Source organism: Plantibacter sp. T3 (assembly GCF_902506515.1).
Lineage (GTDB): Bacteria > Actinomycetota > Actinomycetes > Actinomycetales > Microbacteriaceae > Plantibacter > Plantibacter auratus.
The window spans coordinates 3,684,976-3,742,646 of sequence record NZ_LR733286.1 but is presented as its reverse complement, the minus strand read 5'-3'; the positions used below and the strand labels follow the sequence as shown (position 1 = coordinate 3,742,646).

The following is a 57,671-nucleotide window of genomic DNA, read 5'->3' as shown; positions in this document are numbered from 1 at the left end:
AGGAAGGTGCGGGCCATCGTGAGTGACTCGAACCCCTCGTCCAGCTCGGTGTGCGGGGCCGTCAGCCAGTACCGGCCGAGGATGAAGGACTCGTTCGGCGTGAGACGGGCACCGCCACGCAGGTCCGAGATGAGCGTCCGCTGGACGCGGTCGTGGCGGTGCAGTCGCCCGCTGTGGCGCCACTCCGCGAGTGCCGACCACGCGTGCAGTTCGTCGGCGACGATGCGGTCCTGGCCCGAGCCGTCGTTCCGCGCGAGTCCGAGCCGGAGGAGCGCGTGCAACTGATGCTCGCCGAGCAGGCGGATCGCGCGCGAGTAGGGGACCGGACCGAGCTTCGCCAACATGACCAGGGCGTACCGGCCCTCGTCCTCGAGCCGGGAGAGCTGGGGTTCCGTGAGGTCGTGCACCCTTGGTGAGACCCCTGCGACCCCGAGCGAGAGGATGCTGCGCGGCAGGTAGAACTCCCCGCCCGTCTCGAGGGCGTCCTTCGTGAGCTCATGCACGAGCCGTGGCGAGCCGTTGCTCAGTCGCACGATGACGGCCTTGGCCATGTCGTCGAGGACCGCGTCGTCGGCGGCCTCGTCCACCATCGTCGAGGCTTCGAACCCGTCGAGCGCCGGGAGGTCGATCCGCGTGAGCGACCCGGTCCGCCAGACGGCGAGGAGCCGGTCGGCTGAATCGTCGCCGCGCCCCTGCAGTCCGGCGAGCTCCTGCTCCAGCGTCACCAGGGCGACCTGCTCACGCGACCGCGAGAGTTCGATGATGTCGGTGAGGCTCGCCGGGTGGAGGTTCGCCCCGTCGTCGACGATGAAGACGGCACCGCTCGGTACCGTGCGCCAGTCGCTCAGCGTGTGCGAGGCGTCCCGTGACGCACCCGACACGTGGATGACCGGGCGTCCTTCCTCGTGCATCCGACGTCCGATCGCGTCCGCGGTGAAGGTCTTGCCGTAGCCGTGTGGTCCGACGAGGAGCGTGCTGGTCCGGTTCGCGATGAGCGCCGTCATCCGGGCGATCGCGGCCGCTCGACCGCTCGGTTGGGCGGGAGCGCGGGTGGCGGATTGGCGGAACTCGCCGGAGCGACGGGTGGGCGATGCGGCGGACCGCGCGCCGCCACTGAACCGATGCGCACCCGGGTTCATGGGATGACCTGCTCGGCCGACCTCGGATGTGGCTTTCGCTCCACTGCCGTCGCAACCGGTTCTTCCATATCGCAGCCCCCTCAAGCTCCGTCAGGACGACGGGATCCGCATCACTAGGGACGCTGCGAATACTCCGTCGGATGCCCCATTATCCGTAATCCCTGAGTGCTCCCGCAGCCCTAAGAGAGCGTTCTCAGTAGAAACTACGCACCCGTTTGGGGGGTAGACCCCCGGCCGGTGGGGGTTATCTCTCAACCGTCATCGATGACATGACGCGGATGGATCCGACTGCACTGGAGCACCGCCACCGATGACGCGTCGGAGGCCCTCCGGGACCGATCGAAACCCGGCGTCCCGCGGCGCCGCCTCCCACTGCGGAGGCCAGTACCGGTTTTCCATCCGGCACTACGGAGGTTGGGGTCCCTCCTCTGGGGGACAGGGGAGCCCGCCCATAGATTGGCCGGGATCGACGCCAGTCGCGGGTTCGCCCGTGCACCGAAGAAAGGGTTCCACCGTGGGGGAACAGCAGCGAAGCATCCTCGGCCGAGGCCGTGCGTGGAAGGTCGCGGCCATGGCCGTGGTCGGCACGGTCATCGCCATGGGATCGACGACGGCGGCCACAGCGGCCCCGTCCGACGTGTCCGACGGCTTCGGCCGCTTCCTCGGTGGACAGGCGGCCGGAATCAATCTCGACGCCCTCGCCGCAGTCGCCGGCGCCCGTGCCGAGAACCCGAGCGGGGTGCACCCGGTCGCCGCGAACCCGCTGTCCGCCGAGGTGCTGAACACCCTCGGCGTCGACCTCGGCAGCTCGCTCCAACTGTTCGGCGCCAACGGCGTCATCGAGCTCGGTGCGGTCGCCCAATACGGTGCCGCGGCCGACAACGGTGACGCGATCGCCGGCTCAGGCGCGGTCACCGACCAGGGCGGCGTCTCCATCGGTGGCCCCGATGCTCCGCCGGCGAACGCCGAACTCGACCTCACCGGTCTGCTCGGCCGGGTCGGGACCCCGACCGGCGGCATCCTCAGCGACCTCTCCCTCAGCCTCGGTGCCCTCGCCTCCACGATCTCGCAGACGGGTGGCGCCACGGCCGTTCCCGACTACCAGATCGCCGGTGCGACGCTCACCTTCCAGAGCCCGCTCGTGCAGAACGTCGGGACGCAGGTGACCGGTCTCCTCCCGCCGCTGCAGACCACGCTCAACGGGCTCACCTCGGCGCTCAACACCGCGCTGAACGCGAACCTCATCGGCGTCCTCCGCGTGAGCGCGACGGGGACGGTCACCCCGCCGAACCTCGCGACCGTCGTCAACGGCATCCTCACCACCCAGGCGTCGCAGTCGGCGGCGACCGGCGTCTCCGTCAACCTGCTCACGGGCGCCGTGACCGTCGACCTCGCGACCCTGCTCGCGAACGACCCGACGCTGCCCGACCTCAACGACCTGCCGCCGAACACCTCGCTGCTGTCCGGCCCGATCGGTGCCGCCATCGCGGCCGCGATCACGTCTGCCGTCACCGCGCAGGTCACGGCCGTGTCCGCCGGCCTGCAGACGGCCGTGGACAACACACGTATCCAGGTCACCGGCAACGTCACGACGAACGTCGTGGTCACCCAGGTGCCGGTCATCTCCCTGTCGCTCGACTCGACCCTCGGGGCGGTCCAGAACGGTACCGCCGCCTTCACCTCGGCGGGGCTCCTCCCGAACGTGCTGAACCCGATCCTCGCGACCCTCGGACTCACGCTGGACGGCGTGGTCAACCTCGTCCTCAACCTCGTCAAGGGCGTCGTCGGAACCGCGTTCACCGGTCTGAACACGCTCAACACCGGTCTCAACGGGATCACCGGCGGCCTGGCGGCGAACGTCGTCGGCCCCATCCTGAACATCGTGCGGCTCGTCGCCGACGTCACCGCCAACGTGCAGCCGGCGACCGGCGACCTCGGTGACGGATCGGCGACCGTCCGAGCCGTGCAGATCTCCCTCGTCCCGGCGATCTCGCTCGCGACGGTCAACCTCGCGTCGTCCTCGGTGCGCGGCACGCTCGTCGTGTACGACACGGCCATCACCGCCACGCCCGCGACCGTCAACCCCGGCCAGTCCACCGTGATCGACGGCACCGGCTTCGCGGCGAACGAGCAGGTCACCGTCACCGCGCCAGGCCTCGACCCGGTCACCACGACGTCGGATGCCGCCGGTGTGATCAGCCAGAGCGTCGCGATCCCCGCCGGCTTCACCCCGGCGACCCTGACGTTCACCGCCACCGGTGCGACCTCCGACACCCCGGCCACCACCGACCTCGTCGTCGCGCCGTTCCTGACCGCCATCACCGCCGACCCGGCGACGATCGCGCCTGGTGGCAGCACCACCATCACCGGCACCGGGTTCCTGCCCGGCGAGTCGGTGTCGATCACCGTCCCCGGTCTCACCGACCCGATCGTGACCACAGCGTCGGGCACCGGCACGATCTCCGCCAGCCTCACGCTCCCGGCGGACTTCCCGCTCGGCCCCGTGACGGTCACGGCGACCGGTGCCTCCTCGGCCAGCCCCGCGACCACGACGGTCACCGTCGAGGCGACCCAGTACGTCACCGCCATCACCGCCGACCCGGCCAGTGTCGTCGCCGGTGGGACCACGACGATCACCGGCACCGGCTTCGCCTCGGGCGAGACGGTCTCCGTCTCGATCCCCGGCGTCGACCCGGTCACCACGACGGCCACCGGAACCGGCACGATCTCGGTCGACCTCGATATTCCCGCCGACTACGCCGCAGGCCCGGTCGTCGTGACCGCGCTCGGTGAGACGTCCGACACCCCGGGCACCACCAACCTCACCGTGGTCTACGAGACCTCGATCGTCGCAGTCCCGGCCACGGTCGCGGGTGGCACGACCACGATCATCAACGGCGCGGGCTTCGCGCCCGGCGAGGACGTCGTCGTGACGTTCCCCGGCCTCGATCCGATCACCGTCACCGCCACGGCACTCGGCGCGATCGGCACCCCCATCGCGGTCCCGCAGGACTTCGCGGTCGGCGACGTCACGGTCACCGCGCTCGGCGCCGTGTCCGCGACCGAAGCGACCACCGTCGTCACCGTCACCGCGACGATCTACGACACCGCCATCACGCTGGACCCGACGTCGCTCATCCCCGGGAACACCACGACCGTGACCGGCACCGGCTTCCTGCCCGGTGAGACGGTCACCGTCGGCTACCCGGGCGGCACCCCGGTGACCGTCGAGGCGGACGGCGACGGTGGCTTCACCGTCGACCTGCCCGTCCCGGCCGGGACACCGGCCGCGACGCTCGTCGTCACCGCCACCGGCGAGACCTCCGCCACTCCGGCGACCGCCGACCTCGAGGTGCTGCCGTACGACACGGCCATCACCGCCGACCCGGCCTCGCTCCTCCCCGGCAACTCGACCACGATCACCGGCACCGGCTTCGCCGCGAACGAGTCGGTCTCCGTCTCCTACCCGGACGGCACGCCCGTCGTCGTGACGGCTGACGGCGATGGCGGCTTCACGGCCGTCTTGCCGATCCCCTCCGGTACGCCCGCCGGCCAGCTCACGGTCACCGCCACCGGCGCGGTCTCCGCCACCCCGGCCGAGACGGTCATCACCGTCGAGGCGTACGACACCGCGATCGCGCTCGACCCACAGACCGTCGCCCCTGGCGGCAGCACGGTCGTCACCGGCTCGGGCTTCGTCCCTCAGGAGACGGTCACGATCACCATCCCCGGCCTCGCCACGCCCGTGACGACCACGGCGAACGGCGACGGTGAGATCACGGTCAGTGTCACGCTCCCCGCGGACTTCCCGCTCGGCGACGTCACCGTCACCGCCACCGGCGCCGTCTCGGCGACCCCAGCCACGGCGACGCTCGCCGTCGAGGCGACCACCTACGTCACGGCCATCACGGTCGACCCGACGACCGTCGTCGCGGGGGAGAGCACGCTCGTCACCGGTACCGGCTTCGAGCCCGACGAGACCGTCACGGTCTCCATCCCCGGCGCGCCCGCGGTCACCACCCAGGCCTCGGCGACCGGCACCATCTCCGTGTCGCTGCCGGTCCCGGCGGACTACGCGGAGGGCACGGTCGTCGTGACCGCCCTCGGTGAGGTCTCCGAGGCCCCCGCCACGACGAACCTCGCTGTCGACGTCGTCTACACCCCGACGATCACCGCCGACCCGGCCACGGTCCCCGGCGGCACCAGCACCGAGATCTCGGGCACCGGCTTCGCGCCGAGCGAGAGCGTCACAGTCACCTTCCCGGGCCTCGACCCGATCACCGTCACGTCGAACGCAGCGGGCGAGATCACGACCACCATCGACGTCCCGCAGGACTTCGCGGTCGGTCCGGTCACGGTCACGGCCCTCGGCGTCGTCTCCGCGACCGAGGCGACGACCACGGTCACGGTCGAGGCGACGGTCTACGACACGGCGATCACCGCGGACCCCGACACGCTCCTCCCCGGCGGCAGCACCACCGTCACCGGAACGGGCTTCCTGCCCGGTGAGTCCGTCTCCGTCTCCATCCCCGGCGGCACGCCCGTCGTGGTGGAGGCCGGCCCGGACGGCGACATCACCGCCATCCTGCCGATCCTGCCCGGCACCCCCGCCGGCCCCGTCGTCGTGACGGCCGTCGGAGCGGTGTCGGCCACGCCTGCCACTGCGGCGGTCACCGTCGAGGCGTTCGAGACGACGCTCACGGCCACACCGTCGACGCTGAACCCCGGTGACTCGACGATCCTGTCCGGCACCGGCTACGTCGCGAACGAGTCGGTGACCATCTCGGCTCCCGGCTTCGACGACGTCGTGACCACGGCGAACGGTCTCGGCGAGATCAGTCAGGTGGTCGCCTTCCCGGCGGACTTCGTCCCCGCGACCGTGACGTTCACGGCCACGGGCGCCCTGTCGCTCACGCCGGCGCAGACCTCGGTCCTCGTCGAAGCGGTCGTGTACGACACGGCGATCACGGTGGACCCGACGACGGCCAACCCGGGTGGAACCACCACCGTCACGGGCACCGGCTTCACGCCGAACGAGACCGTCACCATCACGATCCCGGGCGGCGACCCCGTCACGGTGACGACGAACGGCGACGGCGGCTTCACGCAGCCCATCACGATCCCCGCCGGAACCCCGGCCGGACCGATCACGATCACCGCGACCGGTGACACGTCGAACACGCCCGCCGACGCCGACGTGACCGTGGTGCCCTACGAGACCGCGATCGCCGCCGACCCCGACACGCTGCTCCCCGGCACCTCGACGACGATCACCGGTACCGGGTTCGCACCGAACGAGTCCGTCTCGGTCTCCATCCCCGGTGGCACACCGGTTGTCGTGACGGCGAACGGCGACGGCGGCTTCACCGCCGCCCTGCAGATCCCGTCGGGCACCACCGCAGGGGAGCTCGTCGTCACGGCGACCGGTGCCCTCTCGGCGACCGACGCGACGACCACCGTCACGGTGCTCGCCTACGAGACGGCGATCGCCCTCGATCCCGCGACCATCGCGCCGGGTGGCAGCACGACCGTCACCGGTGCGGGCTTCGCCCCGAACGAGAGCGTGAGTGTCACGGTCCCGGGCATCGTCGACCCGTTCCCGACCACGGCGAACGCCGACGGCGAGATCTCCGTGAGCGTCACGCTCCCCGCGGACTTCCCGATCGGTGACGTCACGGTCACCGCCACCGGTACCGTCTCGGCGACCCCCGCCACGGCGACGCTCACCGTCGAGGCCACGACCTACGTCACGGCCATCACGGCTGACCCGACCACCGTCGTCGCGGGTGCCAGCACCCTCGTCACCGGCACCGGTTTCGCGCCGACCGAGAGCGTCACGGTCTCGATCCCCGGCGCCGACCCGGTGACCACCACGGCGACGGCGACCGGCACCATCTCCGTGTCGCTGCCCGTGCCGGCCGACTACGCCGAGGGTGCGGTCGTCGTGACCGCGCTCGGTGCGACGTCCGACACCCCTGCGACGACGAACCTCACGGTCGACGTGGTCTACACGCCGACGATCATTGCCGACCCGGCGACGGTCCCCGGCGGCACCTCGACGGAGATCACGGGCACCGGTTTCGCGCCGACCGAGAGCGTCACGGTCACCTTCCCCGGCCTCGCGCCGGTGACGGTCACCTCGAACGCCGACGGTGAGATCACCACGACGTTCGCCGTCCCGCAGGGCTTCGCGACCGGTCCGGTCACGGTCACCGCACTCGGCGTCGTCTCGGCGACCGAGGCGACCACCACCGTCACGGTCGAGGCCACGGTTTACGACACGGCGATCACCCTCACACCGGACACGGTGAACCCGGGCCAGACCACCACGGTCACCGGTACCGGCTTCCAGCCGAACGAGTCGGTCAGCGTCTCGATCCCCGGCGGCGACCCCGTCGTGGTGACGGCCGACGGCGACGGCGGCTTCACCGCGACCCTGCCGGTGCCGCCCGGAACGCCCGCCGGGCCCGTCACGGTGACCGCGGTCGGTGAGACCTCGGCGACGCCCGCCGAGGCGGAGCTCACGGTCGAGGCCTACGAGACGGCGATCACCGCCGACCCGAGCACGGTCGCGGCCGGCGGAGCGACGCTCGTCACGGGCACCGGTTTCGCGCCGAACGAGTCCGTCACGGTCACGGTGCCCGGTGGCGCCGCCGTCCCTGCGACCACGAACGGTGCCGGCGAGTTCTCGGTCGGGATCACGGTCCCCGCGAACGCGCCCGTCGGCCCGCTGGTCGTCACGGCGGAGGGAGCGGTGTCGCAGACGCCGGCCACCGCGACCGTCACGGTCACCGCCATCGTGTTCTCGCCCGTCATCACCGCCTCCCCGAACGCGCTGATCGCCGGCAACACGACGGTCATCACCGGATCGGGCTTCGCAGCCAACGAGACGGTCACGGTGTCGATCCCCGGCGCCCCGGTCGTCACGCAGGTGACGAACGCCGGCGGCGGCTTCACGGTGACCCTGCCGGTCCCCGACGGCTACGCGCTCGGCGACGTCACGGTGACGGCACTCGGTGCAGCATCGGACGAGCCGGCGACGACGATCATCGAGATCCTCGCGTACGACACGGCCATCACGGTCGACCCGTCCTCGGTGCTGCCGGGTGAGACGGTCACGGTCGACGGGACGGGCTTCGCCGGTGGCGAGACGGTCACGGTGTCCATCCCGGGCGCACCGTCCGTCACCGTGGTGACGAACCCTGACGGTTCCTTCACCGTGGACCTGCCGATCCCGGACGACTACACGCCCGGACCGGTCACGGTGACCGCCGAAGGCGATGTCTCCGAGACGCCGGCCGAGGCTGACGTCACGATCGAGGACGGAGCGGTCGACGTCGACACCGACGCAGCTGCGGTCGATGTGGACGCTGCTGCCGACGTGGACGCCGACGTGGATGCCGCCGCTGATGTGGACGTGGACGTCGATGCCGCCGCTGATGTGGATGCTGCTGCAGACGTGGACGCTGCCGCTGACGTCGACGCTGCGGCTGACGTGGACGCTGCTGCCGATGTGGACGCTGCGGCTGACACGGACGCTGCGACTGATGTGGATGCTGCGGCTGACGTGGACGCTGCCGCCGACACCGACGCTGCTGCCGATGTGGATGCTGCCGCTGACGTCGACGCTGCTGCCGATGTGGACGCTGCGGCTGACACGGACGCTGCGACTGATGTGGATGCTGCGGCTGACGTGGACGCTGCCGCCGACACCGACGCTGCTGCCGATGTGGATGCTGCCGCAGACGTAGACGCTGCTGCCGATGTGGACGCTGCGGCTGACACGGACGCTGCCGCAGACGTGGACGCTGCCGCAGACGTGGACGCTGCCGCCGACACGGATGCTGCTGCTGACACGGATGCTGCTGCTGACACGGATGCTGCTGCTGACACGGACGCTGCTGCCGACACCGATGCTGCGGCCGACGTGGATGCGGCGGCTGATGTGGATGCTGCTGCTGACACGGACGCTGCTGCCGATGTGGATGCTGCGGCTGACACGGATGCTGCTGCTGACACGGATGCTGCTGCTGACGTCGATGCTGCGGCTGATGTCGACACGGATGCTGCGGCTGACGTGGACGCCGCTACCGACACCGATGCTGCTGCCGACGTCGATGCTGCGGCTGATGTGGATGCTGCGGCTGACACGGACGCTGCTGCCGACACGGATGCTGCTGCTGACGTCGATGCTGCTGCTGACACGGACGCTGCTGCTGACACGGATGCTGCGGCTGACGTCGATGCTGCTGCCGACACGGATGCTGCTGCCGACACGGATGCTGACGCTGACACTGACGCTGCGGCCGATGTGGATGCTGCTGCTGACGTCGATGCTGCTGCCGACACTGACGCCGCTGCCGACACCGATGTTGCAGCTGACGTGGACGCTGCTGCCGACACCGCCGCTGACGCCGATGGCGACACCGACGCCGGCGACGAGCGTCAGGCGACGGTCAAGTACTCGACGATCGTCCGCGACACGGGTGTGATCCAGGAGGTCTACGCCACCGGCTTCGAGCCCGGCGAGACCATCTCGGCCACGGTCTTCTCGACCCCGTTCGCACTGACGCCCGTCATCGCTGACGTCTCCGGGAACGCCACGTTCACCTTCCCGATCGACTCGTCGCTCGAGCTGGGTGCGCACCGGGTGGAACTCTCCGGATCCGTGACCGGCGACCTGCCGCTCGATCGTGAGGCCACCGCCTTCACGGTCACCGCGGTGGCCGCCACCGCACCGGGGTCACGCCCCGGTCTGCCGAGCACCGGCTTCGACGGCCTGTGGCTCGGGGGGCTCGGCGCCATGATGCTCCTCCTCGGAGGCGCCTTCGTGGCCACGCGACGGGCGCGTATGGAGTGACCTCGCCGAGCAGGCCGTGCCGCATTCGGGTCGGCACGGCCTGCTCCTTCTCCCGCGGAGACACCGCCGAACCGGTGCCCCGCGGTTTCATCACCACCCAGCACCAAGGAGGAACCGTGACTCCGATCACACGCACACCCGTCGGGGGTCGTTCTGACACCCTTCGACAAGCTCAGGGACCGGAAGGGGCTCAGGGACCGGAAGGGGCTCAGGGACCGGACGGCCGCGAGGAACCGGACGGCGATCAGGCACCGGCATCCGGTCGGCAGGACCGGGGAGCGGGATCGTCTCGGGACGAAGCCGCCCCACCGAAGCGGGCCGCGCGCATCGCCGCCGCGGTGTCGATCGCCCTCGTCGGCGTCTACGTCGCGGGCACCCTCGTCATCGTCTCACCGACCACACCAGTCCGTGGTGCCGTCGTCGCCGCAGCCGGCCCGTACTTCACGCAGAAGTGGAACGTCTTCGCGCCGAGCATCATGAAGACGAACATCACCTTCTCCGTCCAGGCCCAGTGGCGCGACGCCGACGGGACGCTCGTGAAGTCCGACTGGGTCAACGTGACGAAGCTCGAGCAGCAGGCCGTCCCCGGCCACGCCGAGCCGTCGCGCATCCAGAAGTCCTCGTGGAACGCGATGCTCGCCTACAACGCCCGCTACCTCGCCCTCGACGCCCAGCAGCGCGAGCTCGTCCGCGACACCTTCATCCAGCGAGCCGACGGTGGCGGGTATCGCGCCCAGTCGGCCGAGTCGCTCATCGCCGACCTCGACGCCGTCAGCACGACGCCGGGCTCGGGGCAGGGCGACGTCGTCCGGTTCCTCCGCTACGACTACATGCTCAAGGAGTACGCGACCGCGTTCTCCACGGCGTACTTCGACCAGGACGTCGAGCGCGTCCGGTGGCGGATCGACCGCACACGCCCGAACGACTTCGAGAACCGCTTCTCCGAGGAGCAGCAGTTCGACGACACCGCCGTCACCTTCGGCTGGCGGCACGTCGACGACGTCATCGACCCGGAGACCCTCGCCGTCTACCGCGACGTCGTCACCCGCTACGGAGGTGCGCGATGAACGCCGTCCGCGCATCGTTCGACCGGTTCGCCGGCTGGGTCACGGGTGCCAAGCACGCCGGCTACAGCCTCTCCGCCCTGCGGATCCTCTACGGTGTCGCGATCGTCAGCTTCCTGTTCACGAGCCTCGCCGACCGCCACTACCTCTGGGGCGTCGCGTCGAAGTGGGTCGACCCGGAGGCGAACCGTCGCGCGTGGTTCCCGCTGTTCGAGCTCGTCTTCACGAAGGACAGCGCCTTCGTCTTCGACCTCGCCTACGGGGTGCTCATCGTGCTCGGGCTGCTGTTCCTCGTCGGCTGGCAGACCCGGTTCGTCACGCCCGTCCTGCTCGTGTTCTGGGTGGGGCTCGCGACCAACAGCACGGTGCTGACCAACGGCGGCGACACGATCATCCGCATCACGCTGCTGTTCCTGGTGTTCGCGGACCTGTCGCGTCACTGGTCGGTCGACGCCTGGCTCACCAAGCGGCGGGGTCGAGCGCTGCGGCCGATCCTGCGCGGTCGGTTCGCGATCCCGGCCTGGCTCGCGAACGCCGCCAACAACACCGCGGTCCTCCTCTGCGCTTACCAGATCATGCTCGTCTACGTGAACTCCGGCATCTACAAGCTCATGGGTCCCGAGTGGCGGGAGGGCACGGCGTTCTACTACTCGCTCGTCCTCGACGTGTTCCGGCCGTTCCCCGCACTGAGCGACCTCGCCTGGCAGGTCGGTCCGTTCGTCTGGGTCGCCACGTTCCTGTCGGTCTGGGTGCAGCTGCTGTTCCCGGTGCTGATCCTGTGGCGGCCGACGCGGATCCTCGCGCTCGGCTTCACGATCCTGATGCACCTCGGCATCGGCCTCTTCCTCGGGCTGTGGCCGTTCTCGCTCGCGATGATCGCCCTCGACCTGCTCTTCGTCCGCGACCGCAGTTGGGTCGCCGTCGGTCGGTGGGCGTCGCACGCCGGGGGAGTGCTCCGCCAGCTGCTGCCGGAGCGCCAGAGGACCGAAAGACCCGTCACGACGTCGGCCGGTTCGCCGTCGTGACCACAGCCGTCTCGCGCGTTCGGGTGCGAGACGAACCGGCGGTCGGCGCCACGGTTGCGCCGACCGCCACCCCTTTGCCGGTCCCTTCCCTCGCGCCCTGAGCCGCTGCCGACCGTCCTACTCGATCGGTCACTGAGCTTGTCGAACTGCGCCCTTCGACAGGCTCAGGGACCGGGGATGGTTGCTGCCCTTCGACAGGCTCAGAGTCCAGGGATGGTTGCTGCCCTTCGACAAGCTCAGGGTCCGGCGTAGAAGTGGATCTGTGTTTCTCTGTGTTTGTGTGATACTTTCTTCGCACTGCAAGCCTGCAACACCGGAAACGAAGGTCAAGGACGACGCATGTACGCGACGGAGCGGCACGAGCACATCACCAGCCGGGTGAAGACGAGCGGACGGGTCTCCGTCGCCGACGTCTCCCGTGAGCTGGGCGTCACCGCCGAGACGATCCGCCGCGACCTCGACCAGCTCGAAACCTCCGGCGTCCTGCGCCGCGTCCACGGCGGCGCCGTCTCCGCAGCGCGTGCCTCCGTCGCCGAGGCCAGCCTCGCCGACCGCCAGGGCCAGCGGAGCGACGCGAAGGCCACGATCGCCCGAGCGGCCCTCCGGCTCATCCCGGCCACGTTCAGCGGCTCGATCGTCATCGACGCCGGCACGACCACGGCCCACCTCGCCGACCTCCTCGTCACCTGGCGCCCGGCCACCGCCGGCCAGACGCTGACGGTCATCACCAACTCCGTCCCGATCGCCGCGACGCTCCACCACTGCGACCACGTCGAACTGCACCTCCTCGGCGGCCGCGTCCGTGGCATCACGAGCGCGGCGGTCGGCAGCACGACCGTCGACGAGCTCGGCCGGTTCCGCCCCGACATCGCCTTCGTCGGCGCCAACGGAGTCAGCGCCGACTTCGGCCTCAGCACGCCCGACGAGCTCGAGGGCGCCGTGAAGTCGGCGATCGTCCGCGGTTCGCGACGGGCCGTCGTCCTCGCCGACGCCGCCAAGCTCGGCGAGGAAGCGCTCATCCGCTTCGCCGCCCTCGACGAGATCGACACCGTCATCACCGACGAGGTCGTTCCGACGACGCTCGCGGATGCCCTCGAGGCTGCGGGTGTCGAGGTGGTCGTCGCATGATCATCACCCTGACCGCCAACCCCTCGCTCGACCACACGGTGGAGCTCCCCGGCATCGTCGAGCGCGGCGAGGTCCTCCGCGCACTCGCCAGCCGGGAGCAGCCGGGCGGCAAGGGCGTCAACGTCTCGCGGGCGATCGCCGCCGCCGAGTTGGCGACCATCGCCGTCCTCCCCGGCGAATCGACCGACCCGATGATCGAGTCGCTCCGCGCGCAGGGCATCGACGTCCTCGCCGTCCCGACCGGGCAGCCCGTGCGCCGCAACATCACGCTGACCGAGCCCGACGGCACCACGACCAAGATCAACGAGCCGGGTCCGCTCCTCACCGAGGACGACGCTGCACGCCTCGTCGACGCGACCGCCCGTGCCGCCGCGAGTGCCGAGTGGCTCGTCATCGCCGGTTCGCTGCCACCCGGGCTGCCGGCCGACTTCTACGCACGGATCGTCCGGGCCGCTCGCGCCCTCACCGACGGCACTCGCCCGCTCGTCGCCGTCGACAGCTCGGGGGAGCCGCTCGCCGCCCTCCTCGCCGCCTTCGCCGTCACCGGGGAACGCGTCGACCTCATCAAGCCGAACGGTGCCGAACTCGCCGAGCTCACCGGCACCGCGTCCGGCGAGGAGATCGAGGCGGACCCGGCGCTCGCCGCGTCCGTCGCCGCCAGGCTCATCGGCACCACGGACCGAACCGGCCCGGTCGCCGCCGTCCTCGTCACGCTCGGCTCCCGAGGAGCCGTCCTCGTGGAGGGTGACACCGCCTGGTCGGCCCGGGCCCCGAAGATCGTCGCGCGCAGCACCGTCGGTGCGGGGGACTCCTCCCTCGCCGGCTACCTGATCGCCCGAACCGCAGGTCACGCACCTGCAGCACGCCTCGCGCAGGCCGTCGCCCACGGAGCCGCAGCCGCGGCACTCCCGGGCAGCGACGTGCCGGCGCTCAGCGGGACGGACGCCGCCGCCATCGACGTCGCCCAGCTCCCGCAGCGGATCCCCTCCGCCCCCTGACCGCCCCGGTCCCTGACCGCCCACCCCGGTCCCTGACCGCCCACCCCGGTCCCTGAGCTTGTCGAAGGGCCGCCCCGACCACCCGAAGCACCAGCATCCGTTTCGAAGGAGAACCCAGATGTCCACCCCACTCATCACCCCAGGGCTCGTCGCCCTCGACGCCGACCTCGGCACCGATCGCGCGGGTGTCATCCGCGCGCTCGCCGAGCTCGTCGTCCGCGCCGGCCGTGCCACCGACACCGAGGCCCTCTTCGCCGACGCCTGGGCGCGGGAGAGCAAGACCGACACCGGCATCCCCGGCGGCATCGCGATCCCGCACTGCCGTTCAGCCGCCGTCACCGAGCCGACGCTCGCGATGGCCCGCGTCTCGCCGCTCGTCGACTTCGGTTCCGACGACGGCCCGGCCGACCTCCTCTTCTTCATCGCGGCTCCGGACGGCGCCGACCAGGCGCACCTCGCCCTCCTGTCGAAGCTCGCCCGCTCGCTCATCAAGCCCGAGTTCGTGACGTCGCTGCGAGAGGCGCCCGACGCCGCCGCGGTGGTCGCCCTCGTCGATGGTGCACTCAGCGATGCACCCAAGCCGGCGTCGGCTCCCGCAGCCGAGCGCGCCGCGACGGCTCCCGTCGAGGCCGGCGACCAGGCCGCACGGCCCGTGCTCATCGCGGTCACCTCGTGCGCGACGGGCATCGCCCACACCTACATGGCGGCCGACTCGCTCGCCGCCACCGCCAAGCGCCTCGGTGTCGAGCTGCACGTCGAGACGCAGGGCGCCTCCGGTGCGACCCCGCTGCCCGCCGACGTCGTCGCGAAGGCGCAGGCGGTCATCTTCGCCGTCGACGTGGACGTCCGCGACGTCACCCGCTTCGCCGGCAAGCCCGTCATCAAGGCTCCCGTGAAGCGCGGCATCGACGCCCCGGAACAGCTCATCAACGACGCGGTCGCCGCGATCTCGAACCCGAACGCCCCGCGGGTCGCCGCAGCGGCCGGCGATGCCTCCGCGTCGACGTCGGACAAGAAGGACGCCAACGTCGGTCAGTCGATCAAGCGCTGGCTGCTCACCGGCGTCAGCTACATGATCCCGTTCGTCGCGGGTGGCGGTCTGCTCATCGCCCTCGGCTTCCTCCTCGGCGGATACAACATCACGGAGAACGCCGGCAAGATCATCGTCGAGAACAGCCTCGTGAACCTGCCGGCCGGCGGACTCGGCGCCTACCTCGGTGCCGTCGCGTTCTCCATCGGCAACGCCTCGATGGCGTTCCTCGTCCCGGCCCTCGCCGGCTACATCGCCTACGCCATCGCCGACCGCCCGGGCATCGCGCCCGGGTTCGTCGCCGGCGCCGTCGCCCTCCTCATGAGCGCCGGCTTCCTCGGCGGACTCGTCGGTGGTCTGCTCGCCGGTGGTGTCGCCTACGGCCTCGGCCGACTCAACGTGCCCCGCTGGTTGCGCGGGCTGATGCCCGTCGTGATCATCCCGCTCCTCGGATCGATCGTCGCCTCCGGCCTCATGATCCTCGTCCTCGGCGGCCCGATCGCCGCGCTCATGAACGGCCTCAACTCGTGGCTGTCCGGTCTCACCGGCGTCTCCGCCATCCTGCTCGGGGTCATCCTCGGCACGATGATGGCGTTCGACCTCGGCGGCCCGGTCAACAAGGTCGCGTACTCGTTCGCCGTCGCCGGACTCGGTGCGGGAACGCTCGCCAACCAGGCACCGTGGCAGATCATGGCCGCCGTGATGGCCGCCGGCATGGTGCCGCCGCTCGCGATGGCGCTCGCCTCGACCGTCCTCAGCCGTCGTTCGTTCACCGCGGTCGAGCGGGAGAACGGCAAGGCAGCCTGGCTGCTCGGCGCCGCGTTCATCAGCGAGGGTGCGATCCCGTTCGCCGCGGCCGACCTGTTCCGCGTCATCCCGGCGTCGATCCTCGGTGGTGCCGCCACCGGTGCGCTCATCATGGCGACCGGCGTCACCTCGCAGGCACCGCACGGTGGCATCTTCGTGTTCTTCGCCATCGGCAACATCGGGATGTTCATCCTGTCGGTCGCCGTCGGCACGGTCATCACCGCCGTCGCGGTCATCCTGCTCAAGCGGTTCGCCCGTCGTCGTCCGATGGAGGGCGCCGACTCGGCAGCCCCCGCAGTCGCCACCGAGCCCGCGACCGTCTGATCCGTACCCGTCCGATCCACAGCCTGACCTGATCCACTGGTCCGGCCGGCACCAACCGAACCGCAGAAGGAGCATCATCATGGCCGAACGCCAAGCCACCATCGCCAGCCGCGTCGGGCTGCACGCCCGCCCCGCCAAGCTCTTCATCGAGACGGTCAAGCGCCAGCCGGTGCCCGTCACGATCGAGCTGGGCGACTCGGGCCCGCTCGACGCCTCGAGCATCCTCACGATCATGAGCCTCGGCGCCACCAACGGCGACGTCGTCACCCTCCGCGCTGAGGGCGAGGGCGCCGACGAGGCGCTCGCCGAGCTCGCCGGTCTCCTCGAGACGGACCTCGACGCCGAGTAGTCACCCCGCACCACGAAGCCCCGCCGCCCGAGTCATCTCGGACGGCGGGGTTTCCTCGTGGGCCCTTCGACAGGCTCAGGGAGCGGGTCTCTCCGCGGGAAGGGCTCCGGTCACTGAGCTTGTCGAAGTGTCCTCGGGGAACCGTTTCGTGTCGTGCGTGGAACCGTTCCGGTCACTGAGCTTGTCGAAGTGTCCTCGGGGAACCGTGTCGTGTCGTGCGTGGAACCGTTCCGGTCACTGAGCTTGTCGAAGTGCCCCCGGGGAACCGCGCGCCTGCCGACACACGACGAACCCCGCCACCCGAGACGACGGGTGACGGGGTTCGTCAGGAGCGACCTACTCCGCGGAGCGACGGCGACGCGCGAGCAGCACCGACGCGAAGCCGACGAGGCCGAGGAGCAGCGCGACGAGCCCGATGCTCGACACGTCCACACCCGTGCGCGACAGCGAGTCGGTTCCGGCAGCCGAACCGCCCGAGGGGGAGCTCGTGCCGTCACCACCGCCGACCGCGCCACCGCCGGATCCCGTGCCAGGACCGGTCCCGGGGTTCGTCCCCGGGTCGGTGCCGGGATCGGTCCCCGGGTCCACCGCGGCGGCGAGCACCGTCACCGGCGTGGACGTCGTCTCGGCCGGCGCGAAGCCATCGGCCGAGACCGTGACCCGCACCGCGAGCGCCGCACCAGCACTGCCGGTGAGCGGCGTGAACGTCGCCGTGTCGGCTCCGTCCACGACCTCGTCGTCGAGCAGCCACGCGTAGACGACGGCCGCGTCCTCCGGGTCCACGACGACTGCCGCGGTCGTCGGCACGCCCTCGCGGGCCACGCTCGACAGCGTCGCGGTCGCGACCGCCGTCCGGGCGAAGGTGATGGTCGTCGACTGTGTGGTCACACCGTCGGCCGCCGTCACCGTGATGACGACACCGTCGGTCGCGTCAGCCGCAGCACGGGCCGTAGCCGCCGGTGCTACTTCGAGCGGCTCGATCGTCACCGTCGCGTCGCGGTCGGCCGGGATGGCGTCGACCACCGGGTCGGCGGACCCGGCGAGCGGCACCTCGTACTCGAGGACGCCTGCGTCGAAGCCCTCGACCGGCGTGCCGTTCACCCGCAGCGCGGCGAGGCTCGCCTCGGTCGCGACCGACGGTGCGAGCGCGTAGATCTCGACCTCCGAGACGACCAGGTGGGTGTTCGCGTAGGCCGTCATCACGATGCGCACCGCACTCGTCGTGACGCCACCGAGGTCGACGTCGACGACCGGAGCCGTCCCATCGGTCGGGACCGGCACGGCGACCGCCCCACCCGGAGCGTCGATCCACGCGCCGTCGGCGTCGCGGACCTGCACGGTCAAAGCACTCGGCCAGCTGTTGGTGCTCCCGTCCTTATAGGCGTAGAAGGTGACGTGCTCGATCGTGTGCTCACCGCCGAGCTCGTAGCTCAGCGTGTCGCTCGCCGGCTTGTTCGACGAACGCCAGTTCGACCAGCCCTTGTCGTTCCGCACACCGTTCTTCGTGTTGCTCGCGGGATAGCCGGACTCGGTGGACGTCGCACCCGCGACGGTCGTGGCGTCCGGTGCGATGTTCCGCTCGCCGGGCGCCGTGACGATGATCGACAGGAGCGCGTCGATCGGTGCCGCGGCCGGATCGTTCGAGGCAGCCGTGCCGCGCACCTGCACCACACCGGTGTCGGCGAGGTCGGTGTCGTCGAGGGTGCTGAAGTCCCAGGTGACGGGCGTGTCGAAGCGGTTGACACTCGCCCCGATCTGCGCCGGGACCGTGGTGGGGGCCGCAGCGATGACGGCGCTCGCCGGGGACCCTGCCGCGACCGTCAGGGAGACCGGTTCGGTGGTGGTGAAGCCGCCGATGTCGACGGTGGCCTGTGCGGTGAACGCCGCACCCCAGCCGTCGGTGCCGGAACCGTTCACGACGATCGTGCCCGGCGTGTTCCAGTCCACGGCCGAGGTGTCCCAGGTGACCGGCACCGGCGCGCCCTGGACCGCGCCGTACAGCGGCACCACGGTCGCGGGCAGCGCCGCCGGAACACCGGCGACGGTCTGCACCGTGACCGGCTGCACGCCCGTGAGGGCGGTGTCGACGAAGTTCCAGGTCTGGTTCGCGCCGTTGTTCGACTGGTAGACGCCGACGGCGGCGCCCGTCGTGGTGGACTGCCCGCCGACCTCGAGGGCCTGGCTGGTGCCGACGTTCACGAGGCTCCATTCGGAGCCGTTGGTCGTCGTCGGGATCCACTGCAGCGATGGGTCGGCCGCAGCCTGTTCCCGCGTCGCAGCGACGAGCGAGGTGCCGGCGGAGTTCGCGGAGAGGAGTGCCCCGGACGAGCTGCGGACGGCGTAGCGGTCGGTGTTCGTGCCGCCGCCCGAGAGTCGCTCGGCGGTCCACACCTGTGCGGCACCGGTCGTGGCGTCGGAGGCACGCGGGGTGATCGTGCCGGCCGGGACGGTCCCGGTCGTGGCTGCGGCGGTGAACGCCTTCGCGCTCTGCTTGCCGACGAGCTGGTAGGCGTGTCCGTCCTGGAACGGCGCCGCGTCGGCTGCGACACCGGTCGCACCGTCGACGAGGAAGGTGGTGACCGACTTCGCCGGGACGGTGAGCGTCGCCTGCTTGGTCACCGGGTCGATCGACACGGCATCGCCCTGCACGAGTGCGTTGGCGGTGACGTCGTCCGCGGGGGACTCCGTCGTCACGATCGGCGTGACCGTCGCGCCGGGAGCGATGTCCGCGAACTTCGACAGGTCGATGGTGATCGTCCGAGCCGAGGTCGACGGGTTGGCGTGCACGAGGGTCGCACCGGTGCCGTCGGCACGGAGCGCCGTGGTGGTCTGCGCGTCGGTGGACGGGATGAGGTGGTCACCGGGCTGCACGTAGTGGGTGAAGTTGCGGAGCGTGTTGTACTTCGCGTTCGTCTTCACGGAGCAGCTCGGGTCGGCGTCACCGTCGGCGATGCGTCGCTCGGAGTCGCCCTCGGCGTTGCAGTCGAAGTCGATGAGGACGCTGCCCCAGTTGAGCTTCTCGACCTTCTCCATGTTGTAGAGGTCCTCGACGGGCTGCCAGAGCACCCACGCGGTCGGCTCCAGGTTGCGGAGGTCGTCGATGAGGTGCGTCGCCATACCGATGCCGTTGTCGATGTTCGTGAGGTTGTGCTTGCCGCTGGAGTCCCAGTTGCCCTCGACCTCACTCATCCACAGCGGCTTCCCGGCGGTCTTCGCGATGTCGCGCGCGACGACGCTGCCGCCCTGGCCGTAGCTGTGGACGTTGAGCTGCGTGACGAGGTCCTTGGCGGTCTGCGACCAGCCGTTCCAGTTCGTCGCGAAGATGCCCGGGTTCGTCTCGTCCATGGCCGCGATGACGGCCTCGGTCGAGGTGCCCTCGGCGGCGAGGCGCTCGGCGAGGGCCTTGATGACGGTGTCCTGCATGGCCGGGCCGATGTGCGCACCCTCCTGGCGTCCACCCTTCGGCCAACCGGTGGCCTCGTCGATCTGGGTGCCCCAGTAGTTCGTGTTCGGCTCGTTGAAGGGGTCGATGGTGTCGAAGTCGATACCGGTGTCGGCCTCGAGGTGGTCGACGACGGTGGTGAGGTACGCGACGAAGTCGTCGACGCTCTCCGGCTTCAGCTGCTCGTCGGCGGCGTTGAAGTTGCCCGACGCGTAACCGCTCTCGGTCATGAAGTAGGGCGGGGAGTTGCTGAACGCCTCCCACTTGGTGATCTTGTCCTTGAGCGCCGTGAGCCACCAGCGCTGGGTCTCGTCGGCGTCGAAGTCGTAGGAGGCCGGGTCGTCGGCGTCCCAGGCGGCGGCGTAGCGGTCGCGGTCGGCGTAGCCGGAGGTGATGGGGCCGTCGGCGTCGCTCGCGGCGAGGTCCGGGTTCCACCAGCCGTCGACCGCGCCGCCGGCCCGCAGGTAGGGCGGGACGTCGCTCGCGTTGCCGCCACCGATGTTGTAGCGCGCGATGTTGAGGTTGAGGCCGTCCTCGCCGAACACTTTGTCGAACAGGTCCTGGCGGACGTCCGCGGGGTAGTCGCCGGTCGCGTTGGCGAACCAGGCGAGGCTCGTGCCCCAGCCCTCGAACGCCTCGTTCTGGTAGGCGGGGTTGGGGGTGATGGTGAGGGGAGCGCTCTCCGCGGCGGCCGCAGGTGCGGCGTCCACGGTGGCGAGTGCTGGTGCGATCGCGGCGATGCCGAGGGCGACGGCGACGGTCGCTCCGATCGTTCGTCGGCGGACTGGTGACGGCAGTGTCATCGGTGGTTCCTTCGTTGGAGGCCGTGGTGCAGAGGATGTTCACGTGAACATTCGGCGGCATCGGACCACCGTGTTCACGTCAACATTTCCGACGAGTATGGGCGACCCCTCGCTCGGGTGTCAAGGCGGGTCCGGTCATTGCAGCCCCATTCCGGTCCGTTCCGGCTGAGGCCCCTGCGCCGGTCACTGGGGCCCCTACGCCGGTCACTGGGGCCCCTGCGCCGGTCACTGAGCCTGTCGAAGTGCGGAGGTGGGCATTTCGACAGGCTCAATGACCGGGGATTCGTTCGCCGAGCTGGTCGAGGTGTCGCCGTGGGCATTTCGACAGGCTCAATGACCGCGTGGAGTGTCTCGCTCGCCTCAGCGCGCGGGCGGGGGAGCCGTGCTCGCGCGGACGACGAGGGACGTCGGGGTGAGGGGCTCAGTGGAGAGCTGCGGGCCCTCCTCGATCTCGCGGAGGAGGGTGGTGATCGCCCGGCGTCCGATCTCGTCGAAGTCCTGGTGCACCGTCGTGAGCGGCGGCCAGAACGAGTCCGATTCCGGGGTGTCGTCGAAACCGACGACGCTGATCGACTCCGGCACGGCGCGCCCGCGCTCGTGCAAGGCGCGCAGGAGTCCGAGCGCCATCTGGTCGTTCGAGGCGAACACTGCGGTGATCTCCGGGCGCTCGGCGATCTCGAGGCCGATCTCGTAGCCCGAGGTCGTCGACCAGTCGCCACGGAACACGGGCGGCGGCGTGATCCCGGCCTCTCGCAGGGTGTCGGCCCAGCTCTGCTCGCGACGAGCCGCCGAGTACGAGGTGCGGGGGCCGGCGATGTGCCAGACGCCCTGGTGCCCGAGGTCGAGGAGGTGCTGAGTGGCGAGCGCCGCGCCCTGCGCCTGGTCGTTGTCGACGACCGGGTAGTCGGTGCGTGCCGCGGAGTCGATGACGACGACCGGGAGACCTGCGGGCAGTTCGACGTCGGCGCCGTCGACGATGTGCGACTCGATGACGATGATGAGGCCGTCGACGTCCTGCTCGCGGAGGCTGTCGAGGGCGACCGCGACATCGCGTTGCGTCGGGTATTCGACGGGGACGACCGTGACCGAGTAGCCGGCCCGTGCGGCCTGCACCGTGATCGCGTCGAGCGTCCGCATGTTGCCGTAGGAGGAGAGCGTGAACATCGTGATCCCGATGCTGCGGGTGCGCCCCGATCGCAGCGCCCGAGCGGCCTTGTTCGGGCGGTAGCCGAGCTCGTTCATGGCCTCCAGCACGCGGTCGCGGGTGCCGTCGTCGACGTTGGTCAGCCCGTTCGCGACGCGGGAGACGGTCTGGGAGGAGACGCCGGCGTGCGCCGCGACGTCCGCCATCGACGGTGCTCGCCTGGCGCGGCCAGGCGCTCTCCGGGTGGTGTCCGTCATGGTCTCCCTATCGTCGCATCCATCCTTGCATGTTGACGTGAACATGCTATGGTACCGATCAGATGTTGACGTAAACATCCACCGCGATCCCTCCCCCGCACGGCTCCACCGCACGACGGTTCCGCCCGAATCCCAGCAAGGAAGCTGCCCATGACCACTACGACCGCTCGCACCGGCCGGCCACCAGCGGTCCGTGTCCACCGACGCGACCGCCGGGATTGGAAGGGCTGGGCGTTCATCGCCCCCTTCATGATCGTCTTCGCGCTGATGATCATCGCGCCGCTCGTCTATGCGCTCTACCTCAGCTTCTTCCAGGAGAAGCTCATCGGCGGCAATGCCTTCGTCGGTTTCGACAACTACGCCCAGGTGCTCCAGGACCCCAAGTTCTGGGAGCCGTTCGGTCGCGTCGCACTGTTCTTCGTCGTGCAGGTGCCGATCATGCTCGCCCTGTCGCTCACCGCCGCGCTCGCGCTCGACAGCGCCAGGCTCCACGGCGCCGCCTTCTTCCGCATCGCGCTCTTCCTGCCGTACGCCGTCCCGGGCGTCGTCGCGGCGCTCATCTGGGGCTTCATCTACGGCGACCAGTTCGGTCTCGCCGGCAGTTTCAACGACCTCGTCGGTGCCCAGATCCTCGAGCCGTTCAGCTCCCAGGCCGTCCTCGCCTCCATCGGCAACATCGTGACGTGGGAGTTCATGGGCTACAACATGCTCATCTTCTACGCCGCCCTCCGCGTCGTGCCCGGTGAGATCTACGAGGCGGCCGAGATCGACGGGGCCGGACAGTTCCGCACCGTCTTCAGCATCAAGATCCCCGCCCTCCGCGGAGCGCTCGTCATCGCGACGATCTTCTCCGTCATCGGCTCCTTCCAGCTCTTCAACGAGCCGAACCTGCTGAAGAACCTCGCGCCCAACGTGATCACGAGCAACTTCACCCCGAACATGTACGCCTACAACCTGTCCTTCGCCGGCCAGCAGTTCAACCTCGCGGCGACGGTCGCGATCATCATGGGCGTCATCACCGCCGTCATCGCCTACGTCGTGCAGGTGCGCGGCTCCCGACAGGAGAACAGCTGATGGCCACCGTCTCGAACCCGACCGTCCGCCCGCAGACCGTGTCGACCAGGACCGCCCGCAACCCGCGCGCCTTCGACCGGCCCACCCGGAAGCGCCACGACCCGCGCCGCAAGCGCTCGATCGTCCTCACGATCGTCATGGCCGTCTTCCTCATCTACTCGGTCGTCCCGATCCTGTGGCTCGTCATCAACGCGACGAAGTCCCAGCCCGACCTCTTCACCTCGTTCGGCCTCTGGTTCGGCGACGGCGGGTTCAACCTCTGGCAGAACATCGTCGACACCCTGACCTACCGCGACGGGCAGTTCGTCGGCTGGTTCGGCAACACGCTGCTCTACGTGGTGGTCGGCGCCGGCGGGGCGACCCTGCTCGCGACGATCGGCGGGTACGGCCTGGCGAAGTTCCGGTTCCCCGGCAAGCGCGCTGTGTTCGCGATCATCCTCGGCTCCATCGCGGTGCCCGGTACCGCACTCGCCGTCCCGACCTTCCTGATGTTCAGCCAGCTCGGCCTCACGAACACGCCCTGGGCGGTCATCCTGCCCTCGCTCGTCAGCCCGTTCGGTCTGTACCTCATCTGGACGTACGCGGTGGACGCGGTCCCGACCGAACTGCTCGAGGCCGCCCGCATGGACGGCGCGGGGGAGTTCCGCACCTTCTTCACGATCTCGCTGCGACTCCTCGGCCCCGGCATCGTCACGGTGCTCCTCTTCGCGATCGTCGCGACCTGGAACAACTACTTCCTGCCGCTCATCATGCTGTCGGAGCCGACCTGGTATCCGCTCACCGTCGGCCTCAGTCAGTGGAGCGCCCAGGCCACCGGTGTCGCCGCACAACCGATCTTCAACCTCGTGATCACCGGATCGCTCCTGACCATCGTCCCGATCGTCATCGCGTTCCTCTTCCTGCAGCGCTTCTGGCAGTCCGGTCTGAGCGCCGGCAGCGTCAAGGGCTGATCCTTCCTGCGGTCTCGGTTCCTGAGCTTGTCGAAGGGCCACCCGCACCAACATCCGTTCCCAACCCGCACCACCCGCATCACCTCCTCCTCCCAACGCAGTGAAAGGAAACACCCATGAAGCGCATCTCACCGTCTCGCACGGTTCTGCGCCGCGCGGCCACGGCGGCCGTCGCGTCCGCGATGATCGGAGCCTCGCTCGTCGCCTGCTCGTCCGGCGGCGGCAGCACCGCCTCGGGCGACGCCAAGGACATCGAGTCCGCCCTCGAAGCCGGTGGCGAGATCACCTACTGGTCCTGGACGCCGTCCGCCGAGGCGCAGGTCGCCGCGTTCGAGAAGGCCTACCCCAAGGTCAAGGTCAACCTCGTCAACGCCGGCACCAACACCACCGAGTACACGAAGCTGCAGAACGCGATCAAGGCCGGTAAGGGTGCCCCCGACGTCGCGCAGGTCGAGTACTACGCCATCCCGCAGTTCGCGCTCAGCGACTCCCTCGTCGACCTCAACGCCTACGGCTTCGGCGACCTGAAGGACGACTACAGCCCCGGCCCGTGGAGCTCCGTCAACATCGGCGACGGCCTCTACGCCCTCCCGCAGGACTCCGGCCCCATGGCAATGTTCTACAACAAGACGGTGTTCGATCAGTACGGCATCGCCGTGCCGACCACCTGGGACGAGTACATCGCGGCAGCCGCACAGCTGCACACGGCCGACCCGTCGAAGTACATCACCAACGACTCCGGTGACTCCGGCTTCGCGACCAGCATGATCTGGCAGGCCGGTGGACGTCCGTTCACCGCCGACGGCACCAAGGTGAGCGTCAACCTCGCCGACGAGGGCTCCAAGAAGTGGGCCGACACCTGGAACCAGCTCGTCGAGGGCGACCTCCTCTCCGAGGTCCCGGGATGGAGTGACGACTGGTACAAGTCGCTCGGCAACGGCAGCATCGCGACGCTCATCACGGGCGCCTGGATGCCCGGTGTGCTCGAGTCGTCCGTCGCCGAGGCCTCCGGTCAGTGGCGCGTCGCACCGATCCCGACCTACGACGGCAAGCCCGCCAACGCCGAGAACGGTGGCGGTGGCCAGGTCGTGCTGAAGCAGAGCAAGAACCCGGCGCTCGCCGCGGGCTTCCTCAAGTGGCTGAACAACGACGAGGACAGCGTCAAGGTCTTCCTCGACAACGGCGGCTTCCCGGCGACGACCGCCGACCTCAACTCCGACGAGTTCCTCTCCGCAGCTCCCGAGTACTTCGGTGGCCAGAAGATCAACGAGGTCCTCGTGCAGGGCGCGAAGGACGTGTCGACCGGTTGGCAGTACCTGCCGTACCAGGTCTACGCGAACAGCATCTTCGCCGACACCGTCGGACAGTCCTACGCGAACAAGGCCGACCTGAACGACGGTCTCGCCGACTGGCAGAAGCAGCTCGTCGAGTACGGCAACACGCAGGGCTTCACGGTCACCGAGAAGTAGTCGACCGGCACCTGCACCACCAGCACCATCGACCGCGGCCGGTCGGAGGGTCCTCCGGGATCCGCTCCGGCCGGCCGTGGTCGCTCCATCCGCACCCCTTCATCACGGAGCCCCAGCATGCCCACCTTCTCCATCGGCGACGACGACTTCCTGCTCGACGGTCAGCCGTTCCGGATCATCTCCGGAGCCCTCCACTACTTCCGGGTGCACCCCGAGCAGTGGGCGGACCGCATCGCGAAGGCGAAGCTCATGGGCCTCAACACCATCGAGACCTACGTCGCGTGGAACCAGCACAGCCCCGAGCGCGGCGTGTTCGACACCACGGGCGTGAACGACCTCGAACGCTTCCTCGGCCTCGTCGCCGACGCCGGCATGTACGCGATCGTGCGTCCCGGCCCCTACATCTGCGCCGAGTGGGACAACGGCGGCCTCCCCGGCTGGCTGCTGCACGACCCCGAGCTCGGCCTCCGTCGCAGCGAGCCTCGCTACCTGGCCGCCGTCCGCGAGTACTTCGAGGCGCTGTTGCCGATCGTCGCCCCGCTGCAGATCGACCGCGGCGGTCCCGTCATCCTCGTGCAGGTCGAGAACGAGTACGGCGCCTACGGCGACGACCACGACTACCTCCGCACACTGACCGACTGGACCCGCGAGCTCGGCATCACCGTGCCGCTGACGACCGTCGACCAGCCCACGGCCCAGATGCTCGAGGACGGCAGCATCCCCGAACTCCACAAGACCGGCTCGTTCGGCAGCCGCTCGCTCGAACGCCTCGCGACCCTGCGGGAACACCAGCCGACCGGGCCGCTCATGTGCTCCGAGTTCTGGGACGGCTGGTTCGACCACTGGGGCGAGCACCACCACACGACGCCCATCGCCGAGACGGCGGCGGACCTCGACGCCCTCCTCGCTGCCGGCGCGTCCGTGAACATCTACATGTTCCACGGCGGCACGAACTTCGGGTTCACCGGTGGCGCGAACGACAAGGGGCAGTACCGCTCGCACGTCACCTCCTACGACTACGACGCGCCCCTCGACGAGGCGGGTCACCCGACGGAGAAGTTCTTCGCCTTCCGCGACGTGATCGCGAAGTACGCCGAGGTGCCGACGGAGATCCCACCGGTGGCGACGGACGCCCCGGCGTTCACCGCGTCGTTCGAGCAGGAGGTCCCGTTCGCCGACGTTGCCGACGAGATCGCGCCACTCCAGGCGTTCGACCGGATCCCGACGATGGACGAACTCGGAGCGTTCAGCGGTCTGGCGCGGTACCGGGCGTCGCTCGGTGGACGCGGCGGGGTGCTCCGGTTCGCCGAGGTGCGCGACCGCGTGGTCGTCTCCGTCGACGGCGTGCCGGTCGGTGCACTCACGCGCGAGTTCAAGGAGCGCTCCATCGTCATCCCGGCGGGTGAGACGCTCGAACTCCTCCTCGAGAACCAGGGCCGTGTCAACTACGGCAAGCGCCTGGGGGAGCCGAAGGGGATCATCGGGCCCGTGTCGCTCGACGGCGTGGAACTCACGTCGTGGGGCATCGCGCCTGTGGCCCTCGACCGGCTCGACGCCGTCGTCGACGCCGCAGCCACGCGCACGTCCGGCGCCACGATCAGCGGTGCCGGGCCGGTCCTCCTCACCGCCACCGTCACGCTCGACGCGCCCACCGACCTGTTCCTCGACACCGCAGCCTGGGGCAAGGGGCTCGTCTGGGTGAACGGCTTCCTGCTCGGCCGCTACTGGTCGCGGGGGCCGCAGCACACGCTGTACGTCCCCGGCGGCCAGCTCCGTGCCGGGGAGAACCGCTTCACGGTGTTCGAGTTCCATGCGCTCACGACGCCGACGCTCTCCTTCCTCGCCCGCCCCTCCCTCGGCCCGACCGAGTTCTAGCCGCCCACGATCCGGTCGGCGTCGCCCGCACAGACGCGGCGCCGACCGCACCACCCGGTCCCTGACCTTGTCGAAGGGTCACAGGTCCGCTCCCCGCCCTTCGACAGGCTCAGGGACCGATCCAAACGCCAGCACCTCCACCCCGGTCCCTGACCTCAACCCCGGTCCCTGAGCTTGTCGAAGGGCCGCAGCACCTGAGCACCACCTCCGCAGCACCCCACGATGACGTGAAAGGACGCCGCAGCATGCGACGAGCGACGAGACGACCCGACCGATCGACACCGGATGGAGGTGCCGCCGTCCTGCGGCGGGGTGGTCTCGCCGCCGGCCTCCTGGCGGTCGGTCTCGTCGGTGCCACCGTCCTGACAGCCGGGAGCGCGGCCGCGGCCGAGGCACCGGCGGGCGCCCTCCTCAGCTGGGGTGACCCCGCTGCTCCCGCGGAGCTCATCGGCACCCCGGTCACCGGTGTAGCCGCCGGTCTCGGCCACGCCGTGGCGCTCGGTGCCGACGGAACGGTGCTCGCGTGGGGCGCCGACGGCTTCGGCCAGGCGACCGTCCCGAGCCTCGCTGTGGCGATCACCCAGGTCGCAGCCGGCACGAACCACTCGCTCGCGCTCGCCGCTGACGGCACCGTCACCGCCTGGGGCCGCGACGCCGACGGCCAGGCCACGGTCCCGGCAGGACTCGACCGGGTCCTCCGCATCGCCGCCGGCGGACCGAACTCGGCCGCCGTCCGCGCCGACGGCACGCTCGCGCTCTGGGGTGACGACGCGTTCGGACAGAACGACCTCCCGACCGCGCTCGACGGTGCACGCGTGACCGACGTCGCGATCGGATCCGGCTTCACCGTCGCCCTCACCGACGACGGTGACGTCGTCCCCTGGGGGCGGAGCGACGCCGGGCAGCTCGAGCTCCCGACGGCGCTCGCCGACGAGGACGTCGTGCAGCTCGCCGCCGGCACCGACCACACACTCGCCCTCGCCGACGACGGCACCGTCCTCGCCTGGGGTGCGGACGGCTCCGGCCAGACCGAGGTGCCGGCGTCCCTCGACGGGGTCGACGTCGTACGTGTCTTCGCGGGTCCGTACCTGTCCGGGGCGATCGCCGCCGACGGATCGGTCACCGTCTGGGGTGCCGACGATGCCCGTTCGGCACTGCCCGACGGTCTCCTGGCCGCTGGTGTCGCGCTCGGCGAGACGGGCGCCGTCGCCGCGGCCGGTGCAGTCCCCGTCGCCGGTGGCACGAACGGCGGTCCGGGCAACACCGTCGATTCCCTGCCCGGCGGCACCGATCCCGGAACCGGGCCGGGCGGCGAGCCCGGGGCGGACCCGGGGGTCGGTCAGCCGGGCTCGGGCACGAATGCGGCTGGTGCCGGTGGGCTCGCCGTGTCGGGTGTCTCGATCGCCGCCGCGGTGATCGTGGCTGCGGTGCTCCTGCTCGCGGGTGCCCTGCTCATCCTCCGCCGTCGTCGGGTCGTGGCCTCGAGCGCCGCCGAAGACGCTTCCTCCAGCGGCGGTGTCGGACGCAGTGGCGTCGCGGGCGCGGTCGTCCTAGCGCTCGGGCTCTCCGGCGCACTCGTCACGGCGGACGCACCACGTGCCGAGGCCGCACCGAGCTACCCGAGCCCGACGGTCGACGAACTCGTCGCCAACGACTTCGTCCTCTACTTCGCGAACGCCGGCAGCACGGTGACCGACGCGGTCTCCGCCGGCGACCACATCGGGCTGTACCAGTCACGCACCGACCAGTCCTACGGGGTCGACGCCGCCACCGGCGCGTCCTGGGGATTCGTCGCCGACGCGAACAGCAACCCGACGGCGAACAGCTCCTCCGGGACCGAGAAGACCGCCTCCCTCCGGTACGACGCGCCGCCCGCGGGCAGCTCCCTCCCGACGCGGTCGGTCGACTACGCCTTCGACCTCCCGGCCGGCGAGTACGAGGTCACCCTCGGGTTCAATCTGCCGAGCGGCTGGGCGGCACGACCGCTCGACCTCCGGGCCGAGGGCGAGACGCTCGCCCAGGTGACCGCGCCAGCCGGCGCGCTCCTCGAGCAGCAGCTCACCGTGAGCGTCGACGACGGCACCCTCGACCTCGAGGTCCACAGCCCGGCGGGTCGGACCAACACCTACACCGACCCCGCGGTGAACTACCTCGTCATCCGAGCACCGCACACGGCGTCCACCGAGGTGCTCGCAGCGAAGATCCGAGCCGTCACGCTCGACGAGGGGCAGCGCGCCGGCTACGTCGCTGACTCGCTCGCCGTCCTCGACGCGGCGATCGCCGACGCCCAGGCGCTCGTGGACGCAGGGTCGACCGACACCGCTGCGCTCACCGCCGCTTACGACGCGCTCGGTGCCGCACTCACCGCACTCCGGCCGATCGTCACCTACGACTCGTTCCGCCCGGGCCAGGCCTGGGTGGACGACCAGGGCAACCCGATCCAGGCACACGGCGGGCAGGTCGTGCCGTCGACGGACGCCGACGGCCAGCCGATCTACTACTGGTACGGCGAAGACCGGTGGAACGGCTACGCGAGCAGCCGCGGGGTGCACGTGTACTCCTCGCGCGACCTCTACAACTGGACCGACGAAGGTCTGGCGTTGCAGGCCCTGTCGACCGCCGAGCAGCTCACGACCGATCCGGCCGCAGCCGAGCTGTACGCCGACTACACGGCCCGGCAACGCGCGGCGGTCGTCCGCGACCTCCTGACGGTCCCGAGCGACCCGGCCGTCCCCGCAGCGATCCTCGAGCGGCCGAAGGTCATGTACAACGCCGCAACCGAGCAGTGGGTCATGTGGATCCACACCGACGGCCCGAGCGCGACGTCCGACGCGCAGTACGCGAAGGCGACCGCCGGGGTCGCGGTCTCCGACTCGCCGACCGGCCCGTTCCGCTACGTGGACAGCTACCGCCTGAACGTCGCACCGGAGGGCGAGCCGAACTACCAGCCCGACAGCCCCGGCATGGCCCGCGACATGAACCTCTTCACCGACGTCGACGGCACCGGCTACATCATCTACGCGAGCGAGGAGAACCTGACCCTCTTCATCTCCAAGCTGTCGTCGAACTTCATGTTCCTGTCGGCACCCGTCGACCGCGCCGTGAAGGGCGAGGACTTCACCCGCACCTACATCGGTGGACAGCGCGAGGCACCGGCGGTGTTCGTCTACGACGGCACGTACTACCTCATCACCTCGGGCGCGACCGGCTGGAACCCCAACCCGGCCAAGTACGCCACCGCCGACTCGATGCTGGGGGAGTGGACCGACCACGGTAACCCGGTGAGCGGCTCCGGTGCGTCGACGACCCACGGCAGCCAGAGCACGTCCGTGATCCCCATCGACGCGGCCGCCGGCAAGTTCATCTACATGGGTGACCGCTGGATGCCGTCCGACCTCCGCAACGCGCCGGCCGTCTGGCTCCCGCTCGAGTTCGGCGACGACGGATCCCTGTCCCTGAAGTGGTACGACGAGTGGACGCTCGCGGACCTCGAGGGGAAGGGCAAGGTCGCGGTCGACGTCGACGTGCCGACGACCGTCCGACTCGGCGATGCGAGCACCCTGCCGAGCGAGGCGCAGGTCACGGAGGGCGGCACGACGACCACGCGAGCGATCACGTGGGACACCGCTGCGCTCGCCGTCCCCGGCCCGGTCTCGCTCACCGGCGCGGTCCAGGGTGTGTCCCGCCCGGTGACCCGGCAGGTGACGGTCGTCCCGAAGGACCTCGTCTACCTCGTCGACGCAGGGGGATCCGCGTCGCCCGAGTACGACGCGATCCGCTCGGTGGCGGACGCCGACGGCACCCTGCTCAACTCGACGTCCGACCGGACGCTCGGGACCGACGCGGCCACCGGCGCGAACTGGGGCGTCGTCGGCGCGGAGACGGGCACGACCGACGGGCCGTTCTCGGAGTCGCTCCGCTACGTCGCGAGTTCCGCGACCGACCGCACCCTGGAGTACGCGTTCGACTCCCTCGACGCGGGGAGCTACGACGTGTACGTCGGGCTGTACGACCCGTGGTCGCAGTGGGCGGACAACCGGCGCGCGGACATCGGGGCGAACGGTGCGACGCTGCTCAGCGCGCAACCGATCACCGGCACTCCGACGGTGGCGACGCTGTCGTCCGTGCAGCCGGACGCGGACGGCCGCCTGTCGCTCACCCTCGATCCGGTCGGTTCGGGCGGCGGCACCGACGTGCAGCTCTCCTGGATCATGATCGTCCGACGCTGACTCCACGTCCCCTCGCCCGTGCCCGGGCGAGGGGACGAACGTCCGCCATCCGGCCACGGGGCGGTTCAGCGGGGCGGTTCCTCCCACTGGAAGGTGTGGATGATCGCGTCGACGAGCGTCACGAGCACCTCGACCGTCGACGGCGGGAGGCGTTCGTCGCCGACCCGGCCGAGCACCGTCGCGCTGACGATGAGCGCGAGCTCGCGTTCGCGTTCCGGCGAGACCGGGATGAAGTAGTCGACTCGGATGAGGTCGGCGGTCGTGCCGGCTTCGTCGGTCTGTTCCCGGCGCACCCGGAGGTGGCGGGTCACGGGCAGCTCGCCGATGAGGTCGGCGCGGCGTTCGGCGCGATCAGCGCCTCCCTCCGCCGACGCCCATCCGGTGGGGAGCCCGCCGGATGCGTACTCCGACCGTTCCTCGGCACCGGGCCGTGCGATCACGATGTTCGCCGGGATGATGGCGCCGGCACGAGGGGCGACCGGCAGCAGGATGTCGACGCCGCCGCTCGCGACGGTTCGACCTCGGAGCGAACGCAACTGTTGGCGGAGGACGGGGCGGAGCTTGGCGAGGGCGGCCCGTCCGGCGGTGGGTCCGTCGTCCGGAACCAGTCTGGCGACGGCGGCCTCCACGCTCTCCGAAGCAGCCAGATACCCCCAACCGGCCGGGAGGACGAACCGGTAGCGACGAGCAACGCTCACGAGACCACCCCGCGGTGACGAGCGGCCGAGCGCTCGGCGAGGTACGCGAACCCCTGGCCGACGATCATGCACCCGATGCCGATCCAGACCGCCGTGCTGAGGTCGTGCGGCCATGCGAACTGTGTCCGCCGCGGAACCGATCGGACGCCTGCGCCGCTCGGAGGGGAGGGTCGCGTCGAACTCACGAGTCGACGACCTGCTCGTCGACCTGCAATGCCCGTGCCAGCGCATCGAACTCGGGCCGCAGGCGCTCCATCAACCCGAGGTCGAAGTCGGCGTAGTACATCGACACCCAGCAGGTGGGGAGGGTCCAGCCGTACGAGCGCACTGCGGAGAGCGTCCGGTCGGCGTTCCGCTGGTGCATGATCGCCGTGATGCCCTCACCGAGGTGGGGCGACACGAACGGTTCGACGACCGGTGGGCCCTCGAGACCCGGGGTGTCGAGCTGCATGAACTGCTCGAGACTCCGGTACGTCCCCACGCGGCTGTCGTGCACCTCGATGCGGGCGATGCGCGCCGGGCGGCTGAGGTCCGGGGCGTAGGCGACCGTCCAATGAGCGCCGACGCTGTCCCGGCTCCTCGACATCTCGATGAGGTCGTCGCGGAGCGCGGCTCGTTTCACGAAGGCGAACCCTGACCGGCGTGCGACACCCTTCGCCGCGGCGTCCGCCCAGCCCCGCGGGTCGGCGAACCCCTCGTAGGGCCAGGCGTGCGGAACCCATATCCAGCGGTCGAGGTCGACGCCGTCGAGGCGGACGGTGATCACGGACGGGGTCGGCGCGGTCATCCCTGACCGTCCGTGCCCGTGCCGGTGCCGGTGTCCGGCACGGTCGGGTTCGCCGGGCCATAGGTCTGACCGCCGGGGACGACCGGCGAGGAGCCCGGCAGGGTGAGCGGGTACGGGCTGACCGTCGGCGGTGGCTGTACACCGGTCCCGTTGCCGCCACCACCGAACACGGTCGACGGCGTGCCGAAGTCGGGCACCAACGGGTCGAGGCGGTACTCGTCCGGCGGCACGTACTGCGAGTCGCCGGGGTGCCATCCCTCCTGGTGCGCGTTCGGCGCCTGGTCGTTCGGTGTGAGGTCGGGCAGCAGGGACGGCGTCCCCGCGGTGATGTTCTTGCCTGCCTCCAGCCCAATGGAGGCGAAGATGTCGACCTGATTGTCGAGGTAGAACTCGACGGCGGCCTTCTGCGTCTCTCCACCGCGCCCTGCGGCATCGACGAAGCGGTTGGTGGTCGGCGTCGTGCCGGAGACACGGGGCACTCCGGCGAGGGAACCGGGCCCGGTCGTCGGCACGTCCATGTTACGGAGGGCCTTCGCGATCGGGCCCTTGAGGAACTTCGAGAAGGGGAGGAGTCCGATCGCGTCCCATATCAACTGGTTCTCGAGGCCCTTCTCGCCCGACAGCATCGCGCCGCCCGTCATCAGGCCCATGAGTCCGGCGATGCCGACACCCGCTGCACCGATCACGGCGACTCCCGCGACGACGAAGGCGGGGAGCCCGATACCCGCGGTCCCGATCGTCGCGAGGACGAGGCCGACGATCGCGACGACGGCGACGATCCCGACGATCCACTTGCCCACCTCCGAGAGGACGTCGTAGAGGCCCTTCCCCCAGTCGTCCCACCAGGTGTCGTTCATGCCGTCGCCGTCGACGGCCGTGGTGATCATCGAGGCGGCGGTGCGTCCGGCGTTCTCGGCGCGGATCTGGGCGTTCTCGAGGTCCACCTGGGCCTGCCCCTGCGCGATGCGGGCCTCTTCCAATCGGTACCACGCGGCGTCGGAGGCGGTCCTCGTCTCCGCGACGTCGGTGGCAGCCGGATCGTGGGCCGCCGTGTCCGCGGCCTCCCACTTCGTCAGGTAGTCGCTGTTCGCGCTCGCGTGCTCGGTCTCCGCAGCCTCCGCTGCGGCGATCGCGTCGCGCTCGGTCTGCTGGGCTGCCTCGAGCTCGTCGGCGTAGAACGTGAGCGCCTCGTGGACCGCGCGGTACCGGGGCTCGGTGAGCGCGATGTTCTCCCCGAGGTACTGCGCGTTGTCGTGGTATTCGATGACCGCGATGCTCGTCTGCTCGCCCAGTTCCAGCGACTGCAGCTGCGAGGAGGCCTCGACGATGGTGTCGGCGATGCCGCCGTAGGTGGTCGCCCAGGTGCGGATGGAACCGGGGTCGCCGGCTATCGGGCTCATCCTTCGTCTCCGTCTCCGCCGGCTGCCGCGGCCTGGTCGGATTCCCAGCCTTCGAAGTGGTCGGCGATCGCCGTGCCCATCCCGTTCAAGGTGGTGATGGCCTCCGAGAACTCCGAGCGCCGGGTGTCCCAGCCGCTCGCGAACTCCTGGAGGGTCCGGGCGAGGAGCTCGTGGGGGATCACGTCGGCGGCCGACGCGGTGTGCTTCTCCGCGGCGTCGAACTCGCTCTGGATGACGGTGAGGTTGGCTGTCGTGTCCCTGATGAGGGCCGTGTCGACCGTGAACTGTTCCATCTGGTCCTCTCTGGTGGCGCTGACCATTCTAGGAAGCGACGGGGACGGCCTCGATGGGGAGAACTCCCCACCGTGCGGAGCCGACCGGTCCTGCCGGGAAGCCGGCTCCGATGTCGGGGGCGACGGCTACCATTGGTGGGTGGTCACAGCTCTGTATCGCCGGTATCGGCCCGAGACGTTCGCCGACTTGATCGGTCAGGCGCAGGTGACCGATCCCCTCATGACGGCCCTCCGCACCAACCGCGTCAACCACGCATACCTGTTCAGTGGTCCGCGTGGTTGCGGCAAGACGACGTCCGCCCGCATCCTCGCGCGCTGCCTCAACTGCGCCGAGGGCCCGACCGACACCCCGTGCGGTGTCTGCGCGAGCTGCGTCGACCTCTCCCGCGACGGCTCCGGCTCGCTCGACGTCGTCGAGATCGACGCGGCCAGCCACAACGGTGTCGACGACGCCCGCGACCTCCGCGAGCGCGCGATCTTCGCGCCCGCGCGCGACCGCTACAAGATCTTCATCCTCGACGAGGCGCACATGGTCACCCCGCAGGGGTTCAACGCCCTGCTGAAGATCGTCGAGGAGCCGCCGGAGCACGTGAAGTTCATCTTCGCGACGACCGAGCCCGACAAGGTGATCGGCACGATCCGCTCCCGCACCCACCACTACCCCTTCCGGCTCATCCCGCCGGCGCAGATGCTCGACTACGTCCAGCAGCTGTGCGAGAGCGAGCACGTGGGTGTCGAGGCCGGCGTGCTGCCGCTCGTCGTCCGGGCCGGAGGCGGCTCCGCCCGCGACACGCTGTCCCTGCTCGACCAGCTGATGGCCGGCTCCGAGGGCGACTCCGTCGACTACGAGCGCGCGGTCGCCCTGCTCGGCTACACCCACACGGCCCTGCTCGACGAAGTCGTCGACGCCCTGGCCGCCCGCGACTCGGGTGCAGCCTTCAGCACCGTCGACCGCGTCATCCAGACCGGCCAAGACCCACGCCGCTTCGTCGACGACCTGCTCGAGCGACTCCGCGACCTCATCGTCGTGGCCGCCACGGGCGAGAACGCGGCGGCGGTCCTCCGCGGGCTCCCGCAGGACGAACTCGACAAGATGCTCGCCCAGGCGCGGGCGTTCGGCATCGCCGAGCTGTCGCGCACGGCCGACGTCGTGAACGAGGCGCTCACCCAGATGACGGGCGCGACGTCGCCCCGGCTCCACCTCGAGCTCATGATGGCGCGCATCCTCGTGCCCGCAGCCGACGACTCCGCTCGTGGTGCATTGGCCCGGGTGGAGCGGCTCGAGCGTCGCATCGGCGTCGAGGGTGCTGCCGTCGAGAGCGGCCAGGCCGCGGTCTCGGCGCAGCCCGCGGTCTCGACGCAGCCCGTGGTCGCCGACCGCGCTGCAGCCTCTGCCGGCGCTCCGGTCTCTGCCGGTGCTGTCCCCGCGAGCACGGCGGCGAGCTCCACCCCTGCTCCCGCCCCGGCCGCTGCCTCGACAGCATCCGCGGCCCCCGACCGTCGACCGGCGCAGGAACCTGACCACGCGCAGACCGCGGCACCGACCCCCGCCGCCCCTCGGGTCGGCCCGGTCACCCTGCAGCACATCCGCGACGCCTGGCCCGAGATCGTGGCGCGGGTCGAGAAGGCCGATCGCAAGGCCTGGATGATCGTCGTCAACACCCAGGTCGGCGGGTACTCGGACGACGACGTCCTCACGCTCGTCTTCGCGAACAACAGCGACCTCAACGACTTCAAGGCACGTCACGCCCCCGGCACCGGTGTCGCTGAGGTCCTGCGCACGGCGGTCCTCGACGTCCTCGGTGTGCGGGTGAAGTACCTCGCCAAGGTCGCCGGTGCCGACGAGCCGCCGGCACCGCGGGCCACTGCGCCCGCCACCGGTGCTCCGTCGTCGGAGTCGTCCGCCTGGTCGACTCCGAGCCTGCCGCAGACCGTCCCCGCCCCCGCAGCCCCGTCGTCGTCAGACAGCAGTGGCGGGTCGGCATCCCGATCCTCGTGGCCCACCGTCGCTCCCGCCGGCGGCGAGCCCGCCTCCGCTGCGCCGGCCGACGCCGAGTCGTCGCCCGCTGCGTCCTCGCCCGCTGCCCCGGCGGCTCCTGCGCCCGCGGCCCCCGAGCCCGTCGAGGAGCAGACCTCCGTCTCCGCCTCCTCGTGGGCGACGGTCGCGCCGCCGGCCGACGAGCCCGAGCCGACCCCGGCCCCTGAGCGGTCTCCGGTCCCTGAGCCGTCCCCGGTCCCTGAGCCTGTCGAAGGGCCCACGTCGTCACCTGGTGCCGCCTCGGCGACGCCATCATCCTCGGTCCCTGAGCCGGTCGAAGGGCCTACGTCGTCACCTGGTGCCGCCTCGGCGACGCCACCATCCTCGGTCTCTGAGTCTGTCGAAGGGCCAACGTCGTCTGCCACGCCTGCCTCGTCGACGCAGCTGTCTCCGGTCCCTGAGTCTGTCGAAGGGCAGGCCGCGCGACCCGCCGGATCCGGAGCACCTGAGACGCCGGCCAGCTCACCCGCGCAGCGGCCGTCCACACCGCCGCGCCAGCAGGCACCCGCCAGAGGCCCATCGAACGGCGACGCGCTCGGCTCGCGCACCGTCACGTGGGACGTCGTCTCGATCCCGTCCGACGACGACGCACCGCCGCCGGACGACGAGCCGCCCTACCCCGACCCGTTCGAGTCGTCGGCACCTGCTCCATCCCCAGCGGCCGTCGCGCCATCCGCAGCTCCTGCAGGCTCCCCGCAGGCCGCACCGCCTGCGGCCCCGGTCGCCGAGCAGCGCCCGCAGCCCCCGGTCCGGATGCGCCAGGCGCCCCCGGTGCCGACGTCCCACCCCGCGGGCGACAACCGGTACGGCGAGAGCGTCGTCCGCGAGCTTCTCGGCGCCACATTCATCGAGGAGCAGCCGCACGAGCCGCGCTCCGGAGGGCGGTAGGCCATGTACGAGGGAATCGTCCAAGATCTGATCGACGAGTTCGGGCGGCTGCCCGGTATCGGTCCGAAGTCGGCGCAGCGCATCGCGTTCCACATCCTCCAGACGGAGTCGTTCGACGTGTCGAAGCTCGCCGAGCTGCTCACCGTCGTCCGCGAGAAGGTCAAGTTCTGTGAGATCTGCGGCAACATCTCCGAGCAGAACCTCTGCAGCGTTTGCCGCGACCCGCGTCGCAACCCGGCCCTGATCTGCGTCGTCGAAGAACCGAAGGACGTCGTCGCCATCGAGCGCACGCGTGAGTTCCGCGGCTTCTACCACGTACTCGGTGGCGCCATCAGTCCGATCGACGGCGTCGGTCCCGACGACCTGAACATCCGTCGTCTCATGCAGCGCCTCGCCGACGGCACCGTCACCGAGGTCATCATCGCGACCGACCCGAACCTCGAGGGGGAGGCGACCGCCACCTACCTCAGTCGGCTGCTCCTCCCGATGGGGATCCGCATCACGCGCCTCGCCTCCGGCCTCCCCGTCGGCGGCGACCTCGAGTACGCCGACGAGGTCACCCTCGGTCGTGCCTTCGAGGGTCGCACCGTCGTCAGCGGCTGACACCCCGCCCCGTCGTCCGCCCCTCCGCCCCCTGGTTGCCATCGGTCCTTTCTCAGGAGTCGGCCGGTGTGTCGGGGCTGGTGGGTTGCGCCGCGCCGAGGGACTCCTGAGATAGGGCAGCTGTGCCGCCGTCAGGCTCGGGTCTGCTTGCCGGGCGAGGGGTCTGCTTCCGGTCGGTCCCTTTCTCAGGAGTCGGCCGGTGTGTCGCGGCTGGTGGGTTGCGCCGCGCCGAGGGACTCCTGAGTGAGGGCAGCCGGGCGCGCCTCAGGCGTCGGCGGAGGGCGCCGGCCACTCGGCGACCACCGGTCGAGCCGACAGCTGTCGGCCGATCGCGGAGAAGCCGAGCTTGCGGGCGACGGCGCGTGAGCCGGGGTTCGTGTCGGCGGCCCGCCACTGGGGGAGGAGTCCGGCCGCGAGGGCGTGCTCGACCGCGGTCGAGGCCAGACGGGTCGCGAGACCGGTCCCGCGAGCCTCCGGGGCGGTCAACGCGGTCACATGCGCGACGCCCAACGGCCACGACCGGTAGCCGGCGACGGCGAGGACCCGTCCGTGCTCGCGCACCGAGAACAGCGGCGAGGTGATGCCGAAGATCCCGCTCTCCGAGGCTTCGTCGTCGCCCACCTTCGACAGCAGCGACTCGATGGCGGGGTCACTCGCCTTGCTCGCCACGACGTCGATCTCCTCGGCCGGTCGGAATCGCCCGGGCAGCAGGTAGTCGAGGGTCGCCGGCCCGAGCACCTCGGCGACCTGCACCCGCGAGCGGAGGAACTCGACCGTTCCGACGCTCCTCGGTGACTCGTCCTCGATGGCGAGCCGCCTGGCGGTGTCCTCGTCGGGCACGATCGCCAGGGCGCTGCCGTCGATCTCCACGACGCCGATCCATCCGGGCGGGCACGCCATCGAGCCGGCGTTCACGACGACGGCGACCCGGCCGGCGGAGAACCGCGCGGTCGGCGAGGCGAGCCCCTGCCAGAGGCGTCGCACCGTCGCGAGCACCCGCGCGTCTTCCTGCTGCATAGGCCAACCCTACCGAGGCCCACCCGTCTCCCCACCGCAGGAGATCGGCCCGACAGCAGGACCGGACGGGCCGATGCGTCCTGCTGCGGGGCGGATCTCCTGCCCCGGAGCGGGTGAGGGTGCCCTTCGTCACATGAACGGCGCGGAATGCCCGGATGGGTAGGATGATCGCTGGGCCGCTCGTGCCCGCACCGACTTCCCCAGGAGATCCGATGGCATTGATCGTGCAGAAGTTCGGCGGGTCCTCCGTCGCGGACGCCGAGAGCATCAAGCGCGTGGCGAAGCGCATCGTGGAGACCCGCAAGGCGGGCAACGAGGTCGTCGTCGCCGTCTCGGCGATGGGCGACACGACCGACGAACTGCTCGACCTCGCCCACGAGGTGACGCCCATCCCGGCGCCCCGCGAACTCGACATGCTGCTGTCCAGCGGAGAGCGCATCTCGATGGCGCTCCTCGCGATGGCGATCAGCAGCATGGGTTACGTCGCACGCTCCTTCACCGGCAGCCAGGCCGGCATGATCACCGACGCCCAGCACGGCGCCGCGCGCATCGTCGACGTCACCCCCGTGCGTCTGCGCGAGGCCCTCGACGACGGCGCCATCGTCATCGTCGCCGGCTTCCAGGGCTTCAACCGCGACACCCGCGACATCACCACGCTCGGTCGCGGCGGCTCCGACACCACGGCCGTCGCGCTCGCCGCAGCCCTCGACGCCGACGTCTGCGAGATCTACACCGACGTCGACGGCATCTTCACCTCCGACCCCCGCGTCGTCCCGAAAGCTCGGAAGATCGACCGCATCTCCAGCGAGGAGATGCTGGAGCTCGCGGCCTCGGGCGCCAAGGTCCTCTACATCCGCGCCGTCGAGTACGCACGCCGCCACGGCGTGACGCTCCACGTCCGGTCGTCCTTCAACAACAACGAAGGCACGCTCGTCCTCAACGACGCGAGCCGCAACAACCCAGGAGCAGGTGAGGCACCCATGGAGCAGCCCATCGTCGCCGGAGTCGCGACCGACCTCAGCGAAGCCAAGATCACCGTCGTCGGTGTCCCCGACCTGCCGGGCAAGGCGGCGGAGATCTTCACGATCGTCGCGAAGTCTGGCGGCAACGTCGACATGATCGTCCAGAACGTGTCGACCGCCGTCTCCGGCGTCACCGACATCTCGTTCACCCTGCCGAAGCCCGAAGCGCAGCAGGTCCTCCGCGCGCTCGCGGCCGAGCAGGAGCGGGTGGGCTTCTCGGCCATCCAGCACGACGACCAGATCGGCAAGCTCGCCCTCGTCGGGGCCGGCATGCGCACGAACACCGGCGTCTCGGCGAAACTCTTCGAGGCGCTGAGCGCAGCGGGCATCAACATCGAGATGATCTCCACCAGCGAGATCCGCATCTCGGTCGTGACGCGTGCCGACACCCTCAACAAGGCCGCCAACGTGGTCCACTCCGCGTTCGGTCTCGACGGCGAGGACGAAGCCGTCGTCCACGGCGGCACCGGCCGCTGAGCAGGCTCGTCCACAGGCTCCGGAACCAAGCCGACCACGGACCGACGGGCGGGATCCCGCCGATCCTGATGCAAGATGGTTCACAACAACCCCCTGAAACCAGAGGAATCCCCATGAGCAACGGTGTACGTGTCGGTGTCGTCGGAGCGACCGGTCAGGTCGGCAAGGTCATGCGCCGCCTGCTGGAGGAACGCGAGTTCCCGATCAGCGAGATCCGCTTCTTCGCGACGGCTCGTTCGGCGGGCACGACGCTCCCGTTCCGTGGCCAGGACATCGTGGTCGAGGACGTCGAGACGGCCGACCCGAGCGGCATCGACATCGCCCTGTTCTCGGCCGGTGCCACCGGCTCCCGTACGCAGGCTCCGCGGTTCGCGGCTGCCGGTGCGCTCGTCATCGACAACTCGAGCGCGTGGCGGATGGACCCCGAGGTCCCGCTCGTCGTCAGCGAGGTGAACCCGCACGCCATCAAGGACGCGGTCAAGGGCATCGTCGCGAACCCCAACTGCACGACCATGGCGGCCATGCCGGTCCTCAAGGTCCTCGACGCCGAGGCCGGGCTCACCCGCCTCATCGTCAACACCTACCAGGCCGTCTCCGGGTCCGGGCTCGCCGGTGCGGCTGAACTCGCCGGCCAGATCGAGGCCGCGGTCGCCCAGGGCGACCTCACCCGACTCGTCCACGACGGTTCGGCGATCGACTTCCCGGCCCCCGAGAAGTACGTCGCCCCGATCGCCTTCGACGTCATCCCGCTCGCCGGTTCGATCGTCGACGACGGACTGGGCGAGACCGACGAGGAGAAGAAGCTCCGCAACGAGAGCCGGAAGATCCTCGAGCTCCCCGAGCTGCTCGTGTCGGGCACCTGCGTGCGCGTGCCCGTGTTCACGGGCCACTCGCTGTCGATCAACGCCGAGTTCTCGCGCGACCTGTCGCCGGAACGTGCGATCGAGCTGCTCAGCGACGCCCCGGGTGTCCAGCTGTCGGACGTGCCGACGCCGCTCGAGGCCGCCGGTGCAGACCCGTCGTTCGTGGGGCGCATCCGTCCGGATCAGAGCGCGCCGGCCGGCAAGGGCCTCGCCCTGTTCATCTCGAACGACAACCTCCGCAAGGGTGCCGCCCTCAACGCGGTGCAGATCGCCGAGATCGTCGCCGCCGAGCTGCTCGCACAGCCCGCGACGGTCTGACCGGCCCTCCCTCCACCCGATCGGGGACGACGACATGGCCCGCCAGCGACCACGCCTGCGCCGACGCTGGTTGGCCGCGTTCATCGCGGCGGCCATCGCCGTCACCGCGGTGATCACCGTGAGCGGTCTGCGTGCCGACGTCCAGCAGACGACGGTCGCCCGCGCCGACACCTCCGGCTCCGAGGTCGCCGTCGGACCGCTCGTCGCGTTCTACGGCGACTCGTACACGAAGGGCTCGGCAGCGTCGTCGCCCGCCGCGCGCTGGTCTTCGCTCGTCGCGAAGGCTGAAGGCTGGACAGAGTACAACGCCGGCTACCCGGGTCTCGGCTTCGTCCGCAAGCGCGACAAGGTCGGTGATGTCACGGCCGACGTCATCGCCCAGCACCCCGAGGTCCTCATCGTCGCGCTCGGCATCAACGACAACTTCGAGTGGACCGGCAACGAGCAGGCGATCCAGGAGGCGATCCTGCCGGAGTTCCAGCGGCTGCGCGACGGGCTGCCCGGCACCCGCATCATCGTGGTGGAGCCCTGGTGGTACACCGCCGAGCGACCGGCGTCCGTCGAACAGATCATCGGATGGGTCCACGACGCCGCCGACACCATCGGGGCCGACTACATCTCCGGTGCGTCGCACTGGCTGGACGACGACCCGGCGACGTGGATCTCAGCCGACGGCCTCCACCCGAGCGACGCCGGGTACGCGCACCTCGCTCAGCGCATGCTCGAGGAACTCGACGCCCTCACCCCTGCGCTCCCCGGACGCTGACCCGGCGGTCGGGCAGTCTGGTCGAAGTGTCTCGACATCGAGCGATCTCACTGCACGCGATCAGCGACAGCACGCGGGTGGGGAGCTCGGGCCTCGCCGCGACTAGACTGCTCTGGTGACCGAAACCATCGACGTAGCCCTCATTGGTGGTGGCATCATGAGCGCCACGCTCGCCGCCCTCATCCACCAGGTGCAGCCTGACTGGAAGGTCGAGGTGTACGAGCGCCTGAGCGACGTCGCACTCGAGAGCTCCAACCCGTGGAACAACGCCGGGACGGGCCACGCCGCGCTGTGTGAGCTCAACTACATGCCGCAGGACGCCCACGGCCAGGTCGACCCGGCGAAGGCCATCGGCATCAACGAGCAGTTCCAGCTCAGCCGCCAGTTCTGGTCGCACCTCGTCGAGGAGGGCCTGCTCGGCGCACCCGACACCTTCATCAACCCGACCCCGCACATGACCTTCGTGCGCGGCGAGAAGGACGTCGAATACCTGCGGAAGCGCTACGAGGCGCTGAAGGATCAGCCGCTCTTCGCCGGCATCGAGTTCTCGGAGGACCCGGCCGTCATCGCCGAGTGGGCTCCACTCCTCATCAACCGTCGTGCCGTCGGCGAACGCATCGCCGCCACCCGGATCACCGCGGGCACCGACGTCGACTTCGGCTCGCTCACGCACAAGCTCTTCGGTGCAGCACCGAACACGCACGTCCGTACCAACCACGAGGTCCGGTCGCTGAAGCGGTTGAAGGACGGCACGTGGCGCATCCGTGGCCGCCAGACTCTCGGTCGTTCACCGATGGAGATCAACGCCCGCTTCGTCTTCGTCGGTGCCGGCGGATGGGCGCTCAAGCTGTTGCAGAAGTCCGGCATCCCCGAGATCAAGGGCTACGGCGTCTTCCCCATCGGCGGGCAGTTCCTCCGCACCGACAACCCCGCGGTGGTCTCGAAGCACCAGGCCAAGGTCTACAGCCAGGCCTCGGTCGGTGCCCCGCCGATGTCGGTCCCGCACCTCGACACCCGCGTCGTCGACGGTCAGGCGAGTCTCCTCTTCGGCCCGTACGCGACGTTCAGCCCGAAGTTCCTCAAGCGCGGATCGATGCTCGACCTCGTCACCCAGGTGCGCCCGCACAACCTCCTCCCGATGCTGGCGGTCGCGAAAGACAACCCGAGCCTCATCACGTACCTCGTCGGGCAGCTCCTGCAGTCCCGGAAGCAGAAGATGGACAGCCTCCGCGAGTTCCTGCCGACGGCCAAGGACGAGGACTGGTACCTCATCGAGGCCGGGCAGCGCGCCCAGGTGATGAAGAAGGACAAGGCCAAGGGTGGCGTCCTGCAGTTCGGCACCGAGGTCATCACGGGTGCGGACGGCACGATCGCGGGACTGCTGGGCGCTTCCCCCGGCGCGTCGACGGCCGTACCGATCATGCTCGACGTCCTGCGCAAGTGCTTCCCCGACCGGATGACCGCGTGGGAGCCGAGGCTCCGCGAGATGATCCCGACCTACGGCTCGACGCTGAACGACGTCCCCGCGACGGCCGCGAAGGTCCTCGAGAGCACCGCCGAGGCCCTCGACATCTCGCTGTAGCCGCCCCACGGGCGCTCGCCCGGTCCGTCGTCGGATGCGACAGGTGAAGCTTGGGACCCTAAGCTTGCCTGGTGGCGAAACTGTACTTCCGATACGGGGCGATGAACTCCGGCAAGAGCACCGCTTTGCTCCAGGCGGCGTTCAACTACGAGGAGCGCGGCCACCGCGTCCTCCTCGCCAAGCCGTCCCTCGACACGAAGGGCGACGCCGCCATCGTCAGTCGCCTCGGCGTGACCCGCGACGCCGACTTCCTGCTCGGTCCTGACGACGACGCCGTCCGGGTGTTCGCAGAGCACCGTCGCCGGGTCGTGCAGGAGACCGGCCAGGACGTCAGCTGCCTGCTCGTCGACGAGGCCCAGTTCCTCCACGGGGAGCAGGTCGACGACCTCCTGCGCATCGCGTTGCTCGAGGGCATCCCGGTGCTCGCCTACGGCATCCGGACCGACTTCCAGACCGTCGCGTTCCCCGGGAGCCGGCGTCTCCTCGAAGTCGCCCACAGCCTCGAAGAACTCAAGACGATCTGCCGGTGCGGTCGGAAGGCGATCTTCAACGGCCGCCGGTTCGGCGACACCTTCGTGTTCGACGGCGACCAGGTCGCCATCGACGGCACCACCGTCACCTACGAATCGCTCTGCGGCGTCTGCTACCTGCAGGAGTCCGGCGGTCGACTGTCCAGCACACCCACCGTTCGTCCCATCAGCGAAGGATCACACGCATGAAGCTCTCCGTCATCGGCTGCGGCTACCTCGGGGCCGTGCACGCGGCCGCCATGGCGTCGATCGGGCACGAGGTCGTCGGTATCGACGTCGACCCGGCCAAGATCGAGGCGCTCGCCGCCGGACGCTCGCCGATCTTCGAGCCCGGTCTGCCGGAGCTGCTGCTGGCCGGCGTCGAGTCGGGCCGCCTGCGCTTCAGCACGGACATGGCCGACGCGGCCGGGGCGACCATGCACTTCGTCGCAGTCGGTACGCCGCAGAAGGCCGGCTCCAACGCGGCCGACCTGCGGTACGTGGACGCTGCGGTGACGGCCCTCCTGCCGTACCTGTCGGCTGGTGACGTCGTCGTCGGGAAGTCGACCGTCCCCGTCGGCACCGCTGCGCGCCTTGCGGAACTCGTCGCCCCCACCGGCGCCGTGCTCGCCTGGAACCCGGAGTTCCTGCGGGAAGGCTTCGCCGTGCAGGACACCATCGCGCCCGACCGACTCGTGTACGGGCTGCCGCCGGCTCCCGAGGACGCCGCCGTCGCGCGAGCCGCCTTCGACGAGGTCTACGCCCAGGCGCTCTCGACCGGCACGCCGCTCGTCGCCACCGGCTACTCGACCGCGGAGCTCGTGAAGGTCGCGGCGAACGCGTTCCTCGCCACGAAGATCTCCTTCATCAACGCGATGGCGGAGATCGCCGAGGTCACGGACGCCGACGTCACGGAGCTCGCCGACGCGATCGGCTACGACGCCCGGATCGGCCGCCGCTTCCTCAACGCCGGTGTCGGGTTCGGCGGCGGATGCCTGCCGAAGGACATCCGGGCCTTCACCGCTCGTGCCGAGGAGCTCGGTCGTGGCGAGTCGGTGGCGTTCCTCAAGGAGGTCGACGCGATCAACCTGCGTCGCCGTCAGCGCGTCATCGACCTCGTCGTCGAGGAGCTCGGCGGGAGCGCCTACCGGAAGCGGGTGGCGGTGCTCGGGCTCGCCTTCAAGCCCGACAGCGACGACGTCCGCGACTCGCCGGCCCTCGACGTCGCCGTCGGACTCAACGGCCTGGGTGCGGAGGTGCTCGCCTTCGATCCGGAAGCGGTCCCCAACGCGCGTCGACTCCACCCGCAGCTGACGTTCGCAGACTCGGCCGAGCAGGCTGTGACGGACGCGGACATCGTCGTCGTCGTGACCGAGTGGAAGGCGTTCCGTGCCCTGGACCCCTCGGCCGTCGCCGAGTTGACCGCGGGCAAGACGATCGTGGACGGACGCAACTGCCTCGACGTGGACGCCTGGCGGGGCGCCGGGTGGCGTTACGTCGGTCTCGGTCGTCCGTGACCGGCGACGAGTAGCCGGACGACGAGCACGATCGTCGCGCCGAGCAGCCCTCCGGCTGCATTGGCGTAGACGTCGGCGATCGTCGCGACGCGCTCGGGGAGCAGGGTCTGTCCGAGTTCGATCGCGACCGAGAACAGGGTCGTCGTCAGCGGTGCGATCCACCAGAGCCGCAACGGCAGCTCCAGGGCGAGCAGCGCGCCGAGCGGGATGAACAGCACGACGTTCGCGGCCGATTCGACGAAGCGGTAGTCGAACCAGTCCGGCGCGCCCGCGGCCTGTAATCGGTCGAGGATCGCGAGCAGCGTCGTCCGGCCGTCGGCGTCGACGGGCGTGGGCCAGAACGCGATGCCGAGCATGACGCACAGGCAGAGCAGCAGCAGGATCCCGATCACGATGCGCGGCGTGCGGGTCATCTGCGGTGCGGCTCCAGATCGGTCGACGAGCGTGCTGACGGCATCCCGCAATCGTAGGCCATGAGTGGCCGGGAGCCCGGTCGCCGCATGCGCCGTCCACCCCTGAAAGGGGGCGTGCACCGACCCTCGGAGGCCGTCATCCGGCGGTTAGGCTGTGCCTACCCGAACAAGGAGCACTCTTGGCTGACCCACGCCCGGCGACGGCCGGCATCCGCCTGCCCGGCCATCGGCGTTCGCGTCTGTGGTGGATCGCACTCGCCGTCCTCCTCGTCGTCCTCGCGCTCGGAGCCTGGCTCGGCGTCCGGGCGTCCCTGGCGAAGAACGCGCTCGAAGCCGCCCAGTCGGAGGCGAAGTCGCTCCAGTCGGCCGTACTCAAGGGTGACGCGAGCGGCACCGAGGCAACGCAGCGTGACCTCACGAAGCACACCGGCGAGGCGGTGTCGCTGACGAGTGATCCCATCTGGCGGGCGGCCGAGGCGGTCCCGTTCCTCGGCGTGAACTTCTCCGCGGTGCGACAGGCTGCCGCTGCGACCGATGACGTCGCGGTCGATGTCGTGCCGAAGGTCGTCGAGATCGCGGATCACGTCAACCTGTCGTCCCTGCTCCCCGGGGACGGCTCGATCGCGACGGAGCCGCTCCGCGCCGTCGCGCCGACCGTGGCCGAGGCGGCTGTAGCGGCTGACGCCATCGCCGGGCGTGTGGACACGATCGGCACGGACGGTGCGCTGCCGGTGGTCGCCGACGCCGTCGAGAAGCTCACCCGGACGATCACCGGTGCGTCCACGATGCTCGACACCGCCGCGCGGGCCACGGCGCTCCTGCCGGACATGGCGGGCGGGGCCGGGCCTCGGAACATCATGGTGATGATCCAGAACAACGCGGAGTTGCGCTCGAGTGGCGGCATCGCCGGGGCGGTGGCCCTCATCCACGCGGAGAACGGCGTCATCTCCTTCGTCGGTACCCGGGGGAGCGACGACTTCTCCGGCTTCCCGGCCCCCGTGCTGCCGCTCACCCCGTTCGAGCAGAACGTCTACACCGACAACCTCGGCCGGTACATCCAGGACACCAACCTCACGGTCGACTTCAGTCGCACCGGGGAGCTCGCCGCAGCCATGGGGACCCAGGTGTTCGGCGTGCCCATCGACACCGTGGTCGCCGTCGATCCCTACGTCCTCGCGCACCTGCTGGAGGCGACCGGGCCCGTCGCCCTCCCGGACGGCACCGAGCTCACCGCCGACAACGCGGCGAAGACGCTGTTGAGCGACGTCTACGCCCGGTTCCCGGACCGGCTCGTGCAGGACGCGTTCTTCGCCGCGGTCTCGGGTGCGGTGTTCGAGGGGATGATCTCCCGCTCGCCCGACCCCGCCGCGCTCGTCCAGGCCTTGTCCGAGTCCGGCGCGGAGAACCGTCTTCACGTCTGGAGTGCGGTCCCCGCCGAACAGGCGTTGATCGCCCAGACGAGCCTCGCCGGGATCCCGCCGACGACCGACGACGCGGCCGTCTACACCGGGGTCTACCTCGAGGACCTGACCCGCGCGAAGATGGACTACTACCTGGAGACGAACGTCGACATCCGCGACGCCCGGTGCACGAAGCACGGCGCCGAGTACGTCGTCGCCGTCACCCTGACGTCCACTGCGCCGGCGGATGCCGCGACCTCCCTGCCGGACTACGTGACCGCGGGCGGGCGTTTCGGCACCCCCGCGGGAGACATCGCGACGCGCGTCGTGATCCACGGTCCGCTGGGCGCAACCCTGCTCGGTGCAAGCGACGGCGAGGACCTGCCGGTCAAGGCCGTGACCGACCCGAACGGTCGTCTCTACGCCCAGACCGACGTGACCCTCACTCCGGGGGCGACAACGGAACTCGTCTTCACGGTGCTCGCTCCGAAGGCCTCCGACGTACCCCCAAACCTGGTCACAACCCCCGGAATCACGGGCAAAACGACCATTTCAGCCTTCCCTCGGTGCGGCTCCTGACATAGCATGACAACACCGCAGGAAGCCACGCACCCGAATTCGTGACCCTGGGGAACCTCGCGCGGACGCCCACCCGAAATCGGCGGACGCAGGGGGTATTCGACGTTCCTTGGGGATATCAACATGAAGCGCACCCTTGCCCTAGCATCGCTCTGCCTCCTGGCAGTCTTCGCGGCCCCGACCGCCGCGAGTGCAGCGACCGACTCGTCCACCTACGGCCCTGCCGGCTGTGCGACCCTCACACCGGTGTCGGTGACCCAGGGGGAGTCGACCGTCTTCCGCTGCGACGGCACCTTCGATCCCGGCACTCCGGTGACGGTCACCGTCGCCGGGCCCGGCTGCAGCATTCCCGCTGCGAAGCCCAACACCGCCGGCGCGACCGAGCAGGCCGCCGAGCAGAGCGCCGTGCCGACGTCCGGCACGTTCAACACCGACGCCGCCCGTGCGTTCGCGGTGACGATCGAGACCAGCAAGACCGCCTCCGGCACCTGCATGGTCACGGCGACCCAGGGCGCGACCACCGAGAGCGCCTCGTTCCAGGTCTCGGAGCGCGAGTTCGCCTCGACCGGCTTCGACGGTGGAGCCCTGCCGTGGATCGGCGGAGGCCTCCTCGTCGTGGGTGCCGGCGTCATCGGTGCGATGGCGATCCGTCGCCGCAAGACGGCCTGATCCGTCAGTCGGGATCCGTGGTCCGAGCGGTCGTCCGCTCGGACCACGGCCTGACCGGAGGGCATCTCGCCCTCCTGGGCTTCGGCGTGGCACGGTCCTCGCCCGGCTTGGCGTCAGGCGGACAGGTCGTACCCCCAAAGGTGGTCACATCCGCGGAATTCCGCGGTTTTCCAGCCCTGGCGAGATGGCGGCTGCCCTAGCATGATGACGGCCATGGAGGCCACGAGTGATCAGCGCTCGGCTCCAGGCCCTGTCCGCATGTCGCATCACGCAGCGCATGCGCCATCCGCACACCAAGGGGCCCGCACATGAAACGAACTCTCTCCGCCGCCGCACTCGTCCTCCTCGCCGTCGTCGCGCTGCCCACCGCAGCCAACGCGCTCGAGGGCGACAGCTACGGTCCTGGCAGCTGCAACTCGATCACGCCGGCGAGCGTCGCGCGCGGCGCGGCGGTCTCGTACTCGTGCTCGGACTTCTGGGCGGCGAACCAGACGGTGTCGATCACCATCGAGTCCTCCGCAGCCGGTGTCTCCGCTCGCACGCTGTCGACCGTCGCGGGCGAGACCGGCGACATCCAGGTCTCCATCGACACGGCTGCTGACCCCGCAGGCACCTACACGCTGACCGCGACCCAGGGTGCCGTGACCGACTCGTCCGACTTCACCGTCCTGGACCCCGCGGATGCCGCTGCGGCCGCCGCATCGGCCTCCGACCCGTCTGCCGGGGGCAACGCCCTCGCCGACACCGGGTTCGCCGGAACCGCCCTCCCGTGGGTGGCCGGAGGGCTCCTCGCCTTCGGTGCTGCCGCGCTCGGTACCGTGGTCGTGCGTCGCCGCCAGCAGGCGTGAGATCACGGATCGGCCGGGCGGCGATGGCGGCGCCCGGCTGATCCGGTCCGGGATCAACCGATTCCAGGAAGTGGCGAACAGCCGCTGAAAAATCGGCTATCCTAGACAAGGCCTTCGGGCCATCGGGGTGTGGCGCAGTTTGGTAGCGCGCTTCGTTCGGGACGAAGAGGTCGTGGGTTCAAATCCCGCTACCCCGACAGTACGAGCCCGGTCAGACGAGAAATCGTCTGGCCGGGCTTCTCTGTTTCCCGGGTTGGCGGTCCGCTGGGCTGGCGGGTTGCACATCCCGCTACTCCGACAGTACAAGCCCGGTCAGATGAGAAATCGTCTGGCCGGGCTTCTCTGTTTCCCGGGTTGGCGGTCCGCCGGGCTGGCGAGTTGCACATCCCGCTACCCCGACAGTACAAGCCCGGTCAGACGATAAATCGTATGGCCGGGCTTCTCTGTTTCCCCGCGGAGAGGCCCGGTCCCTGAGCCTGTCGAGGGGCGGCACTTCGACAAGCTCAGTGACCGGCGGAGGGTGCTCAGTCACCGGCGGAGGGTGCTCAGTCACCGGCGGAGGGTGCTCAGTCACCGGCGGAGGGTGCTCAGTGACCGGCGGAGGGTGCGCGGGCCGGAGAGTCCCGGTCCCTGAGCCTGTCGAAGGGCAGTCGGGCCGGGTCAGACCACCGTGCGGCGGGGGAGGAGGGTCACGAGCGACGCTTCCGGCCGGCAGGCGAATCGCACTGGCGCGTAGATGGAGGTCCCGATCCCCGCCGACACGTTCAGATACGCCGAGCGCAGGGCATGCCGCCAGACGCTGAGCCCCTTCGCCTGCTGCCGGGGGATGTCGCAGTTCGTCACGAGTGCGCCGTAGCCCGGCACACAGACCTGGCCACCGTGGGTGTGCCCCGCGAAGATGAACTGCGCACCCTGCGTCACGAAGGCGTCGAGCACCCGCCGATACGGAGCGTGCATCACGCCGACCGTCACCGTGTGGGCCAGCGACGGGTCGTCGGTCTCCAACGTCTCGGCGTCCAGTCGCTCGTCGATGAGCGCCGTCAGCGTGTCCAGTCGGTCGAAGTGCTTGTGCGGGTCGTCGACGCCGAACAGGTCGAGGCGGGTGCCCCGGATCGAGATCTCGCCGACCGCGTTGTTGAGGTCCATCCACCCGAGCTCGTCCATGAAGAACCGCTCGAGCGCAGCCGTGTCGAGCGTCGTCGGGGAGACGTGCTTCGAGGACGTCTGCACGAAGTACTTGAACGGGTTCTTCGCACTCGGCCCGTAGTAGTCGTTCGAGCCGTGCACGAACGCGCCCGGGACACCGGCGAACACGGAGAGCGCGGCCCGGATCCCGTCGATGCCCTGCTCGTGCCCCAGGTTGTCGCCCGTGTTGATCACGACATCCGGTTGCAGATCGGCGAGTGACTGCAGCCAAGCCTGCTTGCGGCGCTGCCAGGGGGCCATGTGGAGATCGGACAGGTGCAGGACGGTGATCGGCTCGGCGTCGGGCGGGAGGACGGGAGCGGTCACCCTGCGGAGCGTGAAGGCGTTGCGCTCGACGATCGACGCGTATCCGAGGGTGAGGGCCCCGAGGCCCGCCACAACGGCTGCCGCCGTACCGAGTCTGCCGCCGGTGCTCATGGATGCCGCCATCGATCGTCTCCTCCTCGGTCGTCGAGTGGTGCCGACCGTCCCACGAGCGTACCGGTAGCCCCTCCGAAGACGCCCGGAGGGGAGCCAGGCGCAGACGACGGAGGGCCCGATCGAATACCGATCGGGCCCTCCGTGCTCGCGTCAGGACGCTAACAGCTGGTCTTCGAGACCGTCACCGTCACCTTGCCGTCCTTGCGCGCTGCGGTGCCGGCTGGTGGATCGACGCCGGTCACCTTCGGTGTCGTGGCAGCGGGATCGACCGCGCATTTCTGACCCACGTTCGTGAACCCGGCGCCCTGGATGGCCGCCTTCGCCGCGTCGAAGTTGCCCGCTCCGCTGACGTCGGGGATGACGCCCAGGAGCCCGTTGCTCGTGTAGACCGTGACGATGGAGCCCTTCGGCACCGTGCCGGACGGGTTGGTGCTCGCCGCCTGGCCGGCCGGCAGGGCGGAGTCGCCCGCGCCGCCGTTCTCGAAGCCGAAGCCGGCGTCCTCGAGGAGCTTCTGCGCCTCTTCGATGGTCTTCCCGGCCACGTCGGGCACCTGGACCGACTGGCCGTTGATGAGCGACGGGTCGGGGTCGCCGAATGCGTCGCCGCCGAACTTCGCGTTGGCGGTCGCCATGACCCGCGGCCAGATCTTGTGACGGATCGTCGCGGCCTGCCCGGCGTCGAAGTAGGTGCGCCGCAGGTTGACGTGGCCGGTCGCGTTGAAGACACCGACGACGGTCGCCGCCTTCGTGCTCGCGCCACTCATCCAGGTCGCCTCGTTGTTGTCGGTGGTACCCGTCTTGCCGATGAGCGGGATGCCGTCGCCGATGCGGGACGAGCTCGTCGTGCCGCCGTTGAACGTCGCCTGGAGTGCGACGTTCGCCGTAGCGGCGACATTGGCTTCGAGGCCCTGCCGGCAGTTCGCCGGCGGAACGGGGATCTCGGTACCGTCGGGCTTCACGACCCGGTCGATCGCGATCGGGTCGCAGGTGATGCCGCCCGAAGCGAAGGTCGCGAAGGCCGTCGCCATGCTGAGCGGAGCGACCTCGTTGGTGCCGAGGACCGTCGCAGGGGACTGCAGCAGCGGACCGCCGTCGGCGCGATGGACACCCATCGACTCGGCCGTCTTACGGATGCCGCAGAGGTCGAGCTGCTTCGCCATCGCGATGAAGCCGGTGTTGATGGACTGCTTCGTCGACTGGAGCGCGGTGTACTGGCCACCGTTGCCGCCCTCGTCGTTGCCGGGGTTCCAGTCGGAACCGGCGTAGACCGTGCCGCCGTCGGCGCACGAGTCCTTGAACGTGCCCCACGGGGACCGTTTCCGGCCGTCGACGCCCTCGTTCAGGCCGTGCCCCTCTTTGAGCCATTCGGCGAGCGTGAAGGTCTTGTACGTCGATCCGGGTTGGAAGCCCGTGGACCCGCCGTAATCGACGTCGGTGTTGTAGTTGACCGCAGAGTAGTTCGCACCGGTGGCCAGGACGTCTGGGTCGTTCGAGTAGTCCTTGTTCTGGGCCATCGCGAGGATGCGGCCCGTTCCGGGCTGCACGGTGACGGACACCGCGCCGATGTCGAGCTGGTCGCTCACCCGCGGGATGAGCTCGTCGATCGCCGCCTGTGCGGCACCCTGGACGTCGAGATCGAGCGTCGTGAACACGCTGTACCCACCGCGGTTGAACGCGGCCCAGCGTTCGTCCTCCGTGGCGCCGAAGATCGGGTTGTTCTGGAACACCCGGGTGACGTAGTCGCAGAAGTAGCCGGCTCCCGGGCTGACGTTGACGGCCGTCTGGCAGCCCGTGCTCGCCGGGTTGATGGTCGGCGTGATCGGCTGGCGGTACGCCCAGAAGTACTGCTCCTCGGTGATCTTGCCCTCCTTGATCATCTGATCGAGGACGTAGTTCCGCCGTTCGAGCGTGAGGGCGTACCCGTTGGCCGCGCCGTTCGTCTCGCTGTCGGGCCGGTCGAGGCGCAGCGTCTCCGGGTTGTTCACGATCGCCATCAGCGCAGCGGCCTGCTCGAGGTTCAGGTTGGCGGCAGTCGTCGCGAAGTAGTAGTTGGCTGCGGCCTCGATGCCGTAGGTGCGACCGCCGAACCCGGCGATGTTGAGGTAGCCGCGCAGGATGTCCTGCTTGCCGTAGCGCTTCTCGAGGCCGATGGCCATGCGCATCTCCTTGAGCTTGCGCTCGGGCGTCGCCTTCGTCGCCTCTTCATACGCGGCCTTCATCTTGGCCTCGTCGGTGATGGCCTCGGCCTTCTGCACGAGCACGTTCTTCACGTACTGCTGGGTGATCGACGAACCACCCTGCAGGTCGCGTCCCGTCGCGCTGATCGCGACGGCACGGATGGTACCCGTGAGGTCGACACCGCCGTGCTCGTAGAAGCGCGGGTCCTCAGCCGAGATCGCCGCGTCCTTGACGAACTGGTTGATCTGGTCCCAGCCGACCTCGATGCGGTTCTGCTGGTAGAAGGACGCGAGCAGCTGCGGGTTGCCTGCGCTGTCGGTCGCGTAGATGTTGGACTTCTGCGCCAGTTCGTCGAGGGCCAGGTAGTCGGGCAGACCGTCGAACACGTTGATCGTGCTGTTGGTCGCGATCCCGGTGACGGCGAGTGCCGGCGTGACCGTGGCGGTGACGAGGACACCCGCTGCGACGCTCAGCCCGAGAAAGCCGAGGAAGCCGCCGAGCACACCGGTGGCCGTGCGATGTTGTTGAGGCATGGATCGATGCTAAGCGACAATCCTGAAAAAGGCCCGCTCAGCGACGCGTTGAAACCCGATCGTTGCCGCCGGGCGACCCGGGGCGGCTGCCGGTCTGCGTTCGACCGACAGCCGCGGACGATCATCCGGGTGCGCCGTTCCCGTTCCCGTTCCCAGCGCCGCCGCCGTTCCCGTTGCCGTTCCCCGGAGCCGCAGGCCCGCCGTCCTCGCCGGTCCCATCGGTGTCCCCGCCGTCACCCGGAGCCGGTGTCGGCGCCTCGCTCGGTGCCTGCGTGGGGTCGGCCGTCGGCGTCGGAGTCGGTGTCGAGTCCTCGCCGCTGCTTCCGGAACCGTCGCCCTGCAGCGTGGCGCGATCCGCCTCGGGGAAGTCACCGCCCGGGTACTTGGCGAGCGCGGCCGACATGACCGCCGGCCAGATGTAGTGCCGCATGGAGGCCACCTGGGTGCCACCGATGTAGGTGTCGCGGAGGTTGACGTGTCCGCTGACGTTGAAGGTGCCGACGACCGTCGCGACCGTCGTGCTCGCGCCGCTCATCCAGGTCGCCTCGGCGTCGTCCGTGGTCCCGGTCTTGCCGATCAGCTCACCGACGCCGTCGGTGCGGGCACCCGAGGCGGACGCGGTGCCGTTGGAGACGACGCCCTGGAGGACGTCGTCGGCCGCGGCCGCCACCTTCGCATCGACGGATTGACGGCAGTTCGCCGAGGGGACCTCGGCGGTGGAACCGTCGGGCTTCGTGATCGAGTCGATCGCGATCGGGTCGCACGTCTTGCCGCCGGCGGCGAGCGTCGCGAAGGCGGTCGCCATGCTCAGCGGAGCGACCTCGTTGGTGCCGAGCACGGTCGCGGGGGAGTTGTTCAGGGGCGCGCCGTCGGCACGGTGCACGCCCATCGACTCAGCGGTCTTGCTGATGTCGCAGAGGTCGAGCTCCTGCGCCATCGCGATGAACGCGGTGTTGATCGACTGCTGCGTGGCCCGTCTCACGGTGTAGGACCCCGATTCGCCCTCGTCGTTCCGCGGACTCCATCCGGCCTCCGCCTGCTCCGTCCCACCCGGGACGCAACTGTTGGTGAAGGTGCCCCAGTCGGATCTGCGGTTCGCGTTGATCGACTCGTTGACGCCCTTGCCCGACTTCAGCCAGTCCGTGAGCGTGAAGATCTTGTACGTCGAACCGGGCTGGAAGCCGGCCGAGCCGCCGTACGCCTGATCGGTGTTGTAGTTGATGGCGCTGTAGTTGGAGCCCGTCGCGAGGACGTCGGGATCCTGCGAGTAGTCCTTGTTCTGGGCCATGGCGAGGATCCGCCCGCTCCCTGGCTGCACGCTCACCGAGACGGCGCCGAGGTCGAGTTCAGTGGTCGTCTTCGGGACGTATTCGTCGATGGCCGCCTGCGAGGCGCTCTGGAGGTCGAGGTCGAGGGTCGTGAAGACGCTGTACCCGCCGCGCTTGAAGTTCGTCCACCGTTCGTCCTGTGTGGCGCCGAAGATCTCGTTGTTCTGCAGCACCTGGGTCACGTAGTCACAGAAGTAGGCGGACGACCCGGCCGCGGAACAGCCGGTGACGGGAGGCACGATCGTCGGGGTGATCGGGATCGCCACGGCGGTGTCGTGCTGCTCCTTCGAGATCTTCTGCTCCTTGAGCATCTGGTCGAGGACGTAGTCCCGTCGCGTCTTCGTCAGGGCGTAGCCGTTGGCCGCGCCGTTGTCGGCGCTGTCGGGCTTGTCGATCCTGAGGTTCTCGGGGTTGTTGACGATCGCCAGCAGCGTCGCCGCCTGCTCCAGCGTGAGGTTCGCCGCCGTGGTGTTGAAGTAGTAGTTGGACGCCGCCTCGATCCCGTAGACGCGTCCGCCGAAGCCGGAGATGTTGAGGTACCCGCGGAGGATGTCCTCCTTGCCGTAGGTCTTCTCGAGACCGATCGCGAGTCGCATCTCCTTGAGCTTGCGCTCAGGGGTCGTAGCGGTCGCCTCCTCATAGGCCGCGTCGCTCTCCGCCTTGTCGGGGATCGCCTCGGCCTTCTGCACCAGGACGTTCTTCACGTACTGCTGTGTGATGGAGGAGCCACCCTGCGTCGAGCCGCCGGCGGCGTTGTTGACGACCGCTCGGACGGTGCCCGCGAGGTCGATGCCACCGTGGTCGAAGAAGCGGGGGTCCTCGGCCGAGACGGCGGCGTCCTTCGCGAACTGGGAGATCTGGTCCCAGCTGTCCTCGATGCGATTCTGGTCGTAGAAGGAGGCGAGGAGCACCGGGTTGCCGGCGGAGTCCTTGGCGTAGATGCTCGACTTCTGGGCGAGCGAGTCGAGCTGGAGGTAGTCGGGGAGGCCGTCGAAGACGGAGATGCCCGTGGAGGTGGCGAGACCGGTCATCGCGATGGCAGGGGTGACCGCGGCGGTGGCGAGCACACCGGCGGCGACGCTCAAGCCGACGAAGCCGAGGACGCTCTGCGCGACCGTCTTCGCGGGGGTACGTGGTTCAGGCATAGGATCGAAGGTAAGCGGGGAAACTGTGAGCGAGCTTCACTTGGGGCTCGCCATGAAGATCCCCTGCGCCTCCGCCTCTCCGTGCGGAGCGCCCGATCGAGGAGAGACATGACCCGCTGGGAGTACCTCACCACGCCGTTGATGATCCACAACACGGCTGCCATCCTGAACAACTGGGGCGGGGAGGGTTGGGAGCTCGTCCAGGTC

General features: G+C 69.9%; 36 protein-coding genes and 1 tRNA gene (2 of these 37 only partly in view). 25 read left to right on the top strand and 12 right to left on the bottom strand.

What is annotated here, in order from left to right:
* Positions 1 to 1,139 carry the beginning of a LuxR C-terminal-related transcriptional regulator gene (locus GV015_RS19205; RefSeq protein ID WP_159879702.1) on the bottom strand. It extends 1,750 nt beyond the left edge of the window, so the window shows 1,139 of its 2,889 coding nt (coding positions 1-1,139); its start codon is at positions 1,137 to 1,139; the stop codon falls past the left edge of the window.
* 514 nt (positions 1,140 to 1,653) lie between these two features.
* On the opposite strand from GV015_RS19205, the gene GV015_RS17590 reads away from it, so the two are divergent.
* From GV015_RS17590 to GV015_RS17560, 7 genes are all read left to right on the top strand, one after another.
* The gene (locus tag GV015_RS17590) at positions 1,654 to 9,999 is read left to right on the top strand and encodes a hypothetical protein (protein ID WP_159879700.1); all 8,346 of its coding nucleotides are present in this window, start codon (positions 1,654 to 1,656) and stop codon (positions 9,997 to 9,999) included.
* Between the two features lie 338 nt (positions 10,000 to 10,337).
* A complete protein-coding gene (locus GV015_RS17585; RefSeq protein WP_159879698.1) occupies positions 10,338 to 11,066 on the top strand; it encodes a DUF5819 family protein in 729 nt (242 codons plus the stop codon).
* Positions 11,063 to 12,088, top strand: coding sequence for an HTTM domain-containing protein (locus GV015_RS17580; RefSeq protein ID WP_137243732.1), 1,026 nt, complete (start codon positions 11,063 to 11,065; stop codon positions 12,086 to 12,088). The genes GV015_RS17585 and GV015_RS17580 overlap by 4 nt, the downstream gene beginning before the upstream one ends.
* 339 nt (positions 12,089 to 12,427) lie before the next feature.
* Entirely contained in the window at positions 12,428 to 13,216 is a 789-nt protein-coding gene (locus GV015_RS17575; RefSeq protein WP_159879696.1) for a DeoR/GlpR family DNA-binding transcription regulator, read from the top strand.
* Positions 13,213 to 14,214, top strand: coding sequence for a 1-phosphofructokinase family hexose kinase (locus GV015_RS17570; protein ID WP_159879694.1), 1,002 nt, complete (start codon positions 13,213 to 13,215; stop codon positions 14,212 to 14,214). The genes GV015_RS17575 and GV015_RS17570 overlap by 4 nt, the downstream gene beginning before the upstream one ends.
* Before the next feature lie 118 nt (positions 14,215 to 14,332).
* Positions 14,333 to 16,375: a fructose-specific PTS transporter subunit EIIC gene (locus tag GV015_RS17565; RefSeq protein WP_159879692.1), complete on the top strand. Its 2,043-nt coding sequence runs from the start codon at positions 14,333 to 14,335 to the stop codon at positions 16,373 to 16,375.
* Positions 16,376 to 16,454: 79 nt separating this feature from the next.
* On the top strand, positions 16,455 to 16,724 hold the full coding sequence (locus GV015_RS17560; RefSeq protein ID WP_056014456.1) for an HPr family phosphocarrier protein: 270 nt from the start codon (positions 16,455 to 16,457) through the stop codon (positions 16,722 to 16,724).
* A gap of 336 nt (positions 16,725 to 17,060) precedes the next feature.
* Here GV015_RS17560 and GV015_RS17555 read toward each other — a convergent pair whose 3' ends face one another.
* Both GV015_RS17555 and GV015_RS17550 read right to left on the bottom strand, forming a co-directional pair.
* Positions 17,061 to 20,969, bottom strand: a complete 3,909-nt coding sequence (locus GV015_RS17555) for a glycoside hydrolase (RefSeq protein ID WP_159879690.1) — start codon at positions 20,967 to 20,969, stop codon at positions 17,061 to 17,063.
* Positions 20,970 to 21,329: 360 nt separating this feature from the next.
* Entirely contained in the window at positions 21,330 to 22,370 is a 1,041-nt protein-coding gene (locus tag GV015_RS17550; RefSeq protein ID WP_236555523.1) for a LacI family DNA-binding transcriptional regulator, read from the bottom strand.
* 150 nt (positions 22,371 to 22,520) lie between these two features.
* Here GV015_RS17550 and GV015_RS17545 point away from each other — a divergent pair, with 150 nt between their 5' ends.
* The 5 genes from GV015_RS17545 to GV015_RS17525 all read left to right on the top strand — a co-directional run bounded on the left by GV015_RS17545 (position 22,521) and on the right by GV015_RS17525 (position 31,967).
* Positions 22,521 to 23,444 (top strand): carbohydrate ABC transporter permease, encoded by a 924-nt coding sequence (locus GV015_RS17545; protein WP_086475054.1) that lies wholly within the window; start codon positions 22,521 to 22,523, stop codon positions 23,442 to 23,444.
* On the top strand, positions 23,444 to 24,394 hold the full coding sequence (locus GV015_RS17540) for a carbohydrate ABC transporter permease (RefSeq protein ID WP_064296051.1): 951 nt from the start codon (positions 23,444 to 23,446) through the stop codon (positions 24,392 to 24,394). The genes GV015_RS17545 and GV015_RS17540 overlap by 1 nt, the downstream gene beginning before the upstream one ends.
* 116 nt (positions 24,395 to 24,510) lie before the next feature.
* Entirely contained in the window at positions 24,511 to 25,863 is a 1,353-nt protein-coding gene (locus tag GV015_RS17535; RefSeq protein WP_124769910.1) for a sugar ABC transporter substrate-binding protein, read from the top strand.
* 117 nt (positions 25,864 to 25,980) lie between these two features.
* Positions 25,981 to 27,738 (top strand): glycoside hydrolase family 35 protein, encoded by a 1,758-nt coding sequence (locus GV015_RS17530; protein ID WP_159879688.1) that lies wholly within the window; start codon positions 25,981 to 25,983, stop codon positions 27,736 to 27,738.
* A gap of 245 nt (positions 27,739 to 27,983) precedes the next feature.
* The gene (locus GV015_RS17525) at positions 27,984 to 31,967 is read left to right on the top strand and encodes a family 43 glycosylhydrolase (protein ID WP_159879686.1); all 3,984 of its coding nucleotides are present in this window, start codon (positions 27,984 to 27,986) and stop codon (positions 31,965 to 31,967) included.
* Positions 31,968 to 32,032: 65 nt separating this feature from the next.
* Here GV015_RS17525 and GV015_RS17520 read toward each other — a convergent pair whose 3' ends face one another.
* The 4 genes from GV015_RS17520 to GV015_RS17505 all read right to left on the bottom strand — a co-directional run bounded on the left by GV015_RS17520 (position 32,033) and on the right by GV015_RS17505 (position 35,145).
* The gene (locus tag GV015_RS17520; RefSeq protein WP_159879684.1) at positions 32,033 to 32,665 is read right to left on the bottom strand and encodes a hypothetical protein; all 633 of its coding nucleotides are present in this window, start codon (positions 32,663 to 32,665) and stop codon (positions 32,033 to 32,035) included.
* A 181-nt stretch (positions 32,666 to 32,846) separates the two neighbouring features.
* The gene (locus GV015_RS17515; RefSeq protein WP_159879682.1) at positions 32,847 to 33,452 is read right to left on the bottom strand and encodes a hypothetical protein; all 606 of its coding nucleotides are present in this window, start codon (positions 33,450 to 33,452) and stop codon (positions 32,847 to 32,849) included.
* Positions 33,449 to 34,852, bottom strand: a complete 1,404-nt coding sequence (locus GV015_RS17510; protein WP_159879680.1) for a hypothetical protein — start codon at positions 34,850 to 34,852, stop codon at positions 33,449 to 33,451. Before GV015_RS17510 ends, GV015_RS17515 begins: the two co-directional genes overlap by 4 nt.
* Entirely contained in the window at positions 34,849 to 35,145 is a 297-nt protein-coding gene (locus GV015_RS17505) for a hypothetical protein (protein ID WP_159879678.1), read from the bottom strand. Before GV015_RS17505 ends, GV015_RS17510 begins: the two co-directional genes overlap by 4 nt.
* 139 nt (positions 35,146 to 35,284) lie before the next feature.
* Here GV015_RS17505 and GV015_RS17500 point away from each other — a divergent pair, with 139 nt between their 5' ends.
* Both GV015_RS17500 and recR read left to right on the top strand, forming a co-directional pair.
* Positions 35,285 to 38,071 (top strand): DNA polymerase III subunit gamma and tau, encoded by a 2,787-nt coding sequence (locus GV015_RS17500; RefSeq protein WP_159879676.1) that lies wholly within the window; start codon positions 35,285 to 35,287, stop codon positions 38,069 to 38,071.
* A gap of 3 nt (positions 38,072 to 38,074) precedes the next feature.
* Positions 38,075 to 38,674, top strand: a complete 600-nt coding sequence (recR, locus tag GV015_RS17495) for a recombination mediator RecR (protein ID WP_056014479.1) — start codon at positions 38,075 to 38,077, stop codon at positions 38,672 to 38,674.
* A gap of 264 nt (positions 38,675 to 38,938) precedes the next feature.
* Here recR and GV015_RS17490 read toward each other — a convergent pair whose 3' ends face one another.
* Positions 38,939 to 39,691, bottom strand: coding sequence for a GNAT family N-acetyltransferase (locus GV015_RS17490; RefSeq protein WP_064296091.1), 753 nt, complete (start codon positions 39,689 to 39,691; stop codon positions 38,939 to 38,941).
* A 212-nt stretch (positions 39,692 to 39,903) separates the two neighbouring features.
* Between GV015_RS17490 and GV015_RS17485 the strand changes: the two genes are divergently transcribed.
* The 6 genes from GV015_RS17485 (at position 39,904) to GV015_RS17460 (ending at position 46,745) form a co-directional block, all read left to right on the top strand.
* Positions 39,904 to 41,190, top strand: a complete 1,287-nt coding sequence (locus tag GV015_RS17485) for an aspartate kinase (protein ID WP_079706865.1) — start codon at positions 39,904 to 39,906, stop codon at positions 41,188 to 41,190.
* Positions 41,191 to 41,303: 113 nt separating this feature from the next.
* Entirely contained in the window at positions 41,304 to 42,371 is a 1,068-nt protein-coding gene (locus GV015_RS17480) for an aspartate-semialdehyde dehydrogenase (RefSeq protein ID WP_079706866.1), read from the top strand.
* A gap of 34 nt (positions 42,372 to 42,405) precedes the next feature.
* The gene (locus GV015_RS17475; protein WP_079706867.1) at positions 42,406 to 43,137 is read left to right on the top strand and encodes an SGNH/GDSL hydrolase family protein; all 732 of its coding nucleotides are present in this window, start codon (positions 42,406 to 42,408) and stop codon (positions 43,135 to 43,137) included.
* Between the two features lie 115 nt (positions 43,138 to 43,252).
* The gene (locus GV015_RS17470) at positions 43,253 to 44,719 is read left to right on the top strand and encodes a malate:quinone oxidoreductase (RefSeq protein WP_159879674.1); all 1,467 of its coding nucleotides are present in this window, start codon (positions 43,253 to 43,255) and stop codon (positions 44,717 to 44,719) included.
* 71 nt (positions 44,720 to 44,790) lie between these two features.
* Positions 44,791 to 45,438 carry a thymidine kinase gene (locus tag GV015_RS17465; RefSeq protein WP_079706869.1) on the top strand — a complete coding sequence of 216 codons (648 nt, stop codon included), beginning with the start codon at positions 44,791 to 44,793 and terminating at the stop codon, positions 45,436 to 45,438.
* The gene (locus GV015_RS17460) at positions 45,435 to 46,745 is read left to right on the top strand and encodes a UDP-glucose/GDP-mannose dehydrogenase family protein (RefSeq protein ID WP_124769898.1); all 1,311 of its coding nucleotides are present in this window, start codon (positions 45,435 to 45,437) and stop codon (positions 46,743 to 46,745) included. The genes GV015_RS17465 and GV015_RS17460 overlap by 4 nt, the downstream gene beginning before the upstream one ends.
* Here the strand turns inward: GV015_RS17460 and GV015_RS17455 are convergent.
* Positions 46,721 to 47,158 (bottom strand): VanZ family protein, encoded by a 438-nt coding sequence (locus tag GV015_RS17455; RefSeq protein ID WP_124769897.1) that lies wholly within the window; start codon positions 47,156 to 47,158, stop codon positions 46,721 to 46,723. The genes GV015_RS17460 and GV015_RS17455 overlap by 25 nt on opposite strands.
* Positions 47,159 to 47,337: 179 nt before the next feature.
* Here GV015_RS17455 and GV015_RS17450 point away from each other — a divergent pair, with 179 nt between their 5' ends.
* From GV015_RS17450 to GV015_RS17435, 4 genes are all read left to right on the top strand, one after another.
* On the top strand, positions 47,338 to 49,137 hold the full coding sequence (locus GV015_RS17450) for a DUF4012 domain-containing protein (protein WP_159879672.1): 1,800 nt from the start codon (positions 47,338 to 47,340) through the stop codon (positions 49,135 to 49,137).
* A 123-nt stretch (positions 49,138 to 49,260) separates the two neighbouring features.
* Positions 49,261 to 49,806, top strand: coding sequence for a hypothetical protein (locus tag GV015_RS17445; RefSeq protein WP_159879670.1), 546 nt, complete (start codon positions 49,261 to 49,263; stop codon positions 49,804 to 49,806).
* Positions 49,807 to 50,114: 308 nt separating this feature from the next.
* Complete coding sequence (locus tag GV015_RS17440; RefSeq protein WP_159879667.1) at positions 50,115 to 50,654, top strand: hypothetical protein; 540 nt, start codon at positions 50,115 to 50,117, stop codon at positions 50,652 to 50,654.
* 123 nt (positions 50,655 to 50,777) lie between these two features.
* Positions 50,778 to 50,851, top strand: a tRNA-Pro gene (locus GV015_RS17435).
* Positions 50,852 to 51,314: 463 nt separating this feature from the next.
* Here GV015_RS17435 and GV015_RS17430 read toward each other — a convergent pair.
* From GV015_RS17430 to GV015_RS17420, 3 genes are all read right to left on the bottom strand, one after another.
* Positions 51,315 to 52,289 carry a metallophosphoesterase gene (locus GV015_RS17430; RefSeq protein WP_236555522.1) on the bottom strand — a complete coding sequence of 325 codons (975 nt, stop codon included), beginning with the start codon at positions 52,287 to 52,289 and terminating at the stop codon, positions 51,315 to 51,317.
* Between the two features lie 149 nt (positions 52,290 to 52,438).
* Positions 52,439 to 54,991 (bottom strand): transglycosylase domain-containing protein, encoded by a 2,553-nt coding sequence (locus GV015_RS17425; protein WP_159879665.1) that lies wholly within the window; start codon positions 54,989 to 54,991, stop codon positions 52,439 to 52,441.
* A 121-nt stretch (positions 54,992 to 55,112) separates the two neighbouring features.
* Positions 55,113 to 57,464 carry a transglycosylase domain-containing protein gene (locus GV015_RS17420; RefSeq protein ID WP_159879663.1) on the bottom strand — a complete coding sequence of 784 codons (2,352 nt, stop codon included), beginning with the start codon at positions 57,462 to 57,464 and terminating at the stop codon, positions 55,113 to 55,115.
* 108 nt (positions 57,465 to 57,572) lie between these two features.
* On the opposite strand from GV015_RS17420, the gene GV015_RS19060 reads away from it, so the two are divergent.
* Positions 57,573 to 57,671 carry the 5' portion of a hypothetical protein gene (locus GV015_RS19060; protein ID WP_162852301.1) on the top strand. Its footprint extends 57 nt past the window's final position, so only the first 99 of its 156 coding nucleotides appear in the window; its start codon is at positions 57,573 to 57,575; its stop codon lies off the right edge, out of view.

Excerpts from the sequence above, each read along its gene's own strand:
- GV015_RS17580 (WP_137243732.1), top strand. The coding sequence starts at position 11,063 with ATGAACGCCGTCCGCGCATCGTTCGACCGGTTCGCCGGCTGGGTCACG.
- GV015_RS17575 (WP_159879696.1), top strand. The coding sequence starts at position 12,428 with ATGTACGCGACGGAGCGGCACGAGCACATCACCAGCCGGGTGAAGACG.
- GV015_RS17570 (WP_159879694.1), top strand. The coding sequence starts at position 13,213 with ATGATCATCACCCTGACCGCCAACCCCTCGCTCGACCACACGGTGGAG.
- GV015_RS17565 (WP_159879692.1), top strand. The coding sequence starts at position 14,333 with ATGTCCACCCCACTCATCACCCCAGGGCTCGTCGCCCTCGACGCCGAC.
- GV015_RS17560 (WP_056014456.1), top strand. The coding sequence starts at position 16,455 with ATGGCCGAACGCCAAGCCACCATCGCCAGCCGCGTCGGGCTGCACGCC.
- GV015_RS17555 (WP_159879690.1), bottom strand. The coding sequence starts at position 20,969 with ATGACACTGCCGTCACCAGTCCGCCGACGAACGATCGGAGCGACCGTC.
- GV015_RS17550 (WP_236555523.1), bottom strand. The coding sequence starts at position 22,370 with ATGACGGACACCACCCGGAGAGCGCCTGGCCGCGCCAGGCGAGCACCG.
- GV015_RS17545 (WP_086475054.1), top strand. The coding sequence starts at position 22,521 with ATGACCACTACGACCGCTCGCACCGGCCGGCCACCAGCGGTCCGTGTC.
- GV015_RS17540 (WP_064296051.1), top strand. The coding sequence starts at position 23,444 with ATGGCCACCGTCTCGAACCCGACCGTCCGCCCGCAGACCGTGTCGACC.
- GV015_RS17535 (WP_124769910.1), top strand. The coding sequence starts at position 24,511 with ATGAAGCGCATCTCACCGTCTCGCACGGTTCTGCGCCGCGCGGCCACG.
- GV015_RS17530 (WP_159879688.1), top strand. The coding sequence starts at position 25,981 with ATGCCCACCTTCTCCATCGGCGACGACGACTTCCTGCTCGACGGTCAG.
- GV015_RS17525 (WP_159879686.1), top strand. The coding sequence starts at position 27,984 with ATGCGACGAGCGACGAGACGACCCGACCGATCGACACCGGATGGAGGT.
- GV015_RS17515 (WP_159879682.1), bottom strand. The coding sequence starts at position 33,452 with ATGACCGCGCCGACCCCGTCCGTGATCACCGTCCGCCTCGACGGCGTC.
- GV015_RS17510 (WP_159879680.1), bottom strand. The coding sequence starts at position 34,852 with ATGAGCCCGATAGCCGGCGACCCCGGTTCCATCCGCACCTGGGCGACC.
- GV015_RS17505 (WP_159879678.1), bottom strand. The coding sequence starts at position 35,145 with ATGGAACAGTTCACGGTCGACACGGCCCTCATCAGGGACACGACAGCC.
- recR (WP_056014479.1), top strand. The coding sequence starts at position 38,075 with ATGTACGAGGGAATCGTCCAAGATCTGATCGACGAGTTCGGGCGGCTG.
- GV015_RS17490 (WP_064296091.1), bottom strand. The coding sequence starts at position 39,691 with ATGCAGCAGGAAGACGCGCGGGTGCTCGCGACGGTGCGACGCCTCTGG.
- GV015_RS17485 (WP_079706865.1), top strand. The coding sequence starts at position 39,904 with ATGGCATTGATCGTGCAGAAGTTCGGCGGGTCCTCCGTCGCGGACGCC.
- GV015_RS17480 (WP_079706866.1), top strand. The coding sequence starts at position 41,304 with ATGAGCAACGGTGTACGTGTCGGTGTCGTCGGAGCGACCGGTCAGGTC.
- GV015_RS17475 (WP_079706867.1), top strand. The coding sequence starts at position 42,406 with ATGGCCCGCCAGCGACCACGCCTGCGCCGACGCTGGTTGGCCGCGTTC.
- GV015_RS17460 (WP_124769898.1), top strand. The coding sequence starts at position 45,435 with ATGAAGCTCTCCGTCATCGGCTGCGGCTACCTCGGGGCCGTGCACGCG.
- GV015_RS17455 (WP_124769897.1), bottom strand. The coding sequence starts at position 47,158 with ATGACCCGCACGCCGCGCATCGTGATCGGGATCCTGCTGCTGCTCTGC.
- GV015_RS17445 (WP_159879670.1), top strand. The coding sequence starts at position 49,261 with ATGAAGCGCACCCTTGCCCTAGCATCGCTCTGCCTCCTGGCAGTCTTC.
- GV015_RS17440 (WP_159879667.1), top strand. The coding sequence starts at position 50,115 with ATGAAACGAACTCTCTCCGCCGCCGCACTCGTCCTCCTCGCCGTCGTC.
- GV015_RS17430 (WP_236555522.1), bottom strand. The coding sequence starts at position 52,289 with ATGGCGGCATCCATGAGCACCGGCGGCAGACTCGGTACGGCGGCAGCC.
- GV015_RS17425 (WP_159879665.1), bottom strand. The coding sequence starts at position 54,991 with ATGCCTCAACAACATCGCACGGCCACCGGTGTGCTCGGCGGCTTCCTC.
- GV015_RS17420 (WP_159879663.1), bottom strand. The coding sequence starts at position 57,464 with ATGCCTGAACCACGTACCCCCGCGAAGACGGTCGCGCAGAGCGTCCTC.